Source organism: Pseudomonas qingdaonensis (assembly GCF_018398475.1).
In the GTDB taxonomy this organism is placed as follows: domain Bacteria; phylum Pseudomonadota; class Gammaproteobacteria; order Pseudomonadales; family Pseudomonadaceae; genus Aquipseudomonas; species Aquipseudomonas palmensis.
The window spans coordinates 4846587-4903142 of sequence record NZ_CP074676.1; the positions used below are offsets into that span (position 1 = coordinate 4846587).

The 56556-nt window shown below is 63.9% G+C and carries 56 protein-coding genes (2 of these 56 running past the window's edge); 33 read left to right on the plus strand and 23 right to left on the minus strand.

Annotated features, from left to right (window positions below; genetic code table 11):
- The 5 genes from KH389_RS22065 to KH389_RS22085 form a co-directional block, all read left to right on the plus strand.
- A protein-coding gene (locus KH389_RS22065) for a penicillin-binding protein activator (protein WP_213606244.1) crosses the window boundary here: on the plus strand, positions 1-205 show its final stretch. Its footprint begins 1610 nt before the window's first position; 205 of the gene's 1815 nt are visible here — the last part of the coding sequence; its start codon lies beyond the left edge, outside the window; it ends in the stop codon at positions 203-205.
- Positions 205-576 carry a YraN family protein gene (locus KH389_RS22070; protein WP_213606246.1) on the plus strand — a complete coding sequence of 124 codons (372 nt, stop codon included), beginning with the start codon at positions 205-207 and terminating at the stop codon, positions 574-576. Before KH389_RS22065 ends, KH389_RS22070 begins: the two co-directional genes overlap by 1 nt.
- 135 nt (positions 577-711) lie before the next feature.
- A complete protein-coding gene (locus KH389_RS22075) occupies positions 712-1305 on the plus strand; it encodes a phosphoheptose isomerase (RefSeq protein WP_043862054.1) in 594 nt (197 codons plus the stop codon).
- Complete coding sequence (locus KH389_RS22080; protein ID WP_043862053.1) at positions 1302-1880, plus strand: BON domain-containing protein; 579 nt, start codon at positions 1302-1304, stop codon at positions 1878-1880. The genes KH389_RS22075 and KH389_RS22080 overlap by 4 nt, the downstream gene beginning before the upstream one ends.
- Before the next feature lie 92 nt (positions 1881-1972).
- Entirely contained in the window at positions 1973-2191 is a 219-nt protein-coding gene (locus KH389_RS22085; RefSeq protein ID WP_043862052.1) for a YgdI/YgdR family lipoprotein, read from the plus strand.
- Positions 2192-2236: 45 nt separating this feature from the next.
- Here the strand turns inward: KH389_RS22085 and KH389_RS22090 are convergent, their stop codons facing one another.
- The 7 genes from KH389_RS22090 to rplM all read right to left on the minus strand — a co-directional run bounded on the left by KH389_RS22090 (position 2237) and on the right by rplM (position 7122).
- Positions 2237-2665, minus strand: coding sequence for a ClpXP protease specificity-enhancing factor (locus KH389_RS22090; RefSeq protein WP_043862051.1), 429 nt, complete (start codon positions 2663-2665; stop codon positions 2237-2239).
- 17 nt (positions 2666-2682) lie between these two features.
- Complete coding sequence (locus tag KH389_RS22095) at positions 2683-3300, minus strand: glutathione S-transferase N-terminal domain-containing protein (RefSeq protein WP_043862050.1); 618 nt, start codon at positions 3298-3300, stop codon at positions 2683-2685.
- A gap of 118 nt (positions 3301-3418) precedes the next feature.
- Entirely contained in the window at positions 3419-4198 is a 780-nt protein-coding gene (locus KH389_RS22100; protein WP_043862049.1) for a cytochrome c1, read from the minus strand.
- Positions 4198-5409: a cytochrome b gene (locus KH389_RS22105; RefSeq protein WP_043862048.1), complete on the minus strand. Its 1212-nt coding sequence runs from the start codon at positions 5407-5409 to the stop codon at positions 4198-4200. Before KH389_RS22105 ends, KH389_RS22100 begins: the two co-directional genes overlap by 1 nt.
- Positions 5409-6002: a ubiquinol-cytochrome c reductase iron-sulfur subunit gene (gene petA, locus KH389_RS22110; RefSeq protein WP_043862047.1), complete on the minus strand. Its 594-nt coding sequence runs from the start codon at positions 6000-6002 to the stop codon at positions 5409-5411. The genes KH389_RS22105 and petA overlap by 1 nt, the downstream gene beginning before the upstream one ends.
- A gap of 284 nt (positions 6003-6286) precedes the next feature.
- Entirely contained in the window at positions 6287-6679 is a 393-nt protein-coding gene (gene rpsI / locus KH389_RS22115) for a 30S ribosomal protein S9 (protein WP_043862046.1), read from the minus strand.
- 14 nt (positions 6680-6693) lie between these two features.
- Positions 6694-7122, minus strand: a complete 429-nt coding sequence (gene rplM, locus KH389_RS22120; protein ID WP_043862045.1) for a 50S ribosomal protein L13 — start codon at positions 7120-7122, stop codon at positions 6694-6696.
- 247 nt (positions 7123-7369) lie between these two features.
- On the opposite strand from rplM, the gene KH389_RS22125 reads away from it, so the two are divergent.
- Together KH389_RS22125 and KH389_RS22130 are read left to right on the plus strand one after the other, a co-directional pair.
- On the plus strand, positions 7370-8410 hold the full coding sequence (locus KH389_RS22125; protein ID WP_043862044.1) for an NADP(H)-dependent aldo-keto reductase: 1041 nt from the start codon (positions 7370-7372) through the stop codon (positions 8408-8410).
- A gap of 215 nt (positions 8411-8625) precedes the next feature.
- Positions 8626-9522 (plus strand): GlxA family transcriptional regulator, encoded by an 897-nt coding sequence (locus tag KH389_RS22130; RefSeq protein ID WP_167400212.1) that lies wholly within the window; start codon positions 8626-8628, stop codon positions 9520-9522.
- An 87-nt stretch (positions 9523-9609) separates the two neighbouring features.
- Here the strand turns inward: KH389_RS22130 and zapE are convergent, their stop codons facing one another.
- The 3 genes from zapE to KH389_RS22145 form a co-directional block, all read right to left on the minus strand.
- On the minus strand, positions 9610-10704 hold the full coding sequence (gene zapE / locus KH389_RS22135; protein WP_043862043.1) for a cell division protein ZapE: 1095 nt from the start codon (positions 10702-10704) through the stop codon (positions 9610-9612).
- 81 nt (positions 10705-10785) lie between these two features.
- Complete coding sequence (locus KH389_RS22140; protein WP_043862042.1) at positions 10786-12135, minus strand: tryptophan--tRNA ligase; 1350 nt, start codon at positions 12133-12135, stop codon at positions 10786-10788.
- Positions 12136-12159: 24 nt separating this feature from the next.
- Positions 12160-12795 (minus strand): alpha/beta hydrolase, encoded by a 636-nt coding sequence (locus KH389_RS22145; RefSeq protein WP_213606248.1) that lies wholly within the window; start codon positions 12793-12795, stop codon positions 12160-12162.
- A 137-nt stretch (positions 12796-12932) separates the two neighbouring features.
- Between KH389_RS22145 and KH389_RS22150 the strand changes: the two genes are divergently transcribed.
- The gene (locus tag KH389_RS22150; protein WP_043862040.1) at positions 12933-13364 is read left to right on the plus strand and encodes a Z-ring associated ZapG family protein; all 432 of its coding nucleotides are present in this window, start codon (positions 12933-12935) and stop codon (positions 13362-13364) included.
- A gap of 129 nt (positions 13365-13493) precedes the next feature.
- Here the strand turns inward: KH389_RS22150 and mdeB are convergent, their stop codons facing one another.
- Together mdeB and KH389_RS22160 are read right to left on the minus strand one after the other, a co-directional pair.
- Complete coding sequence (gene mdeB, locus KH389_RS22155; RefSeq protein ID WP_213606250.1) at positions 13494-16175, minus strand: alpha-ketoglutarate dehydrogenase; 2682 nt, start codon at positions 16173-16175, stop codon at positions 13494-13496.
- A 25-nt stretch (positions 16176-16200) separates the two neighbouring features.
- Positions 16201-17397, minus strand: a complete 1197-nt coding sequence (locus KH389_RS22160) for a methionine gamma-lyase (RefSeq protein WP_213606252.1) — start codon at positions 17395-17397, stop codon at positions 16201-16203.
- Between the two features lie 127 nt (positions 17398-17524).
- Between KH389_RS22160 and KH389_RS22165 the strand changes: the two genes are divergently transcribed.
- Complete coding sequence (locus KH389_RS22165) at positions 17525-18004, plus strand: Lrp/AsnC family transcriptional regulator (RefSeq protein WP_043861021.1); 480 nt, start codon at positions 17525-17527, stop codon at positions 18002-18004.
- Between the two features lie 155 nt (positions 18005-18159).
- On the opposite strand, the gene cysN is transcribed toward KH389_RS22165, so the two are convergent.
- From cysN to KH389_RS22180, 3 genes are all read right to left on the minus strand, one after another.
- On the minus strand, positions 18160-20061 hold the full coding sequence (gene cysN, locus KH389_RS22170; RefSeq protein WP_123752848.1) for a sulfate adenylyltransferase subunit CysN: 1902 nt from the start codon (positions 20059-20061) through the stop codon (positions 18160-18162).
- Positions 20062-20075: 14 nt separating this feature from the next.
- The gene (gene cysD / locus KH389_RS22175) at positions 20076-20993 is read right to left on the minus strand and encodes a sulfate adenylyltransferase subunit CysD (protein ID WP_058540870.1); all 918 of its coding nucleotides are present in this window, start codon (positions 20991-20993) and stop codon (positions 20076-20078) included.
- A 136-nt stretch (positions 20994-21129) separates the two neighbouring features.
- Positions 21130-21888 (minus strand): Nif3-like dinuclear metal center hexameric protein, encoded by a 759-nt coding sequence (locus KH389_RS22180; RefSeq protein ID WP_043861018.1) that lies wholly within the window; start codon positions 21886-21888, stop codon positions 21130-21132.
- A gap of 240 nt (positions 21889-22128) precedes the next feature.
- On the opposite strand from KH389_RS22180, the gene algW reads away from it, so the two are divergent.
- From algW to KH389_RS22205, 5 genes are all read left to right on the plus strand, one after another.
- A complete protein-coding gene (gene algW / locus KH389_RS22185; protein ID WP_043861017.1) occupies positions 22129-23286 on the plus strand; it encodes a Do family serine endopeptidase AlgW in 1158 nt (385 codons plus the stop codon).
- A gap of 149 nt (positions 23287-23435) precedes the next feature.
- Positions 23436-24095, plus strand: a complete 660-nt coding sequence (locus KH389_RS22190; RefSeq protein ID WP_043861016.1) for an alpha/beta hydrolase — start codon at positions 23436-23438, stop codon at positions 24093-24095.
- Between the two features lie 102 nt (positions 24096-24197).
- On the plus strand, positions 24198-25664 hold the full coding sequence (gene rhlB / locus KH389_RS22195) for an ATP-dependent RNA helicase RhlB (protein WP_244988656.1): 1467 nt from the start codon (positions 24198-24200) through the stop codon (positions 25662-25664).
- 196 nt (positions 25665-25860) lie between these two features.
- Positions 25861-26805, plus strand: coding sequence for an ornithine cyclodeaminase family protein (locus tag KH389_RS22200; protein WP_043861015.1), 945 nt, complete (start codon positions 25861-25863; stop codon positions 26803-26805).
- A gap of 73 nt (positions 26806-26878) precedes the next feature.
- The gene (locus KH389_RS22205; protein ID WP_054914846.1) at positions 26879-27505 is read left to right on the plus strand and encodes a helix-turn-helix transcriptional regulator; all 627 of its coding nucleotides are present in this window, start codon (positions 26879-26881) and stop codon (positions 27503-27505) included.
- Between the two features lie 28 nt (positions 27506-27533).
- Here the strand turns inward: KH389_RS22205 and KH389_RS22210 are convergent, their stop codons facing one another.
- From KH389_RS22210 to KH389_RS22235, 6 genes are all read right to left on the minus strand, one after another.
- Positions 27534-28313 carry an ABC transporter substrate-binding protein gene (locus KH389_RS22210; protein ID WP_043861013.1) on the minus strand — a complete coding sequence of 260 codons (780 nt, stop codon included), beginning with the start codon at positions 28311-28313 and terminating at the stop codon, positions 27534-27536.
- A 177-nt stretch (positions 28314-28490) separates the two neighbouring features.
- The gene (gene moaE, locus KH389_RS22215; protein ID WP_043861012.1) at positions 28491-28937 is read right to left on the minus strand and encodes a molybdopterin synthase catalytic subunit MoaE; all 447 of its coding nucleotides are present in this window, start codon (positions 28935-28937) and stop codon (positions 28491-28493) included.
- A gap of 1 nt (position 28938) precedes the next feature.
- Positions 28939-29184 carry a MoaD/ThiS family protein gene (locus KH389_RS22220; protein WP_100633492.1) on the minus strand — a complete coding sequence of 82 codons (246 nt, stop codon included), beginning with the start codon at positions 29182-29184 and terminating at the stop codon, positions 28939-28941.
- On the minus strand, positions 29181-29654 hold the full coding sequence (gene moaC, locus KH389_RS22225; protein WP_058540865.1) for a cyclic pyranopterin monophosphate synthase MoaC: 474 nt from the start codon (positions 29652-29654) through the stop codon (positions 29181-29183). The genes KH389_RS22220 and moaC overlap by 4 nt, the downstream gene beginning before the upstream one ends.
- 98 nt (positions 29655-29752) lie before the next feature.
- Positions 29753-31147, minus strand: coding sequence for a PhoH family protein (locus tag KH389_RS22230; RefSeq protein ID WP_043861009.1), 1395 nt, complete (start codon positions 31145-31147; stop codon positions 29753-29755).
- 337 nt (positions 31148-31484) lie between these two features.
- A complete protein-coding gene (locus KH389_RS22235) occupies positions 31485-32603 on the minus strand; it encodes a polysaccharide deacetylase family protein (RefSeq protein WP_054914928.1) in 1119 nt (372 codons plus the stop codon).
- A gap of 132 nt (positions 32604-32735) precedes the next feature.
- Between KH389_RS22235 and yaaA the strand changes: the two genes are divergently transcribed.
- The 17 genes from yaaA to KH389_RS22320 all read left to right on the plus strand — a co-directional run bounded on the left by yaaA (position 32736) and on the right by KH389_RS22320 (position 53190).
- Positions 32736-33515: a peroxide stress protein YaaA gene (gene yaaA, locus KH389_RS22240; RefSeq protein WP_043861008.1), complete on the plus strand. Its 780-nt coding sequence runs from the start codon at positions 32736-32738 to the stop codon at positions 33513-33515.
- A 796-nt stretch (positions 33516-34311) separates the two neighbouring features.
- On the plus strand, positions 34312-35628 hold the full coding sequence (locus KH389_RS22245) for a nucleotide sugar dehydrogenase (protein ID WP_104571967.1): 1317 nt from the start codon (positions 34312-34314) through the stop codon (positions 35626-35628).
- Positions 35629-35690: 62 nt separating this feature from the next.
- Positions 35691-37181 (plus strand): mannuronan synthase, encoded by a 1491-nt coding sequence (gene alg8 / locus KH389_RS22250; protein ID WP_370409113.1) that lies wholly within the window; start codon positions 35691-35693, stop codon positions 37179-37181.
- A 36-nt stretch (positions 37182-37217) separates the two neighbouring features.
- Positions 37218-38384 carry an alginate biosynthesis protein Alg44 gene (locus KH389_RS22255; protein WP_043861005.1) on the plus strand — a complete coding sequence of 389 codons (1167 nt, stop codon included), beginning with the start codon at positions 37218-37220 and terminating at the stop codon, positions 38382-38384.
- Between the two features lie 103 nt (positions 38385-38487).
- On the plus strand, positions 38488-39876 hold the full coding sequence (algK, locus tag KH389_RS22260) for an alginate biosynthesis TPR repeat lipoprotein AlgK (protein WP_213606254.1): 1389 nt from the start codon (positions 38488-38490) through the stop codon (positions 39874-39876).
- A complete protein-coding gene (locus KH389_RS22265; protein ID WP_213606256.1) occupies positions 39873-41357 on the plus strand; it encodes an alginate export family protein in 1485 nt (494 codons plus the stop codon). The genes algK and KH389_RS22265 overlap by 4 nt, the downstream gene beginning before the upstream one ends.
- 18 nt (positions 41358-41375) lie before the next feature.
- Entirely contained in the window at positions 41376-42935 is a 1560-nt protein-coding gene (gene algG / locus KH389_RS22270) for a mannuronan 5-epimerase AlgG (protein ID WP_213606257.1), read from the plus strand.
- An 11-nt stretch (positions 42936-42946) separates the two neighbouring features.
- Complete coding sequence (locus KH389_RS22275; RefSeq protein WP_213606258.1) at positions 42947-44389, plus strand: alginate O-acetyltransferase; 1443 nt, start codon at positions 42947-42949, stop codon at positions 44387-44389.
- A gap of 7 nt (positions 44390-44396) precedes the next feature.
- Positions 44397-45503 (plus strand): mannuronate-specific alginate lyase, encoded by a 1107-nt coding sequence (locus KH389_RS22280; RefSeq protein WP_088515590.1) that lies wholly within the window; start codon positions 44397-44399, stop codon positions 45501-45503.
- 127 nt (positions 45504-45630) lie between these two features.
- Entirely contained in the window at positions 45631-47088 is a 1458-nt protein-coding gene (locus KH389_RS22285; RefSeq protein WP_213606259.1) for an MBOAT family O-acyltransferase, read from the plus strand.
- Positions 47089-47099: 11 nt separating this feature from the next.
- Positions 47100-48263, plus strand: a complete 1164-nt coding sequence (locus KH389_RS22290; protein ID WP_054914853.1) for an alginate O-acetyltransferase — start codon at positions 47100-47102, stop codon at positions 48261-48263.
- A gap of 12 nt (positions 48264-48275) precedes the next feature.
- A complete protein-coding gene (locus KH389_RS22295) occupies positions 48276-48923 on the plus strand; it encodes an alginate O-acetyltransferase AlgF (RefSeq protein WP_043860998.1) in 648 nt (215 codons plus the stop codon).
- Between the two features lie 33 nt (positions 48924-48956).
- The gene (locus tag KH389_RS22300; RefSeq protein ID WP_043860997.1) at positions 48957-50408 is read left to right on the plus strand and encodes a mannose-1-phosphate guanylyltransferase/mannose-6-phosphate isomerase; all 1452 of its coding nucleotides are present in this window, start codon (positions 48957-48959) and stop codon (positions 50406-50408) included.
- Between the two features lie 136 nt (positions 50409-50544).
- Positions 50545-51009, plus strand: a complete 465-nt coding sequence (locus KH389_RS22305) for a hypothetical protein (protein ID WP_043860996.1) — start codon at positions 50545-50547, stop codon at positions 51007-51009.
- A 76-nt stretch (positions 51010-51085) separates the two neighbouring features.
- Complete coding sequence (locus KH389_RS22310) at positions 51086-51565, plus strand: thioredoxin family protein (RefSeq protein ID WP_143516671.1); 480 nt, start codon at positions 51086-51088, stop codon at positions 51563-51565.
- Positions 51456-52280 carry an SDR family oxidoreductase gene (locus KH389_RS22315; RefSeq protein WP_054914855.1) on the plus strand — a complete coding sequence of 275 codons (825 nt, stop codon included), beginning with the start codon at positions 51456-51458 and terminating at the stop codon, positions 52278-52280. Before KH389_RS22310 ends, KH389_RS22315 begins: the two co-directional genes overlap by 110 nt.
- A 241-nt stretch (positions 52281-52521) precedes the next feature.
- Positions 52522-53190: a TetR/AcrR family transcriptional regulator gene (locus KH389_RS22320; RefSeq protein WP_052504232.1), complete on the plus strand. Its 669-nt coding sequence runs from the start codon at positions 52522-52524 to the stop codon at positions 53188-53190.
- Here the strand turns inward: KH389_RS22320 and KH389_RS22325 are convergent.
- Both KH389_RS22325 and KH389_RS22330 read right to left on the minus strand, forming a co-directional pair.
- The gene (locus tag KH389_RS22325; RefSeq protein ID WP_043860993.1) at positions 53179-54084 is read right to left on the minus strand and encodes an HpcH/HpaI aldolase/citrate lyase family protein; all 906 of its coding nucleotides are present in this window, start codon (positions 54082-54084) and stop codon (positions 53179-53181) included. The two genes, KH389_RS22320 and KH389_RS22325, sit on opposite strands and share 12 nt — an antisense overlap.
- A gap of 45 nt (positions 54085-54129) precedes the next feature.
- Positions 54130-54870, minus strand: coding sequence for an SDR family NAD(P)-dependent oxidoreductase (locus tag KH389_RS22330; protein ID WP_213606260.1), 741 nt, complete (start codon positions 54868-54870; stop codon positions 54130-54132).
- Between the two features lie 465 nt (positions 54871-55335).
- Between KH389_RS22330 and KH389_RS22335 the strand changes: the two genes are divergently transcribed.
- On the plus strand, positions 55336-55749 hold the full coding sequence (locus KH389_RS22335; protein WP_043860990.1) for an acyl-CoA thioesterase: 414 nt from the start codon (positions 55336-55338) through the stop codon (positions 55747-55749).
- Positions 55750-55820: 71 nt separating this feature from the next.
- Positions 55821-56556 carry the 5' portion of an acyl-CoA dehydrogenase family protein gene (locus tag KH389_RS22340; protein WP_078479507.1) on the plus strand. It continues 407 nt past the right edge of the window, so only the first 736 of its 1143 coding nucleotides appear in the window; it begins with the start codon at positions 55821-55823; its stop codon lies beyond the right edge, outside the window.

Sequence of the window (56556 nt, forward strand, 5' to 3'; positions counted from 1 at the left end):
CAGCATCGGTCGCCTGTACGCGATGGGTGCCGATGCCTACAGCCTCGCGCCGCGCCTGGGCCAGCTCAAGGCACTGCCGGACAACCGTATCGAAGGCCTGTCCGGCAGCCTGAGCATGAACGCCAACCAGCGCATCGAACGCCAGTTGCCATGGGCCGAGTTCACCGGCGGTCAGGTCAAGCGCCTGCCGGACACCCCGCGCTGATGCCCGACGGTTCTCGCCAGGCCGCAGGTATCGCGGCCGAACAGCAGGCCCTGCATTACCTTCAGGCGCAGGGCCTGCAGTTGCTGGCGCAGAACTGGCGATGCAAACGCGGCGAGCTTGATCTGGTCATGCTTGACGGCGATACAGTAGTATTCGTCGAAGTCCGCTACCGGCTGCACGTGGGCTTTGGCGGAGCACTGGCCAGCGTCGATACCCGCAAACAGCAAAAACTGGTGCTAGCGGCCCAGTATTTTCTGCAGCAGGAGGCGCGCTGGGCCAACCAGCCCTGTCGTTTCGACGTGATTGCCCTGCAGGGCCGCGGCCACTCGGGCACACCGCTCGACTGGCTGAAGAACGCTTTCGACAGTTGAACCCGCCCCGCTTGATGCATCCGTTACCCACTCAACTTTTTTGCTCTTTGTTTCGCGGGCTGCACAGTCATGTGCCGCAGGGTCTTCAAGACGTTGCGACACGCCCGACCAGCCGCCCCACTTAAGGTCACACAGATGGACATGCAATCCCGAATTCGCCAGCTATTCCAGGCCAGCATCAACACCAAGCAACAGGCGATGGAAGTCCTTGCACCACACATCGAGCAAGCCAGTCAGGTGATGGTCAACGCGCTGCTCAACGAGGGCAAGATGCTCGCCTGCGGCAACGGCGGCTCGGCGGGCGATGCCCAGCACTTCTCGTCCGAACTGCTCAACCGCTTCGAGCGCGAGCGCCCGAGCCTGCCGGCCATCGCGCTGACCACCGACAGCTCGACCATTACCTCGATCGCCAACGACTACAGCTACAACGAGATCTTCTCCAAGCAGATCCGTGCCCTGGGCCAACCGGGCGACGTGCTGCTGGCGATTTCCACCAGCGGCAACTCGGCGAACATCATTCAGGCGATCCAGGCCGCACATGATCGCGAAATGATTGTCGTAGCTCTGACCGGACGCGATGGCGGCGGCATGGCCTCGCTGCTACTGCCCGAAGATGTGGAGATTCGCGTACCGGCCACCGTCACCGCACGCATCCAGGAAGTCCACCTGCTGGCGATCCACTGCCTTTGCGACTTGATCGACAGCCAATTGTTCGGGAGTGAAGAATGACCCCTAATCGCCTTGGCCTGATGGCCCTGACCCTGTGCCTGAGCATCACCGGCTGCAGTTCGGTGATTACTGCCAGCCGCGAAAACCCGATCGAGGACGATCGCGGCACCCGCACCTTCGGCAGCAAGATCGACGACTCGCTGATCGAAACCAAGGTAGCGGTGAACGTGGCCAAGGCCAGCCCGGACCTGGACAAGAACTCGCACATCGTCGTCACCAGCTTCAACGGCATCGTGCTGCTGGCCGGGCAGACCCCGCGCGCCGACCTCAAGAGCCTGGCCGAGCAGACCGCCGGTCAGGTGCAGCGGGTCAAGAAGGTGCACAACGAACTTCAGGTGCTGCCGCCCTCCTCGCTGCTGGCGCGCAACAATGACGCCTGGCTGACCACCAAGATCAAGGCCCAGATGCTGACCGACAGCAACATCCCCGGTTCGCGCATCAAGGTGGTGACCGAGAACGGCATCGTCTACCTGCTGGGCCTGCTGACCCAGCAGGAAGCCAATCAGGCCACCAACCTGGTGCAAGGCGTGTCGGGCGTGCAGAAGATCGTCAAGCTGTTCGAATACATTGACTGACCGCGGCTTCACGCTCTTCGCCGGCCTCGCCGGTGAAGGGCGTGAAGCCGCCGGCGCACCGCAACCCCCACCGACACCCCACAGGAATACCCATGAAGAACGGCCTGTTCGCCACCCTGCTGATCGCTACCTTCGCCACCCTGGCCGGCTGCTCCACCCCAAGCCTGATCACCCTCAATGACGGCCGTGAGTTCCAGGCGGTCGACGCGCCGAAACTCGAACGCAGCTCCGGCTTCTACGAGTTCCAGCAGCTCGACGGCAAACGCACCCGTGTGAACAAGGATCAGGTGCGCACCATCACCGACCTGTAAGCACACAGGCCCAAAAAAAAGGCGACCCCGCAAGGTCGCCTTTTTTCATTTCACCACTTTCAGGCTCGGACGCCCACTTGGCCGCGGCGGCTGCCCGCCACTCGGCGGGCCGTCATCATCCGGCTCGACGCCCTCGTCCTCGAGGTCGTCATCCTCCATCAGTGGCGGCTCGAGTTCGAACACCATGCCCTGGCCATTCTCACGGGCATAGATACCCAGGATGGCGCCGGCAGGCACGTACAGCGTGTGGGCAACCCCACCGAAACGCCCCTCGAAGCTCACGGCTTCGTTATCCATGTGCAAGTGACGCACGGCATTGGGCGACACGTTCAAAACGATCTGGCCATCGCTGGCGAAGCCCTGAGGCACCTGCACCGCAGGGTACTCGGCATTGACCAGCATGTGCGGCGTGCAATCGTTGTCCACGATCCACTCATACAAGGCTCGCACCAGATACGGACGACTGGAGTTCATCAACGGCTCCTTAAAACCTAACGCATATCGCGTTCAGCGGCGGACAGGCTGGCCTTGAAGGCTTCCCGCGCAAACTGACGCTCCATGTAATCGAGCAGCGGCTTGGCTGGCCGCGGCAGTTCGATACCCAATACCGGCAAACGCCACAGTATGGGCAATAGACAACAATCCACCAGGCTTTGCTCCTCACTCAGGAAACAAGGCTTGTCGGCGAACAACGGCGAAACGCCGGTAAGGCTCTCGCGCAGCTCCTTGCGCGCCTGCACGCGGGCAGGCTCCTTGCTGCGCGGGTCGAGAATCAGGTCCACCAGCGAACACCAGTCACGCTGGATACGGTGGATCAGCAGGCGGCTGTTGGCACGCGCCACCGGGTAGACCGGCAACAGCGGCGGGTGCGGGTAGCGCTCGTCGAGGTATTCCATCACCACGGTCGACTCATACAACGCCAGGTCACGATCAACCAGGGTCGGTACGCTGCCATACGGGTTGGCTTCCAGCAGCTTGGGCGGCTGGCGCCCGGCTTCGACACTGATGATCTCGACGCCGACACCTTTCTCGGCGAGAACGATGCGCACCCGATGAGAATAATGATCAGCGGGGTCGGAGTAGCAGGCTAACCGATTGGTCACGCCCATGGGGGTCCTCCTCGCGTGTTGAACTTATGAAATTACAAATGCAAACGCGCCCTGGGGGCCCTCCATACTGCAGAGGGACCCCAGGGCGCGCGTTAAACTAACAGATTTTACCCTGTGATCAGTGCACGTCCTTCCAGTATTCGCGCTTGAGCAGGTAGGCGAACACGAAGAAGAAGGCCAGGTACAGCAGCACGTAGGTGCCGATGCGCTGGCTCTGCAGCTTGACCGGGTTGGCCGAGTAGGCCAGGAAGGTCACCAGGTTCTTGACCTTCTCGTCGAACTGCTCGTCGGTCAGGGTACCGGATTTCGGCACGATGGTCAGCTGATCGCACGCTTCGTGGGTCAGCGGGGCACCGGTGAGCGGGTCAAACTGCTTCTTGCCCTCGACCACGGTCTGGATCTGCTTGCAACCGACCACCTGACGCCCCTGCAGGCCCACCAGCACGTTTGGCATGCCAACGTTGGGGAAGACCTTGTTGTTCACACCCCAAGGGCGTGACGGGTCCTCGTAGAAGGCCCGCAGATAGCTGTACAGCCAATCGGTGCCGCGTACCCGCGCCACCAGGGTCAGGTCGGGCGGCGCCGCACCGAACCAGGCCTTGGCGTCGGCCGGCTGCATGCCGATGTTCATGTGGTCGCCGATCTTGGCGCCGGTGAACACCAGCTTCTCGAGCATCAGCTCGTGCGGGATGCCCAGGTCATCGGCGACACGCTCGTAACGCTGGAACTTGGCGCTGTGGCAACCCATGCAATAGTTGGCAAAGGTCCGTGCGCCGTCCTGCATGGCGGCCTTGTCGGTCAGGTCGATGTCGACCTTGTCCAGTTCCACGCCGTGTTCGGCGGCGAAGGTCAGCGAAGGCATCACTGCCAGGAGCAATACTGCAAATAGCTTTTTCATCAGCCAGTCACCCTTTCCGGAACCGGTTTGGTCTTCTCGAGCCTGGTGTAGAACGGCATCAGAATGAAGTAGGCGAAATACAGGAAGGTACATACCTGCGACAGCAAGGTGCGGCCCGGGGTTGGCGCCAGCACGCCGAGCACGCCCAGGATCACGAAGGAGATGCAGAACACCCACAGCCAGGCCTTGCTCATCCAGCCCTTGTAGCGCATTGACTTGACCGGGCTACGGTCCAGCCATGGCAACACGAACAGCACCGCGATCGCAGCACCCATGGCGATCACGCCCAGCAGCTTGTCGGGTACCGCACGCAGGATCGCGTAGAACGGCGTGAAGTACCACACAGGGGCGATGTGCTCCGGGGTCTTGAACGCGTTGGCCTGTTCGAAGTTGGGTTTCTCCAGGAAGTAGCCGCCCATTTCCGGGAAGAAGAACACGATCATGCAGAAGACGAACAGGAACACCACCACGCCGACGATATCCTTGACGGTGTAGTACGGGTGGAACGGGATGCCGTCCAGCGGAATGCCGTTCTCGTCCTTTTTCTTCTTGATGTCCACGCCATCCGGGTTGTTCGAACCCACTTCGTGCAGCGCCAGGATGTGCAGCACCACCAGGCCGAGAATCACGATCGGCAGGGCCACCACGTGCAGGGCGAAGAAGCGGTTCAGGGTAATGCCGGAGATCAGGTAGTCGCCACGGATCCACTGGGTCAGGTCGCCGCCGATGACCGGGATGGCGCCGAACAGCGAGATGATCACCTGGGCACCCCAGTACGACATCTGGCCCCAGGGCAGCAGGTAGCCCATGAAGGCCTCTGCCATCAGCGCCAGGTAGATCAGCATGCCGAACAGCCATACCAGCTCGCGTGGCTTCTGGTACGAGCCGTAGAGCAGGCCACGGAACATGTGCAGGTAGACCACGATGAAGAACGCCGACGCACCCGTGGAGTGCAGGTAGCGCAGGATCCAGCCGTATTCGACGTCACGCATGATGTATTCGACCGAGGCGAACGCCTCTTCGGCCGAAGGGGTGAAGCTCATGGTCAGCCACACGCCGGTCACGATTTGGTTGACCAGGACCAGCAGGGCCAGGGAGCCGAAGAAATAGAAGAAGTTGAAGTTCTTCGGTGCGTAGTACTTGCTCAGGTGATCTTCCCACATCTTGGTGGCGGGGAAGCGGGCGTCAACCCAGTCCATGAACTTACTCATCACGCGTTCTCCTGATCGACGCCGACGACGATGATGTCATCCGACTCGTACGAGTGCGGTGGCACTGGCAGATTGAGCGGCGCTGGCTGGGACTTGTAGACGCGGCCGGCGAGGTCGTAGTGGGAGCCGTGGCATGGGCAGAAATAGCCACCCACCCACTTGGGACCCAGGTCGACAGGCGCCACTTCGGGACGGAAGGTCGGCGAGCAGCCCAGGTGGGTGCACAGGCCGACGAGCACGAGGATTTCCGGCTTGATCGAGCGGTTCGACGGGTCGACGTAGGCCGGCTGCTCCGACGCCTTGGACTCGGGGTCGGAGAGCTCACCGGTGATCTTCTTCAGGTTGCCCAGGATCTCCTCGGTGCGGCGGACGATGAACACGGGTTGGCCGCGCCATTCAGCAATCATCTGCTGGCCGGGCTCCACCTTGGCGATGTTGACCTTGACCGGTGCACCGGCAGCTTTCGCCTTGGCACTGGGAAACCATGACCCTACGAACGGGACCGCAGCCCCCACCGCTCCTGCAGCACCCACCACGGACGTGGCTGCTACCAGGAAGCGACGCCGGCCTGCATTGACGCCGTCATTGCTCATTCAGTCCTCTCCCATCAGCTTTGTGGCCTGTTGCAACAGGCATCTACTAAGTAAATTTCGAACTGCTAAAAATAAATTTCGAACTGCTAAAAATTTGCCGCATGGTAATGAAAAGACCCATCGAAGACAAGGTTATTACCCGGCATAAAGGCTGTATCCCTTATAGCACTTGACCTGCGTCTATGCGGCAAGTTGTCACACAGGGTCGGCAGCCCCTTTTATTCAAGACATAAAAAAAGCCCGGTTCCACCAGGAACCGGGCTTTTTTTGAACGCCGAAGCGAATTAACGCTTGGAGTACTGAGGACGCTTACGTGCTTTACGCAGACCCACTTTCTTACGCTCGACTTCACGAGCGTCACGGGTAACGAAGCCAGCTTTGCGCAGAGCGCCACGCAGGGTTTCGTCGTAGTCCATCAGTGCACGGGTGATACCGTGACGGATAGCGCCCGCTTGACCGCTGACACCACCACCGATGACGGTGACGTAGATGTCGAACTTCTCGGTGGTTTCGGTGAGTTCCAGCGGCTGGCGAACTACCATGCGCGCGGTTTCACGACCGAAGAAGGTCTCGAGGGAGCGGTTGTTGATGGAGATGCTGCCAGTACCCGGACGCAGGAAAACGCGTGCGGTTGCAGTCTTGCGACGGCCAGTGCCGTAATTTTGAGTCGCCGACATAATGAACTATTCCGTTAAATCTTCAGTTCTTGGGGCTGCTGAGCAGTATGAGGGTGTACAGCGCCCGCATAGACTTTCAGCTTACGGTACATGTCGCGACCCAGCGGGTTTTTAGGCAGCATGCCCTTTACCGCGGTCTCGATCACGCGCTCAGGCGCTTTGGCGATCAACTTCTCGAAGTTGATTTCCTTGATGCCGCCCGGGAAACCGGAGTGGGAGTAGTACATTTTGTCCGAAGTCTTGGCACCAGTAACACGTACCTGCTCGGCATTGATCACGACGATGTAGTCGCCGGTGTCAACGTGAGGGGTGTATTCTGGCTTGTGCTTGCCACGCAGACGGCTCGCGATCTCAGTGGCCAGACGACCCAGGGTCTTGCCAGCAGCGTCAACGACGAACCAGTCGCGTTTTACTGTTTCCGGTTTAGCAGTAAAAGTTTTCATTCTTTATAGCCTCAGGGGCCGTCCCGCAATTTTAAGACGGCAGATCTTACTGAATAGTGCGTACTTTGACAAGGTCAAAGGCAGCCGGATACGGACGCTATCGGGGGCTCGGGTCAGCACGTCCAATACTCGGCAAGATTCTTCGGCGGCGGGGCATCACTTCCACTGCTGAGAGAGGTGCAGAATTATCCAGATTGCAGAAAAAATATCAACCTGCTTTTATGCTTCTTTTGCCGTGGAGATCGTCATGGAGTATCGCCAGCTGGGTCGCACCGACCTCAACGTGAGTGCATTGTGCCTGGGCAGCATGACCTGGGGCGAGCAGAACGACCAGGCCGAGGGCTTCGCCCAGATCGAACGGGCCAAGGCGGCCGGGATCAATTTCATCGATACCGCGGAGATGTACCCGGTGCCACCGCGCCCGGAAACCTACTCGGCCACCGAGCAGATCATCGGCAACTGGTTCAGCCAGCGCGGCGATCGCGCCGACTGGATCCTGGCCAGCAAGGTGGCCGGCCCCGGCAACGGCATCAGCCACATTCGCGACGGCCAGCTCAAGCACAACCGCCAGCACATCGTGGCGGCCCTGGACGCCAGCCTCAAGCGCCTGCAGACCGACTGGATCGACCTGTACCAGCTGCACTGGCCCGAGCGCAGCACCAACTTCTTCGGCAAGCTGGGCTACCAGCACCTGCCCCAGGACCACTTCACGCCGCTGGAAGAAACCCTCGAAGTGCTCGACGAACAGGTCAAGGCAGGCAAGATCCGCCACATCGGCCTGTCCAACGAAACCCCGTGGGGCACCATGAAGTTCCTGCAACTGGCCGAAAGCCGCGGCTGGCCCCGTGCGGTCTCGATCCAGAACCCGTACAACCTGCTCAACCGCAGCTTCGAAGTGGGCCTGGCGGAAATCGCTATCCGCGAGCAGTGCGGCCTGCTGGCCTACTCACCGCTGGCCTTCGGCATGCTGTCGGGCAAGTACGAGAACGGCGCGCGCCCGGAAAACGGCCGCCTGACCCTGTTCAACCGCTTCTCGCGCTATTCCAACCCGCAGACCGTCGCCGCGTGCAGCCGTTATGTGGCCCTGGCCCGCGAGCACGGCCTGGACCCGGCACAGATGGCCCTGGCCTTCGTGACCCAGCAGCCGTTCGTGACCAGCAACATCATCGGCGCCACCTCGCTGGCGCAACTGGACAGCAACCTGGCAAGCGCCAGCCTGAAGCTCGGTGACGAGCTGCTGGCCGCCATCGATGCGATCCACCAGGATCAGCCCAACCCCGCCCCGTAAAGCGCTGCAACGGTTCCCGCAGCCCGCTGCGGGAACCGAGGGTAGACACAATCGCCAAAAAATAAGACGATCCAGCCGGTGATTGACCACTCTACCCTATAAGAATAACGACAATGATGTTTACCCAACCTACCGCATCGCTGCGGCGCGTCAGCATCCTGGCCATCGACAAGGTATTCGCATCGACCCTGATGCAGGCCAAGGATTTCTTCCACCTGGCCAGCCTGCGCTATGGCAAGCAACTGGGCCTGGGCCTGCAACCGATGTTCGAAACCCGCCTCGTGAGCCCCGACGGGCTGCCCGTGCAGAGCTTCAGCGGCGTGCAGCTACCGGTGGACAGCGGCCTCGAGCAGGCCGACGTGATCATCCTGCCGGCGTTCTGGGACGACTTCGATGCCCTGTGCCAGCGCTACCCCCAGGTACTGCCCTGGCTGCGCGAGCAGCATGCCCGAGGCGCGGTGCTGTGCGGCGAGGCCAGCGGCGTGTTCTGGCTGGCCGAGGCCGGCCTGCTCGATGGCAAGGAGGCCACCACCTACTGGCGCTTCTTCGGCCAGTTCGCCGAACGCTTCCCGAAGGTGTCGCTGAACCAGGACAAGCACCTCACCGATGCCGACAACCTCTATTGCGCCGGCGGCGCCACCTCGGCCTGCGACCTGTACATCTACCTGATCGAGCGCTTCTGCGGGGCCAACGTGGCCCAGGCCGTGGCCCGCGACATCCTCTACGAGGTGCAACGCAACTACACCCCGGGGCGCATGGGCTTTGGCGGACAGAAGCTGCACCAGGACCTGATCATCCTGCAGATCCAGCAGTGGCTGGAGGAACACTTCGCCGACAAGTTCCGTTTCGAGGACGTGGCACGCAACCATGGCATGAGCATCCGCAACTTCATGCGCAGGTTCCAGAGTGCGACGGGGGACAAGCCGCTGCATTATCTGCAACGGCTGCGGATCGAGACGGCGAAGGGCTTGCTGTCGGGGACGCGCAAGAGCATCAAGACCATCAGCTACGAGGTGGGCTATGACGACGCCAGCTTTTTTGCGCGATTGTTCAGGCAGCACACGGAGCTGTCGCCTAACCAGTATCGGCAGCAATTCATGCAGGAGGCCTGAGGGCCTATCGCGGGTCACGCCCGCCCCCACAGGTTCGCTGCAAACCTCTGTGGGAGCGGGCGTGAGCCGCGACAGCAGTGACGCGATTTAAGGCTTGTGTGCCCGCGACAGGAACTCGTGGGACTGCATCTCCAGCAAGCGGCTCAGGGTACGCTGGAACTCGAAGCTCAGGCGCCCGCCGGTGTACAGGTCCTTGAGCTCCACTTCAGCCGAGATGATCAGCTTGACGTTGCGGTCGTAGAACTCGTCGACCATGTTGATGAAGCGACGCGCCAGATCGTCGGTGGCCACGCCCATCTGCTCCACGCCACTGAGCAGCACCGCATGGAAGATCTTGCCCAGTTCGATGTAGTCGTTCTGGCTGCGCGGGCCGTCGCACAGTTCGCGGAAGTCGAACCAGGCCACGTCGTCGCAGGTACGCAGCGCACGGATCTCGCGGTTCTCGATCATCAGCACGTCGTTTTCCACCGCCTGGGTGCATTCCGGCGTCAATGCGCGAAAGCTCTTGCGCAGGCTTTCGTGGGCCGCTTCATTCAGCGGGAAGTGGAACAGCTCGGCCTGCTCCAGGTGACGCAGGCGATAGTCCACGCCGCTGTCGACGTTGACGATGTCGGTGTTCTGCTTGATCAGGGCAATTGCCGGCAGGAAGCGCGCACGCTGCAGGCCGTCCTTGTACAGGCCGTCCGGCACGATGTTGGAGGTGGCCACCAGGGTCACGCCGTTCTTGAACAGCTCCTCCATCAGGGTGCCAAGGATCATCGCGTCGGTGATATCGGACACGAAGAACTCGTCGAAGCAGATCACCCGCGCCTCGTCGGAGAACCGCTTGGCAATGATGGTCAGCGGGTTCTTCTCGCCCTTGAGGGTCTTCATTTCCTCATGCACGCGCTTCATGAAGCGGTGGAAGTGCGTACGCACCTTCTGCGGGAAAGGCAGCGCCTCATAGAACGTATCGACCAGGTAAGTCTTGCCGCGCCCTACCCCACCCCAGAAATACAGGCCCTTGACGGGCGCCTGCTCTTTCCTGCCGAACAGCTTGCCGAACACACCCGGCTTGCTGTTGTGCGCCGCGACCAGGTCGTCGTACAGGCGCTGCAAGTGACGCACCGCTGTTTCCTGCGCCGCGTCATGGAAGAATTCGGGACGTTTCAGATCTGCTTGATATCGTTCTAGGGGCGTCATAATTCGTTAGCAAGGCAACAAAAGCGGGCCGTCACTGTAGCGACGGCCCCGGGTAATGGCAATCAGACTTGCGATTGACGGTCAGTCCTGCTGGGGCTGCAAGGCAGCGCGCAGGCTCTCGATGGCGGCATCGCGCGCCGTGGCATCGGCGAACTGCGGGCCGTCGGCCACGCACTCGCCTTCCAGCCACAGGCTGAAGCCCAGGCCTTCGTCACGGACATCCAGCGGCTGGCCCAGTTGCAACTGCTTGCTCACCGCACCGGCCGCCTTGCCATCGGCAAAGCTGCGCGACAGCAGCAACTGCTCGCCGTCGGCTGCCAGCAGGCGGAAGCGGAAGCTGCCGTCCTCTTCACGGAAGCTCACGAAGCGTGCCGCCTTGACCGCCTTCTTCCTGGTTTCACCGCTGACCTGAACCGTGCTGCGGAACGAGCGCAGGCCCACTGCTTCGCGCAGTTGCTCAAGAAACGGCGTGGCGATCCTGCGGGCCTTCTGCGCGCCGGCCAGAAGAATATCCTCCAGGTCCGCCGGGCGGGAAATCAGCTGGTGGTAATGCTCGCGCGGCGCGCTCAACTGGCCGTCGACCAGCTGGAACAGGCGCTGCTTGGCTTCGCCCCAGCCCAGCCCCTGCAGCAGCTCGCTGCGGAAGGCTTCGGCTTGCTCGGCGGTGGCAAAGGCCTGGAACAGGGTGAACAGGTGCGAGTTGTCCGGGTCCTTGGCCTCGCCCGGCGCGCGCGAGTCGGTGACGATGCGCGAGATCGCGTCCTTCATCTCCTTGGCACTGGTGAACAGCGGGATGGTGTTGTCGTAGCTCTTGGACATCTTGCGACCGTCCAGGCCCGGCAAGGTGGCCACGCTTTCCTCGATCAGCGCCTCGGGCATGGCGAAGAAGTCCTTGCCCTGGCCGAACAGGTGGTTGAAGCGCTGCCCGATATCACGGGCCATTTCCACGTGCTGGATCTGGTCGCGCCCCACCGGCACCTTGTTGGCATTGAACATCAGGATGTCCGCCGCCATCAGCACCGGATAGCTGTACAGGCCCATGCTCACGCCCGCATCCGGGTCTTCGCCGCTTTCCAGGTTCTTGTCCACCGAGGCCTTGTAGGCATGCGCGCGATTGAGCAGGCCCTTGGCCGCCACGCAGGTCAGCAGCCAGGTCAGCTCGGGGATCTCGGGAATGTCGGACTGGCGGTAGAAAGTCACGCGTTCCGGGTCCAGGCCGCCGGCCAGCCAGGTGGCGGCGATTTCCAGACGCGAGCGCTGGATGCGCTGCGGGTCGTCGCACTTGATCAGCGCATGGTAGTCGGCCAGGAAGTAGAACGAGTCGACGCCCGGCTGCTGGCTGGCGAGGACCGCCGGGCGGATGGCACCGGCATAGTTGCCAAGGTGCGGCGTGCCCGTGGTGGTGATACCGGTAAGGATACGAGTGGTCATGGGTAATCGCTTATCAGGCTTGTATCAGTTCGAAAGGCGTGGCAGCACCAGATCCTTGAGGTCGGTCAGCTTGCCGTGAAAAAAGTGACCGCATTCTGCCACTTTCAGCAGCTCATGGGGGCGCGCCAGTGCATCGGACCAGGCGTAGACGATCTGCGGATCGATCACCTCGTCGGCTTCGGGCTGGATCACGCTCAAGGCACCTGCCTGCGGCAGACCGTCGGTACCGCCAAGGCGCATCACTGCCGGGGCTACCATGAACAGGTGCTTGAGCGTGACGCCCTGGGCTTCGAGCCGGCCGCCGAGGCTGGCCGCGACGAAGCCGCCGAAGGAGAAGCCCATCAGCGTCAAAGGTAATTCGGGATGTTTTTCGCGCAGCCAGGCTGCAGCGGCCTGTGCATCGTCGACTTCGCCGCTGCCCATGTCATGGCTGCCAGCGCTCTGGCCTACACCGCGGTAGTTGAAGCGCAGGGTGATGTAGCCGGCATCGCGTGCGGTGCGCTGCAGCATCGACACCACCTTGTTGGTCATGGTGCCGCCCTGCACGGGGTTGGGGTGGCACAGCAGGACGATGCCGCGAGGGTCTGCCACGTCCAGGTACAGGGCTTCCAGCTGGCCAACCGGGCCATCGATGAATACGGGGGTTTCGCGGATAAGCAAGGGTGAACTCCGTGACCTCTGGAGGGGTCGACTCGTCTAGCTGATGATTCTGTCTGAGATATTTGCGATCGCTCGCGGTATACAGCGCAGGTCCGAGCCGTTAACGTAAAGCAAAGCCGTTTATAGAGGAAGGACTCGTGGAACTCTCGCTCTTAGTTTGGTTGTTGCCGACCCTGGCCCTGGTAGTGGGTGTAGTCGTTGGTTTCCTGGTCGCCCGCCTCTTGCCCAATGCCGCCCCGAGCAGCACCCAGCGGCAGCTGGACGATATCCAGGAACGTTTTGACAGTTATCAGAGTGAAGTGGTGACCCATTTCAACAGCACCGCGGCGCTGGTCAAGAAGCTGACCCAGAGCTACCAGGAAGTGCAGGACCACCTGGCCGAAGGCGCCAACCGTCTGGCCCTGGACGAACAGACCCGTCAGCGCCTGCTGGCCGCACTGCACTCCGAAGCGCAGGGCCCGCGTGACCGTCTGACCCCGCCCAAGGACACCGAAGTGCCACGCGACTACGCGCCCAAGGCACCGAACACCCCGGGCATGCTGGATGAGCATTACGGGCTCAAGCGCTGATCGCAGCGGCCCCGTCACTGGCATGGCGCGCTCCTGCTGGAGCCGGCCTTGCCGGCGAATGCCACACCCAACCATCTTACACAAAGAAAAAAGGGGCCGATCACCGGCCCCTTTTTTCATCCCCTCACATCAACGATACCAGGGGCCCGCCGCATCCAGCGCCGGATACCTGGCCCGTGCCTGCGCCATCACATCGACCTCCAGCAGCCCGTCATCCACCAGCGCCTGCAAGCTGGCCAGCACCACACTGAAACGGTCCACCTCGAAGAACTGGCGCAACCGCTGGCGCGTATCGCTGCGCCCGAAGCCGTCGGTGCCCAGCGTCACGTACGGCGCCGGCACGTACTCGGCAATCAATTGCGGCCAGGCACGTACATAGTCAGTTGCGGCAATCACCGGCGCATCTCCCACCAGGCATTGCGCCAGATGGCTGCTGCCACCCAGCCCCAGACGCTGCTCGCGCTGCACATCCCGTGCATCACGCGCCAGTTCGCTGAAGCTGGTCACACTGAACACCTCGCTGGCGATGCCCCAGTCCGCCGCCAGCAGCTCGCTCGCGGCGATCACCTCGCGCAGGATCGCCCCGGAGCCCAGCAGGCGAACCCGCCCCAGGGCATGCTCCACCGGCTGTTCGGCAAACCGGTACATCCCGCGCAACACTGCCGCATGTGCCTCAGGTAGCAGGGAGGGGTGTGGATAACTTTCATTCATCACCGCCACATAGTGAAACTCGTCGCACTGCTCCACCAGCATGCGCCGCGCCGCGTGTTCCAGAATCACCGCCAGTTCGCCGGCAAAGCACGGCTCCCAGGCGCGGCAGTTGGGCACCATGGCCGCCATCACCAGGCTCGAGCCATCCTGGTGCTGCAAGCCTTCGCCGCCCAGGGTGGTGCGCCCTGCCGTAGCCCCCAGCAGCAGGCCCCGTGCACGCTGGTCGGCCGCCGCCCATATCAGGTCGCCGACCCGCTGGAAGCCGAACATCGAGTAATAGATGTACACCGGCAACATCGGCTCGCCATGCACCGCATAGGAGGTGGCCGCCGCTACCCAGGACGACAGGGCCCCGGCCTCGGTGATGCCCTCCTCCAGCAACTGACCATCGCGCGACTCCCTGTAGGAGAGCAGCGAACTGGCATCTTCGGGTTCGTAACGCTGCCCATGGGGCGAGTAGATGCCGATCTGCCGGAACAGGCTGGCCATGCCGAAGGTGCGCGCTTCATCGGCGACGATCGGCACCACCCGCGGCCCCAGCTCCGGGGCCTTGAGCCAGGCACCGAGCATGCGCACCGCAGCCATGGTGGTGGACATCTCCTTGCCCTCGGCGTGCAGCGCAAAACCGCCCATCACCTCCAGCGCCGGTACTGGCAGCGTGCGCGCCTGGGGCCGCCGCGACGGCAGGCTGCCGCTCAGGGCATTGCGCCGCTCGCGCAGGTAGCGCATCTCCCGGCTGTTTTCGTCCGGCCGGTAGAACTGCAACTGCTCAACCTGCGCATCGCTCAAGGGCAAGTGGAAGCGGTCACGGAAGGCCAGCAGCGCCTGCACGTCGAGCTTCTTGGCCTGGTGCGCGGTCATGCGCGACTCGCCGGCCGCACTCATGCCGTAGCCCTTCTTGGTCTTGGCCAGGATCACCGTCGGCCGGCCCTTGCACGCCTTGGCGGCGGCAAAGGCGGCATACAGCTTGCGAAAATCATGGCCACCGCGCTTGAGCGCGTTGATCTCGGCCGAGCTCATGTGCTCGACCAGGCGCTGCAAGGCCGGGTGCTGGTTGAAGAAGTGTTCCAGGTTGTAGGCGCCGTCATTGGCCCCCAGGGTCTGGAACTGGCCGTCGGGGGTTGCCGCCAGCTGGCGCAGCAGCACGTGCTCGCTGTCGCGGGCAAACAGCGCATCCCATTCCGAGCCCCACAACACCTTGATCACGTTCCAGCCGGCGCCGCTGAACAGCGACTCCAGCTCCTGGATGATCTGGCCATTGCCACGCACCGGACCATCCAGGCGCTGCAGGTTGCAGTTGACGATGAAGGTCAGGTTGTCGAGTTGCTCACGGGCCGCCAGCGTCAGCCCGGCGATGGATTCGGGCTCGTCCATCTCGCCATCGCCGAACACGCCCCACACATGGCGCTGCGCGGTATCAGCCAGGCCGCGGTGCTGCAGGTAGCGCATGAAGCGCGCCTGGTACACGGCGTTGAGCGGGCCGATGCCCATCGACCCGGTGGGAAACTGCCAGAAGTCGGGCATCAGCCACGGGTGCGGGTAGGAGCACAGGCCATCGCCTGCGACCTCCTGCCGATAGCTGGCCAGCTGAGCCTCGCTCAGGCGCCCTTCAAGAAAGGCCCGGGCATAGATGCCGGGCGCCGAGTGCGGCTGGAAGAACACCAGGTCGGCCGTGCGCTGCTCGCCGCCCTCCTCGCCGCGAAAAAAATGCTGAAACCCCACCTCGAAGATCTCTGCGGCCGAAGCGTAACTGGCGATGTGACCGCCCAGGTCACCGTAAGCATGGTTGGCACGCACCACCATCGCCAGGGCATTCCAGCGCAGGATGCTGGTGATGCGCTCGTCCAGTTCCAGGTCGCCCGGGTAGGCGCCCTGATGTTCGAGCGACAGGGTGTTGCGGTACGCCGAGTACGGCTGGGCACCACGCTCCAGGCCCAGTTCGCGGGCATGCGCCTCCAATTGTTCGAGCAGAAACCGCGCGCGGGCCGGGCCGCAGTGCGCCAGGGTCGACTCCAGCGCCTCCAGCCACTCTGCGGTTTCGCCAGGGTCGCTGTCACCGGGCACGCCGTCGCCAGGCACAAGGTTCATCATTGCCACCATTGCATTGACCTCATCCGTGACGGGTTCAGGCACTCGCCTTGAGTGCCTGTTGCACATCGGCCAGCAGGTCGTCGATGTCTTCCAGCCCCACCGACAACCGCACCAGCCCCTCGGAGATGCCGTAATGCGCACGCTCCTCTGGGGTATAGCTGGAATGAGTCATGCTTGCCGGGTGCTGCGCCAGCGACTCGGCATCGCCCAGGCTCACCGCGCGGCTGAACAGTTGCAGGGCGTTCATGAACCGCCGCCCGGCACCGATGCCGCCCTTGAGTTCGAAGGCGATCATGCCGCCCGGCTGGCTCATCTGCTGGCGGGCCAGGGTGTACTGCGGGAAGCTCGCCAGGCCCGGGTAATGGATCAGCTCCACCTGCGGCTGCCCGGCGAGGAACTCGGCCAGCACCTGAGCGTTGACGCAGTGGCGGTCCATGCGCAGGTTGAGGGTCTTGATGCCGCGCATGAGCAGTGCGGCGTCATGGGGCGAGAGCACCGCACCGGTCATGTCCTTGAGGCCCTGCAGACGTATACGGTCCACCAGTGCCTGGCTGCCCACCACAATGCCAGCAGTGATGTCGCCATGGCCGCTCAGGTACTTGGTGGCCGAATGCACCACCAGGTCGGCGCCCAGCTCCAGTGGCCGTTGCAGGTACGGCGTGCAGTAGGTGTTGTCGACCACCACGGTCGCGCCGTGCTTGCGTGCAATCTTCGCCACGCCGGCGATATCGGCCATGTGCATGTTGGGGTTGGCCGGCGATTCGAAATAGATCACCCGGGTGGCCGGCGTCATGGCCGCCTCCAATGCCTGCAGGTCGGCCATGTCCACATGGCGCAGCTTGACCCCGAACTCGCCGATGCCGTGGTGCAGGAAGGCAAAGGTGCAGCCGTACAGGGTGTTGCCCAGCAGCACCTCGTCACCGGGGCGCAGCAGCGTCCATAGCGTGGACGTGATCGCCCCCATGCCCGAGGCCAGCGCCAGCCCGACCTCGCCGCCTTCCAGCGAGGCCATGCGTGCTTCCAGCAGGTTGAGGGTGGGGTTGGAGATGCGGCTGTAGAAATGCCCGGCCTGCTCGCCGGCAAAGCACGCAGCGCCGTATTCCACGGTGGGGAAGGTGAACGTCGCGGTCTGGTAGACCGGTGGCACCAGTGCGCCGCCGTGGTCCTGGGGGTCGTAGCCATGGTGAATGGCGCGGGTGGCAAATCCTGGGAGCTTGTTGGAGCCGTGCATGGCAACCGCCTCTTGTGGTTTGTTATAAGCTTATTCCACAGACCGGCTTAAATTTTTCCAAATACGCCTACGAAAAGCGCCGCTCACTGACATAAAAACAACAAGAACAGGCTATGGAGGGCAAGACATGCCTAGCGCCATCGACCGTACCGACCGCGCACTGCTGGCCGCGCTGCAAGACAACGCCCGACTGACCGTAGCCGAGCTCGCCGACAGCGTCGCCCTGACCACCTCGCCGTGCTGGCGGCGGGTCAAGCTGCTGGAGGAGTCGGGCTACATCACCGGCTATCAGGCCATCCTGTCACCCAAGGCACTGGGCTTCGGAGTGACCGCCTTCGTCAGCATCATGATGGATTCGCACAGCAAGGAGATGGCCCGGGCATTCGAGCAGCGGCTGATGGATATCCCCGAAATCGTGGCGTGCCACAACATCTCCGGGCGCTATGACTTCCTGCTGGAGATTCTGGCGCGGGATCTGGAGTCGTTCGGCGAGTTCACCCGCGAGGTACTGCAGCGGCTGCCGGGGGTGAAGGAGATCTATTCGAGCTTCTCGTTCAAGGCGGTGAAGGAGAAGCGGGTGATTCCGGTGGCACAGAAGCATATTTGAAGCGGCGTGTCCGCTGGGCACTTCCCCGGCAAGGCCTGCTCCTGCATGGCCTTGCGCTCACCGTAGGAGCCGGCCTTGCCGGCGAAGCGGCCAGCCGCCACAAAAAAGCCCGCGATGGCCTTCACCATCGCGGGCTTTTCATTCAGCAGCAGCGCTTAGATCGCGCCACGCTTGCGCAGCAGTTCCAGTACCTGCTTGACGCCCTCTTCCACGCCAACGCTCTGGGTGTCGATCACCAGGTCCGCATCCTGCGGCACGTCATACGGGAAGCTCTCGCCCGGGATGTTGTCGCCACCGGCCGCGTACAGCCCCTGCGGATCACGCTCACGGCACGCCAACGGCGAAGCCTGGACGTAAACGGTCAGCAAGCGCTCCTTGCCGATCAGCGCCTTGGCCTGTTCACGGCCTTCGGCATCCGGTGCCACGAACGCGGCCAGGGTCAGCAAGCCCGCTTCGTTGAACTGACGCGCCACATGCGCAGCACGACGCCAGTTCTCGGTACGCCCGGCACGGTCCTGCGGCAGGCCTTTGTTCAGGTCATGGCGCAGGTTCTGCCCATCGAGCACGTACACCGCACGGCCCATGTCGAACAGCTTGCGCTCAACGGCATACGCCAGGGTGCTCTTGCCCGCGCCCGACAGGCCGCTGAACAGCACGGTGGCCGGCTGCTGGCCGAAGCGCAAGGCACGCTCCTCGGTGGTCACGTGGGCCTGCCTGCCATGCTGGCCGGTGCTGCCGTGAGGCAGTACCGGTGGCGCGATGATCATGCCCGCGCCCACGGTGCCGTTGGTCAGGCGGTCGATGATGATGAACGCGCCGGTGGTGCGGTTGCTGTCGTAGCCGTCCAGCGCGATCGGAGCGTCCAGGCTCACCTTGACCTTGCCGATCTCGTTGAGCTGCAACGCGCTCGCAGCGCCCTGTTCCAGGGTGTTCACATCGACCTTGTGGGCGATGCTGGCAATCGAGCCCGGCACGTAGCTGGTGGCGCGCTTGATGTCGTATTTCTTGCCCGGCAGCATCGGCTCTTCGGCCATCCACACCAGCATGGCGTCGAACTGGTCGGTCACCGGCGGGACGTTGTCGGCATGCACCAGCAGGTCGCCACGGGAGATGTCGATCTCGTCTTCCATGGTCAGGGTCACGGCCTGGCCCGGGCCGGCCTGCTCCAGCTCACCTTCGTAGGTGACGATGGACTTCACGCGGCTGCTCTTGCCCGACGGCAGCACCACGATCTCGTCGCCCTTGTGTACCACGCCACTGGCCAGGGTGCCGGCAAAGCCACGGAAGTTCAGGTTGGGACGGTTGACGTACTGCACCGGAAAACGCAGGTCGGTGAAGTTGCGGTCGGCCGCCACTTCCACGGTTTCGAGGATTTCCATCAGCGCAGGGCCGGTGTACCACGGCGAACGCTCGCTGCGGTTGACCACGTTGTCGCCCTTGAGCGCCGACATCGGCACGAAGTGCAGGCTGCTGGGGGTCATGTTGATGGCTTCGGCAAACTTCAGGTAGTCGGCCTTGATGCCTTCGAACACGTCCTGGTCGAAGCCCTTGAGGTCCATCTTGTTCACGGCCACGACGATGTGCTTGATGCCCAGCAGCGAAGCGATGTAGCTGTGCCGGCGGGTCTGGGTCTGCACGCCGTAGCGCGCGTCCACCAGGATGATCGCCAGGTCGCAGGTGGACGCACCGGTGGCCATGTTGCGGGTGTACTGCTCGTGGCCCGGGGTGTCGGCGATGATGAACTTGCGCTTGGCCGTGGAGAAATAGCGGTAGGCCACATCGATGGTGATGCCCTGCTCGCGCTCGGCCTGCAGGCCGTCGACCAGCAATGCCAGGTCGATGTCGTCACCGGTGGTGCCGACTTTCTTCGAATCGCGGGTAATGGCTTCCAGATGGTCTTCGTAGATCATCTTGGAATCGTGCAGCAGGCGCCCGATCAGGGTGCTCTTGCCGTCGTCGACGTTACCGCAGGTCAAGAAGCGCAGCAGTTCCTTGCGTTCGTGCTGGGCCAGGTAGGCGAGGATGTCCTCGCTGATCAATTCGGATTGGTGCGACATGGTCTGACCCTAACTTAGAAATAGCCCTGACGTTTCTTGTCTTCCATGGAACCTGCGCCATCGTGGTCGATGACGCGGCCCTGGCGCTCGGAAGTGCGCGTCAGGAGCATTTCCTGAATGATGTCGGTCAGGCTCTCGGCCTCCGACTCCACCGCGCCCGTCAACGGGTAGCAGCCAAGGGTACGGAAACGCACTTTCTTCTTGACGATGCGAGCCTTCTCTTCATCCGAGAGGTGCTCCAGGATGCGCTCGTCATCGATCATGATCAGGGTGCCGTTCTTCTCGATCACTTCGCGCTCGGCTGCAAAGTACAGCGGCACGATCGGGATGCCTTCGAGGTAGATGTACTGCCAGATATCCAGCTCGGTCCAGTTCGACAGCGGGAACACGCGAATCGACTCGCCCTTGTTGACCTTGCCGTTGTACACGTTCCACAGCTCTGGGCGCTGGTTCTTCGGGTCCCAGCGGTGCTTGCTGTCACGGAACGAGTACACACGCTCCTTGGCCCGCGACTTCTCTTCGTCGCGGCGCGCGCCACCGAAGGCGGCGTCGAAGCCGTGCTTGTCGAGCGCCTGCTTGAGGCCCTCGGTCTTCATGATGTCGGTGTGCTTGGCACTGCCGTGGGTGAACGGATTGATGCCCTGGGCAACGCCATCGGGGTTGACGTGGGTGATCAGCTCCAGGCCCATTTCCTCGACCATCTTGTCGCGGAAGCTGTACATCTCCTGGAATTTCCACTGGGTGTCGACGTGCATCACCGGAAACGGCAGCTTGCCCGGGAAGAAGGCCTTGCGTGCCAGGTGCAGCATCACGGCCGAATCCTTGCCGATCGAGTACAGCATCACCGGGTTGTCGAACTCGGCGGCCACCTCACGAATGATGTGGATGCTCTCCGCCTCCAACTGTTTCAAATGCGTCAGCTTGTCGACCATGGCTACTCACGGAAAATCAATCTTATGGACGGCCAGCGGGCCGTGTTCGAGCGGGCCACTTTATCACAGCACCCGATTCTATTTAGGCAGGCTACTAGAACGAAACAGTATAAGAATATGCCTTGGCGTTTTAGCCTCAGATCGGGTTCGGGCAGTCGATGAACAGGTGTTCCAGAGCGAATCGACGTGCCAGGTAATCGCCCAGCGCCTGCACCCCGTAACGCTCGGTGGCGTGGTGGCCGGCGGCGATGAAGCTGATGCCGTTCTCGCGAGCACTGTGGAAAGTCTGTTCCGACGCCTCGCCGCTCAGGTACAGGTCGACCCCTGCGGCAATCGCCTGGTCGATGTAGCCCTGGCCGCCGCCGGTGCACCAGCCCACCCGGCGAATGACCTCGTCGCCTTCGATCAGCAGCGGCTCGCGGCCCATCACGTCGCTGACCTTGCGCGCGAAATCCCGCGCCGACATCGGTTCGGCCAGCGAGCCCACCAGGCCCACCACCCGCGGGTTGGCCGGGTCCAGCGGGCCCTCGACGGTGATGTCCAGCTGGCGCGCCAGCTGCACGTTGTTGCCCACCTCGGGGTGCAGGTCCAGCGGCAGGTGGTAGGCCAGCAGGCTCAGGTCGTGTTTGAGCAGGGTCTTGAGGCGGCGCTGCTTCATGCCGGTGATGCAGGGGTTCTCGCCCTTCCAGAAGTAGCCGTGGTGCACCAGCACCAGGTCGGCGCCCGCCTCGACCGCCGCGTCCAGCAATGCCTGGCTGGCGGTGACGCCGGTGACGATGCGCGACACCTGCGGGTTGCCCTCGACCTGCAGGCCGTTGGGGCAGTAGTCCTGGATTTTTGCGCTGCCAAGGTAGCGATCGGCTTCCTCGACCAGGGTGCTCAGGGCAACAGCCATGCAAAGACTCCTCAATTCAGCGGTTCAGCGTGGCACAAGGCCTCGTATAATGGCCGCCATTATGAGCCGTCGACCGTTTTTGGGGAAACCGACGGCAACTGCCCGGGGGCGCGGCGCCATGACCGTCATGGCTCGACGTGATTTAGCAGTTCCTGCACGGGCCTTGCCGCAGTATGATCGCGCGCGTTCATCTACTCCCCACTGCGGCATCGGCTCTGGCCACCTCCCAGGATCCATCTCATGTTCAAGGCTCTGCGTTACTTTGCCTGGCCACTGGTCACCGGCGTACTGATCGCCCTGCTGGTCATCCAGCAATTTCCCCAATGGGTCGGCCTGCCCAGCCAGGACGTCAACCTGCAGCAGGCGCCGCAGACCACGCGGCTGATGCAGGGCCCCGTGTCGTATGCCGATGCGGTGAGCAATGCGGCCCCCGCAGTGGCCAACCTGTACACCACCAAGGTGGTCAACAAGACCGCGCACCCGCTGTTCGAAGACCCACAGTTCCGCCGCTTCTTCGGTGACAACCTGCCCAAGCAGCGGCGCTGGGAATCGAGCCTGGGCTCGGCGGTGATCATGAGCCCGGAGGGCTACCTGCTGACCAACAACCACGTGACCTCCGGCGCCGACCAGATCGTGGTGGCGCTCAAGGACGGCCGCGAGACCCTGGCACGGGTGATCGGCAGCGACCCGGAAACCGACCTGGCCGTGCTCAAGATCGACCTCAAGAACCTGCCCTCGATCACCATCGGGCGCTCGGACAACATCCACATCGGTGATGTGGCGCTGGCCATCGGCAACCCGTTCGGCGTCGGCCAGACCGTGACCATGGGCATCATCAGCGCCACCGGGCGCAACCAGCTGGGCCTGAACAACTACGAAGACTTCATCCAGACCGACGCGGCCATCAACCCGGGCAACTCCGGTGGCGCGCTGGTGGATGCCAATGGCAACCTGACCGGCATCAACACCGCGATCTTCTCCAAGTCCGGCGGCTCGCAGGGCATCGGCTTCGCCATCCCCACCAAGCTGGCGCTGGAGGTGATGAAGTCGATCATCGAGCATGGTCAGGTGATTCGCGGCTGGCTGGGCATCGAGGTGCAACCGCTGAGCCAGGAGCTGGCCGAGTCGTTCGGCATGCAGGGCCGGCCAGGCATCGTGGTGGCGGGCATCTTCCGCGACGGGCCGGCGCAGAAGGCCGGCCTGCAGCTGGGTGACGTGATTCTGAGCATCAATGGCGAACCGGCCGGCGATGGCCGGCGCTCGATGAACCAGGTGGCGCGGATCAAGCCCAACGACAAGGTGGCCATCGAAGTGGTGCGCAACGGCAAGCCGCTGAAGCTGATCGCCGAGATCGGCCTGCGTCCACCGCCTGCACCCGCGCCCAAGGAAGAGGACTGACCGCGCCGGCCTGACGCCGCATCGGCGCAGCACTGCGTGCGGCGGGTGATTGGCACGACCGACTGTTCTGTGACAGCCTTGCACGCAACGCCAGCGATGCCTTTCTTCAAGCACGCACCCCGGCCTGCGTGCACTTTTTCGGAGCAGTCATGACCAATCCCCTGATTCTCGAACCCCAGAAAACCGCCGACGCCTGTGTCATCTGGCTGCATGGCCTGGGCGCCGACCGCTACGACTTCATGCCGGTGGCCGAAGCCCTGCAGGAAGTGCTACTGAGCACGCGCTTCGTGATGCCGCAGGCACCCACCCAGCCGGTCACCATCAACAATGGCTACGCCATGCCCAGCTGGTACGACATCAAGGCGCTGACGCCCGGTGCACGCGCCATCGACGAAGCGCAACTCGACGCCTCGGCACAGGCGGTCATCGACCTGATCAAGCAGGAACAGGCCAAGGGCGTCGCCCTGTCGCGCATCATCCTGGCCGGCTTCTCCCAGGGCGGTGCAGTGGTTCTGCACACCGCCTATGTAAAGTGGCAGGAGACGCTGGGCGGGGTAATGGCCCTTTCCACCTACGCTCCGACCTTCACCGACAGCACCGTGCTCAGCGCCAGCCAGCAGCGCATTCCGGCGCTGTGCCTGCACGGCGTGTACGACCCGGTGGTCATCCCGTCCATGGGGCGTGCCGCCTTCGAGTACCTGAACAGCTGGGGCGTCACCGTGCAGTGGAAGGAATACCCGATGGAACACGCCGTGCTGCCCGAGGAAATCCAGGACATCGGCGCCTGGCTGATCGAGCGTCTGCGCTAAAAAACGCCTTGCCTGTAGTTGTCGGAGCAATCCACTACGCCGCGCCCGAATCTTGCATTACACTGGCCGGCGTACATTCCTTAACCAATTGATGAGATGACCGTGCTCAAAGCACTCAAGAAGATGTTCGGAAAGAGCGAGGTTGAGCAACTCGCCACCGAAAGCGTTGCTACCGTGCAGCCGCCCGCAGCACCCAAGGCCCCAGCTCCCGCCGCGCCGCTCAAGGCTCAGACCGAAGCCGCCGCGCCAGCGCGCGCCGAAAAGCCGGCGGAAAAAACCCTGGAGCAACCGGCGAGCAAACCGGTCGAGGCCAAGCCGCGCCGCGAGCGCAAGCCAAAACCCCAGGCCAGCACCTGGAAACTGGAAGACTTTGTGGTGGAACCGCAAGAGGGCAAGACCCGCTTCCACGACTTCAAGCTTTCGCCCGAGCTGATGCATGCCATCCACGACCTGGGCTTCCCGTACTGCACGCCGATCCAGGCCGAAGTACTGGGCTTCACCCTGCGTGGCAAGGATGCGATCGGCCGGGCCCAGACCGGCACCGGCAAGACCGCCGCGTTCCTGATCTCGATCATCAGCCAGCTGCAACAGACCCCGCCGCCCAAAGAGCGCTACATGGGCGAGCCGCGGGCGCTGATCATTGCCCCTACCCGCGAACTGGTGGTGCAGATCGCCAAGGACGCCGCCGAGCTGACCAAGTACACCGGCCTGAACGTGATGACGTTCGTCGGTGGCATGGACTTCGACAAGCAGCTCAAGGCCCTTGAGGCACGCCACTGCGACATCCTGGTGGCCACCCCGGGTCGCCTGCTGGACTTCAACCAGCGCGGTGAAGCGCACCTGGACATGGTCGAGGTGCTGGTGCTGGACGAAGCCGACCGCATGCTCGACATGGGCTTCATCCCGCAGGTTCGCCAGATCATCCGCCAGACCCCGCCCAAGAGCGAGCGCCAGACGCTGCTGTTCTCGGCCACCTTCACCGAAGACGTGATGAACCTGGCGCAACAGTGGACCACCGACCCGGCCATCGTCGAGATCGAGCCGGAGAACGTTGCCAGCGAAACCGTCGAGCAGCATGTGTATGCGGTAGCCGGCGCCGACAAGTACAAGCTGCTGTACAACCTGGTGACCGAGAACAAGTGGGAGCGGGTCATCGTGTTCGCCAACCGCAAGGACGAGGTGCGCCGTATCGAAGAGCGCCTGGTGCGTGACGGCGTGAATGCCGCGCAATTGTCGGGCGATGTGCCGCAGCACAAGCGCATCAAGACCCTGGAGAATTTCCGCGAAGGCCGGGTCACCGTGCTGGTGGCCACCGATGTGGCCGGTCGCGGGATCCACATCGACGGCATCAGCCACGTGATCAACTTCACCCTGCCCGAAGACCCGGACGACTACGTGCACCGTATCGGCCGTACCGGCCGTGCGGGTACCAGTGGCGTGTCGATCAGCTTCGCCGGTGAGGATGATTCGTACCAGTTGCCGGGTATCGAGGCATTGCTGGGGCGCAAGATCAGTTGCGAGACCCCGCCGACCGAGCTGCTCAAGCCGGTGGCGCGCAAGCATCACTGAGTCGATTGATGGACAGAAAACGCAGCCCTCGCCGGCTGCGTTTTTTTTTGCGCTGACCGGGCTGGCTCATCGCGGGTCAAGCCCGCTCCCACAGCGACCACAGTAATGATTGTGGGGGCGGGCTCGACCCGCGATAGGGTTGGCGCAATTAAACTATTTGTCCATAATAGACAAAATAGTTCAAATGGAGCGCCGCATGTCTACCCCACGCGTGATCGACCAGCCCCTGGCCCGCCAACTGCTCGCGCAGGTGGACGTGCCGCAGATCCTGCGCAAGCTGTTCCGTGACCTGGCCGCCGGCCAGGCCGTGCAGCCGCCGCAACAGCTGGTGGAGTTCCCGGCCGGCAGGGGCGACTTCATCAACTACGGCGGGGTGCTCGCCGAAGACCGCGTCTACGGCGTAAAGACCTCGCCCTACATCGTGCGCGAAGGCGCGCCGCTGATCACCGCCTGGACATTGCTGATGTCCATGGACAGCGGCCAGCCACTGCTATTGTGCGACGCCGGCGAACTGACCACCGCACGCACCGCTGCCACCACCGCCGTCGCGGTCGACGCCCTGGCCCCCACCAGCGCCAGGCGCCTGACCGTGATCGGCAGCGGCCCCATCGCCCAGGCCCACCTGCACTATGTGCGCGGCGTGCGCGACTGGCAGGACATCCGCCTGCACTCGCCAGGCCTCAAGGATAAAAGCGCCGAGCAGCGCGAAGCCCTCGGTGCACTCGACCCGCGCCTGAGCCTGGTGGACGACCTGCAATCAGCACTGCACGACGCCGACGTGATCATGCTGTGCACCTCGTCGGCAAAGCCTGTGATCGACCCGCGCCAGCTGAGCAAGCCGGCCCTGATCACCTCGATCAGCACCAACGCGGTACGCGCCCACGAAGTGCCGCCCGAGTGCCTGACCGACATGGACGTGTACTGCGACTATCGCCTGACCACCCCCGGCTCAGCCGGCGAGATGCGCATCGCCAGCGAGCAGCACGGCTGGCAGGCCGACGCCATCATCGGCGACCTGGCCCAGTTGCTCAGCGAGCAGGCGCCGCGCCCGACCTACCAGCGCCATGCCTTCTTCCGCTCCATCGGCCTGGGCCTGGAAGACATCGCCCTGGCCAACGCCCTGTACCGCCTGCACGGGTGACGCCCGCCCGCGTTTGCGGCACACTCCCAGCGCCCTTCGCCTAGGGCGCTGACGCCGCCTGGAGCCCGCCTGCATGCCGATACCGCCCCACGACCCCGCCCTGAGCAACTTTCGCGCGATTGCCGACGCCATCGCCACGCTGTTCTTCCCCCACGCCGAGGTGGTGCTGCACGACCTGCGCAGCCAGAAGATCGACTACATCGCCAACAACCTGTCCAAGCGCGAGATCGGCGACGATGCGGCCCTGGAAGACATGTTCGAGGCAGGTACCGACGAAACCAACATCGGCCCCTACGAAAAGCTCAATTGGGACGGGCAGAAGATCCGCTCGCTCAGCACCGTGCTGCGCGACGCCCAGGGCAAGCCGCAGGCCGTGCTGTGCATCAACCTGAACATCTCGATGTTCGAAAACGCCAAGGCGGCGCTGGACCTGTTTCTCTCGCCCACCCGGCTGATCGCCCAGCCCGACGCGCTGTTTCGCGATGACTGGCAGGAGCGCATCAACACGTTTCTCAACAGCTGGCTGCGCGAGCGCCAGCTGGCACTGAGCAACCTGAATCGCGACCACAAGCGCGAACTGGTGCTGGCCCTGCATGCCGAGGGTGCGTTTCGAGGCAAGAGCGCCGCCAACTACGTGGCCAACGTGCTGAACATGGGCCGGGCCACGGTGTACAAGCACCTCAAGGAGCTCAAGGCCTGAACGAACTCAGGCCTCGGGCAGGCGACGGTCAGTCGCCGTAGATGTCGGACTTGAAGTACTTGGCCTGGATCTTCTGGTACTCGCCATTGGCGCGAATGGCGTCGATGGCCGCGTTCAGCTGGGCGACCAGTTCGGCGTTGCCCTTGCGCACCGCGATCCCGGCGCCCTCACCCACGTACTTGGGGTCTTTCAGCTCTGGCCCGACAAACCCGTAACCCTTGCCCTTGGGCGTCTCCAGGAAGCCCTGTTCAAGCGGGATGGTGTCGGCGAACACACCGTCCAGGCGACCGGCCACCAGGTCCATGAAGATTTCCTCGTTGCTGGTGTAGCGCACGATCTCGATGCCCTTGGGCACCAGTTCCGCAGTCACATAGCGGTCGGTGGTGGTCGCGCGCTGCACGCCGATGCGCTTGCCCTTGAGGTTGGCGAAGTCGTCATCGACCTGGCTGCCGGCCTTCATGGCCAGGCGTGCGGAGGTGAAGTAGTACTTGTGGGTGAAGTCCACCGACTTCTTGCGGTCTTCGGTGATGGTGATCGACGACAGGGCGGCGTCGATCTTCTTGACCTTGAGCGACGGGATCAGGCCGTCGTATTCCTGTTCGGTCCACTGGCACTTGACCTGCATCTGCGCGCACAGGGCGTTGCCGATGTCGTAGTCGAAGCCACTGATAGCGCCGTCGGCGGTCTTGAACGCGAACGGTGGGTAGGCGGCTTCGATACCGATGCGCAGGGTCTTTTCAGCGGCGAACGACGGGGCGGCGGCAAACAGGCTCAACGCCAGCGCGGCCAACAGGGATGGGGTTTTCATCAGCGGTCTCTCTCGCTCGTTGTTGGGGTGTGTTGCAAGACAGAGGAAAAAGCGGCGGGCACAAGGCAGCCTGGAACTATTTTGTACTTATAATTCCATACTGGACTTTTGTGTATTAATTTTCAACCGATTCGCGGCACCGTACCGTTGCAGGAGCCAGCCTTGCCGGCGGGGCGTCTACCAACGCCCCGCAGCGTCCGCATCACTCTGGCGCCCCTCGACCCAGCGCGGCCCCTCGCCGGTCTGCTCCTTCTTCCAGAACGGCGCGCGGGTCTTGAGATAGTCCATCACGAAGTCGCACGCCTGGAACGCCGCCTGCCGGTGCGCACTGGCTACACCCACGAACACGATCGGCTCGCCCGGCTGCAATGCGCCGATACGGTGCAGCACTTCGACCTTGAGCAACGGCCAGCGCTGCTCGGCCTCCAGCACGATCTTGGCCAGGGCCTTTTCGGTCATGCCCGGGTAATGCTCCAGGAACATCCCCGCCACCTCGCGACCGTCGTTGAAGTCGCGCACATAGCCGACAAACGACACCACCGCGCCCACCCCGACGTTGGCCGCGTGCATCGCATTGGTCTCGGCGCCGGGGTCGAACGCGCCGGCCTGCACTCGAACGCCCACCTCAGCCCCCGGTCACGGGCGGAAAGAACGCCACTTCGTCGCCGTCGGCCACCGGCTCGTCGAGCCTGCACAACTCCTGGTTGCGCGCGCACATCAGGTTCTGCTCGCCCAGCATCGCGTACCCCTCCCCGCGTGCCAGCAGGGCCTTGCGCACATCGTCGACGCTGTCGAACGGCCCGTCGAGGCGTTCGCCGTCGCTGCCCAGCGCCTCGCGATACCGCGCGAAATACACCACGTCGATGTTCATGGCGCCTCCACCTGGTAGTGCCCGCTCTTGCCGCCCAGTTTTTCCAGCACACGCACGCTGTGGATGGTCATGCCCCGGTCCACGGCCTTGCACATGTCGTAGATCGTCAGCGCCGCCACACTGGCGGCCGTCAGGGCCTCCATCTCGACGCCGGTCTGCCCGGCCAGCTTGCAGCGCGCCACGATATGCACCGTGTCGTCGCCTTCGCCAGTCAGCTCGAGCTTGACGCTGGTGAGCATCAACGGGTGGCACAGCGGGATCAGATCGCTGGTCTTCTTTGCCGCCTGGATGCCGGCAATGCGCGCCACGGCAAACACGTCGCCCTTGGGGTGGCCGCCAGCCACGATCATCTGCAAGGTTTGCGGGAGCATGCGCACCCGCGCTTCGGCCACCGCCTCGCGCGAGGTGACGGCTTTGTCGGTGACGTCGACCATGTTGGCCCGACCTTGGGAATCGAGATGAGTCAGCACAGGGTTACTCCTGATCAGGAGCACCGATTGTAAACCCAGGGGTCAACATTAGGCAGCGGAAAAAACCGGGCGGCACAAGGCCGCCCGGTGGGCAAGGGTTACAGGTGGGATTCGGCGTATTCGGCCAGGACCGAACGCGGCACGCCCTGCAGGGTGATGTGCACGCCGTTGGGGAAGTCCTTGAAGCGCTCGGTCAGGTAGGTCAGGCCCGAGCTGGTGGCGGACAGGTAAGGGGTGTCGATCTGCGCCAGGTTGCCCAGGCAGATCACCTTGGAACCGGCCCCGGCACGGGTGATGATGGTCTTCATCTGGTGCGGGGTGAGGTTCTGGCATTCGTCGATCAGGATCAGGCTCTGCTGGAAGCTGCGACCGCGAATGTAGTTGAGCGACTTGAACTGCAACGGCACGCGCTCGAGGATGTACTCGACGCTGCCATGGGTGTTCTCGTCGTCCATGTGCAAGGCTTCGAGGTTGTCGGTGATCGCCCCCAGCCAGGGCTCCATTTTTTCCGCTTCGGTGCCCGGCAGGAAGCCGATTTCCTGGTCCAGCCCCTGCACGCTGCGGGTGGCGATGATGCGCCGGTAGCGCTTGCTGACCATGGTCTGCTCGATGGCTGCGGCCAGTGCCAGGATGGTCTTGCCCGAACCTGCGGCACCGGTGAGGTTGACGAGGTGGATGTCGGGGTCGAGCAGGGCGAACAGCGCCAGGCCCTGATGGATGTCACGCGGTTTCAGGCCCCAGGCTTCCTGGTGCAGCAGTGGCTCCTGATGCAGGTCGAGCAGCAGCAACTCGCTGTCACGGATGCCCTTGACCCAGCCGACGAAGCCCTGCTCGTCGATGATGAACTCGTTGATGTGAACCGCCGGCAGGTTGTCGGCCAGCTGCACGCGGTGCCAGGTGCGCCCGCGCTCCTGGCGGGTCTCGACCTTGTTGACGCGGTCCCAGAACGAGCCGCTGACCGAATGGTAGCCCTTGGGCAGCAACGAAACGTCGTCGACCAGCTGATCGGTACTGTAGTCCTCGGCGGCGATACCGCAGGCGCGGGCCTTGAGGCGCATGTTGATGTCTTTGGTCACCAGCACCACGTCCAGTTCCTTGCGCCGGCTACGCAGCTCGAGCAACTGGTTGATGATGATGTTGTCGTTGAGGTGTTCTGGCAGCAGCCGGTTGGGTTCGGCGCGTGGGGTCATCAGAATCGACAGGAAGCCCTTGGGGCCGCTCTTGCCGCGCTGGATCGGTACGCCCTGCTCGACATCCTCGGGCGTGGCATCGCCCAGGGTCTGGTCGATCAGACGAATGGCCTGGCGGCATTCGGCGGCGATCGTGTGTTTGCCGGTCTTGAGTTTGTCGAGCTCCTCGAGCACGGTCATCGGCAGCGCGACGTGGTGTTCCTCGAAATTCAGCAAGGCGTTCGGATCGTGAATCAGAACATTGGTATCGAGCACGTAAAGGATTGGCTGGTTGGAAGAAACGTTACGTCCTTGATCATCCATACTCGGTCACCTTTGTAGGGGCCAGACGACGCAATACCTGGGCGGTGCTGCGCCGCGAAGTGACCGCCGGTCTCCCCCTGGCCGCGTCGTTACGGTAGGGAAGCTGCGAACAAAGGAGGGGCCATTAGTACGCCACCTGTGCTGCAGGGTTCGGCGGTCTGACTTCTTGATACCGCAAAACCCGTGACGATAAAAAGCGTTTTTACGTTTTTTTGAAGTTTATTTTTCGTTGTGCGGTCAAGCCCTTGGCGTGAGCCGCAAGCACCACTACAGTTAATGATCAAACCCCGATGAACGCCTGGCGATTTTTTCCGCCGGGTGCCGCCGCGCCAAGCGATTACGGGGTTTCGGCGAATTCCCGGCAGTTGCCCCAGCCAATCCCGCTCTGGGCCGTGTGCTGCAGCAACCAGTCGATCGCCGCCTGGGCCCTGGGCTGGCCGTCATGAAACTGGATCACCCCGCGACGCCACAGCAGCATCAGGCTCAGCACCCGCTGCGCCGACTGCTCGGCATTCAACCCGGCCTGGTCCTGGGCGTCGATATCCCACAACATCACCTGCAGCTGCTGGCCGGCAAAAAACGCCGCACTGTCAGCGCGGCGCTGCCCGTAGGGCGGGCGAAACAGCGGCACGAATGCCTCGGGCAGGCTGCTCTGTACCAATGCCCGGCTGGAGACCACCGAGTCCTGCCAGCCGGTCCACTGCGCATGCGAGCTGTACTGCCAGCCCTGCAGCCCCACGCACTGCCCGGCATACAGTTGTTGCAGCGCCGCGGCCGAGGTCTGGTCGCGGCGCGCCTGCAGGTTCTTGCCCACCACGAAGAACAGCCCGCCAAGCTTCTGCCGGCGCAGGTAGTCGGTCAGCGCCTCGGTAGCCGGCCCCGGGCCGCCATCGAAACTGAGCACGAACAGCCGGTCGTTGAGTGCCTGGCCATCGCGCTCCTGGTCGGAAAACCGCTCCACCTCGCTGGAGGTCTGGGTAAACAGCGCCGCCTTGCGCAATTGCTCGTTCAGGTAGTACTCGTGAAAACGCCGGCTTGGCTGCGCCCAACCGGCGTAGAACGAATCGTCTGCAACACTGAACTTGCCCGCCTGCTGGCGCAGGTCCGGCAGGCTGTCGATGGCGTAGCAGAACGAGGCGTCCTGCTCGCAGCTCTGCTGGGCCAGGTCATAGTTGCGCCACAGCCGCTGCCACAGGCGCTGACGCAAGGCATTCAGCGTCACCAGGTTGACCTGGCGAAGGTTCAGGCGCTCGGCCAGCTGCGCCTCGCTCAGGGCCTCGCTGTCATACAGCACGCGGGCAAAGCTGAGGATTTCGGCACGCGAGGCCACATCGAACAGGGCCGGGCTGTCGAGTTGTTCGGGCCACACGCTGCGGTCGAACCGGGCCAGCTCGACCGGGGCAGCGTGCACCAGCGTGCTCAGCAGGCCGGCCAGTAAAAGAAGGGCTATGCGCACGATCACACTCTCCATTTTCTCGCCGCGCACTATAGCGCCAAGCGCCGCCAGGGTCTTGGCTATTGGCGCGATAGCTGGAGATCGGCGCCCCCCGCCCGTAGAATCGACGCCACGATTCAAGGAGCCGACCTCATGCTGACGGTGATCTCACCCGCCAAGACCCTCGATTACGACACCCCGCCCGTTACCCAGCGGCACACCCTGCCGCAATACCTGGACGACTCCCAGGAACTGATCCTGCAACTGCGCGAACTTTCGCCGCAGCAGATCAGCGACCTGATGCACCTCTCGGACAAGCTGGCCGGCCTCAATGCCGCGCGCTTCGGCAGCTGGACCCCGAACTTCACCCCGGCCAACGCCAAGCAGGCGCTGCTGGCGTTCAAGGGCGACGTGTACACCGGCCTGGATGCACAGAGCCTGAGCGAAGACGACTTCACCTATGCCCAGCAGCACCTGCGCATGCTGTCGGGGCTGTACGGCCTGCTGCGTCCGCTGGACCTGATGCAGCCCTACCGGCTGGAGATGGGCACCAAGCTGGCCAACGCCCGCGGCAAGGACCTCTACGCCTTCTGGGGCACGCGCATCAGCGAGTGGCTGAACCAGGCGCTGGCCGAACAAGGCGACGACCTGCTGCTGAACCTGGCCAGCAACGAGTACTTCTCGGCGGTCAAGCGCAGCGCGTTGAAGGCGCGGGTGATCAACACCGAGTTTCGCGACTTCAAGAATGGCCAGTACAAGATCATCAGCTTCTATGCCAAGAAGGCGCGGGGCATGATGACCCGCTTCGTGACCCAGGAGCGCATCGACGACCCCGAGCGGCTCAAGCAGTTCGACGTGCAGGGCTACTACTACAGTGCCGAGCAGTCCAAACCGGACAACCTGGTGTTCCTGCGCGACCACCCGGCCGAGTAGAAAGCATCGCGGGTCCCCCCGCTCCCCCCGGGATCACCTGAATCCTTGCGGGCGCGGGGTTGACTCGCGATGGCGTCCTCACAGCCCGCCAGGCGCCAATCCCGTGGCGCCAAAAAACCACCCCCTCTAGCCATATCGCCAAACGTCATAAGACCGTTCGTAGTTTTCTGACGAAATATCCTGAAATTTTTTTTCATGCTGGCATAAAAACATCCCCCTCCAAGTTTGCCCTACAGACACGGGACGAAACTGCCGTGTGCTATCAAAGTGAAAGTATCGTCAACTGTTGAAATATTAAAAAATCCTTCACGGCGACTCGGGCGAGCCTGGAACTTATCCCCTTGAGGCTCGCTCATACCACCGGTACGGATTATCTCGTGACGTATGTGAGAGATGACGTACATGACAAATGGACAGTATCAGGAAGTTTTGAAAGCACTTTTTTGTCCGCGCAATTGTTCGACAAGATTACGCGTCCAAGCCAGGAGAGAGCACCCTTAAAAATCGTCCTAGTGGTTGATTTCAAAGGATTTAATCCACTTGAAATAACAAGCACAGCAGTACGCGCAGTGGGTACTGCAATAAAGACGGATACCGTCCAGGGCTCACCCCCTAATGTAAATGGCCATTAGCCGCCAACTTGAGTGCCGTTTATTTTTCGCACTCCAATTTAATTTGCCTGCCGGCAGTTAGCGGTTTAACCGTGATACTTCCGTGCACCCTGAATTTGCTGGTCAACCAACCCGGTCTGGCGCTTAGTTGTGCGCCGACATGATAAACACATGAGGTGAATGCGATGCGTATCAGCATCTTTGGTTTGGGTTATGTAGGTGCGGTCTGTGCGGGCTGCCTGTCCGCCCGGGGCCATGAAGTGATCGGCGTGGATGTATCGGCGACCAAGATCGACCTGATCAACCAGGGCAAATCCCCCATCGTGGAACCGGGCCTCGAAGCCCTGTTGCAGCAAGGCATTGCCAACCAGCGCCTGCGGGGCACCACCGATTTTGCCCAGGCCATTCGCGACAGCGACGTGTCGATGATCTGCGTCGGTACGCCGAGCAAGAAGAACGGCGACCTGGGCCTGGAATACATCGAGTCGGTGTGCCGCGAAATCGGTCTGGTGCTGCGCGACAAGAGCAGCCGCCACACCATCGTGGTGCGCAGCACCGTACTGCCGGGCACCGTCAAGAACGTGGTGATCCCGATTCTCGAAGACTGCTCGGGCAAGAAGGCCGGCGTCGACTTCGGCGTGGCGGTCAACCCCGAGTTCCTGCGAGAAAGCACCGCGATCAAGGACTACGACCAGCCGCCCATGACTGTCATCGGCGAACTCGACCGCGCCAGCGGCGACGTGCTGCAGGCCCTCTACGAAGAGCTCGACGCCCCGATCATCCGCAAGGACATCGAAGTGGCCGAGATGATCAAGTACACCTGCAACGTGTGGCACGCCACCAAGGTCACCTTCGCCAACGAGATCGGCAACATCGCCAAGGCCTGCGGCGTCGATGGCCGCGAAGTGATGGAAGTGGTGTGCCAGGACAAGGCCCTGAACCTGTCGCAGTACTACATGCGCCCAGGCTTCGCCTTCGGCGGCTCGTGCCTGCCCAAGGACGTGCGCGCCCTCACCTACCGCGCCGGCAGCCTGGACGTGAAGGCGCCGCTGCTCAACTCGCTGATGACCAGCAACGAGTCCCAGGTGCAGAACGCCTTCGACATCATCGAAAGCCACGACAAGCGCAAGGTTGCCCTGCTGGGCCTGAGCTTCAAGGCCGGCACCGACGACCTGCGCGAGAGCCCGCTGGTGGAACTGGCCGAACGCCTGATCGGCAAGGGCTACGAGCTCAACATCTACGACAGCAACGTCGAGTACGCCCGCGTGCACGGCGCCAACAAGGACTACATCGAGTCGAAGATCCCCCACGTCTCGTCTCTGCTCAACGCCGACTTCGAGCAGGTGGTCAACCACGCCGACGTGATCGTGCTGGGTAACCGCGACGAGAAGTTCCGTGCGCTGGCGCAACAGGCCCCGGCCGGCAAGCAGGTCATCGACCTGGTCGGCTTCATGGGCAAGCCGACCTGCCCCACCAGCCGCACCGAAGGCATCTGCTGGTAACAGCAGCCACTGCACGGGGTCGCCCCAGCCCCGTGCAGTTCCTTCCCATTCATTCGCTACGGATGCACACCATGCAAAGGCTCAAGCACGGCCTGCTACAGGTCGCCGGATGGCTGTTCTACGTGAGCCTGCTCATGCTGATCGCCCTGGCCTTGCCCAAGACCGTTTTCGACCCCGACTCCAAGGACTTCATCTTCCTCATCGGCGCTGTCGGAATCTGGCGTTATTCCATGGGTGCCACGCACTTCGTGCGGGGCATGCTGTTCCTCTACATCGTCTACCCGATGCTGCGACGCAAGGTGCGCAAACTGGGCAGCGCGGCCGACCCGTCGCACGTGTACCTGATGGTCACCAGCTTTCGCATCGACGCCCTGACCACCGCGCAGGTGTACAGCTCGGTGATCCGCGAGGCAATCGACTGCGGCTACCCCACCACCGTGGTCTGCTCGCTGGTGGAAATGAGCGACGAACTGCTGGTGAAAAGCCTGTGGGCCAAGTTCAACCCGCCCGACCGCGTGGCCCTGGACTTCGTGCGCATCGCCGGCACCGGCAAGCGTGACGGCCTGGCCTACGGCTTTCGCGCCATCTCGCGCCACCTGCCCGACGAGAACGCGGTGGTCGCGGTGATCGACGGCGACACCGTGCTCGGCGAAGGCGTGGTGGCCAAGACCGTGCCCTGGTTCAAGCTCTACCCCAATGTCGGTGGCCTGACCACCAACGAATTCTGCGAAGTGCGCGGCGGCTACATCATGAGCGAGTGGCACAAGCTGCGCTTTGCCCAGCGGCACATCAACATGTGCTCGATGGCACTGTCCAAGCGCGTGCTGACCATGACCGGGCGCATGTCGGTGTTCCGCGCCGCCGTGGTGACCAACCCCGAGTTCATCAAGGACGTCGAGAACGACTCGCTGCAGCACTGGCGCCTGGGGCGCTTCAAGTTCCTCACCGGCGACGACAAGTCCAGCTGGTTCAGCCTCATGCGCCTGGGCTACGACACGTTCTACGTGCCGGATGCGGCGATCAACACGGTCGAGCACCCGCCGGAAAAGAGCTTCATCAAGGCCAGCCGCAAGCTCATGTACCGCTGGTACGGCAACAACCTGCGCCAGAACTCCCGCGCCCTGGGCCTGGGCGTTCGCCGCCTCGGCCTGTTCACCAGCGTGGTGCTGTTCGACCAGCGCGTGTCGATGTGGACCAGCCTGCTCGGGCTCACCGTGGCGCTGATCGCCAGCCTCAAGTTCGGCCCTGCCTTCCTGCTGGTGTACCTGCTGTGGATCGGCATCACCCGCCTGATCCTGACCCTGATGCTGATGTGCTCGGGGCATGCCATCGGCCCGGCCTACCCGCTGATTCTCTATTACAACCAGATCGTCGGCGCAATCATGAAGATCTACGTGTTCTTCCGCCTCGACAAGCAGTCCTGGACCCGCCAGCCCACTGCGCTCAAACGCGACCTCGCGAGCTTTCAACAATGGTTCAACACCTGGTCTTCGCGGACCATGACCTTCTCGGCAGCCAGCATCTTCGTCGCTGTGCTGTTCATGGTCGTGTGAGCCGCCGCCCTACGGAATAAACAGGAACATATCGCCATGAATACCGCCGTGAATGCCAATGTCGTGCATGAGTCCGAAGCCCAGCGTCAGCACGCCCGGGTAAAGATCCCCGCCAAGCTGCGCTACCTGGGGGCCAACCGCGAGACCCTCGAAGTCAAGGTCGAGGACCTCTCGGCCGGTGGCCTGAGCTTCTACACCCGCCACCCGCTGAAGGTCGGCGAAGTGGTGCGCGGCCGCCTGCAGTTCGTGGTCGACAACCTGGGCCTGGCCATCGACATAGAGTTCCAGGTGCGCTCGCACAACGTCGCCGACGGTCGTACTGGCGTGCAGTTCCAGAACCTGGAACAGCGCGACATCGCCACCCTGCGCCACATCATCACCTCGCACCTGTCGGGCGAGCTGATCAGCATCGGCGACGTGCTCAGCACCCTGCAACGCGACAACTTCACCAAGGCGCGCAAGCAGAAGGACACCGGCGGCGGCCTGAGCGCCTTCGGCCGCCTGCGTGCGGTGACCTTCAGCCTCGGCGTGTTCGTGGTCGGCGTGGCCGCGTTCGGCTTCATCGCCAAGTCGGTGTACGGCCTGTACTTCGTCAGCCATGCCGAGGCCGGGGTGGTCAGCGTCCCCACCACCAACGTCACCATGCCGCGCGACGGCACCGTGCAGAGCCTGGTGAAGGCGGACGGCCCGGTGGTCAAGGGCGCGCCGCTGGCCTCGTTCAACACCAGCATGCTCGACCTGCTCAAGGGCCACCTGGACGACCAGCAACTGGAGCCGGCGCGGGTCGAGGAACTGTTCGGCAAGCAGCTCAGCGGCACCCTCACCAGCCCGTGCGACTGCGTGGTGGCCAGGCAGCTGGTGGATGACGGGCAATACGCGAGCAAGGGCGCAGTGATCTTCCAGCTGATCCCGCGCACCACCAACCCGATCATCGAAGCCCGTTTCAGCTACCGCCAGTTCGACGAAGTGCAACCCGGCACCCGCGTCAACTTCCAGGTGGCCGGCGAAGACGACGTGCGCCAGGGTCGCATCGTCAGCAGCACCAGCCAGAACAGCGACGACCTGTCTTCGGACATTCGCGTGCAGATCAAGCCGGATGCGCCGATGCCCAGCGAGCTGGCCGGGCGCCCGGTGTCGGTCAACAGCGACCGGGGCCCGTCGATGGACTGGCTGATCGACAAGGCCGTGGCCCGTGGGCTTTGAAGAGGACATGCCGGTGACTACCCAACACACCGCGATCCCTGTAGGAGCCGGCCTTGCCGGCGAATCGTGCAGCCCCCTTCGCCGGCAAGGCCGGCTCCTACCGATGGGTGCACTGGCCCTGGCCATCAGCCTGGCCGGTTGCGCCGGCCTGCCCGACCAGCGCCTGGCCAACGAAGCCCTCAAGCGCGGCGACACCGCCCTGGCCGAGCGCAACTACCAGCAACTCGCCGACCTGGGCTACAGCGAGGCCCAGGTAGGCCTGGCCGATATCCAGGTCGAAACCGGTGACCCGGCCAAGCTCAGGCAGGCCGAGGCCACCTACCGCGCCGCCGCCCGCACCTCGCCCCGCGCCCAGGCCCGCCTCGGCCGTCTGCTGGTGGCCAAGCCCGACAGCAGCGAGGCCGAGCGCCACGAGGCCCAGGGCCTGCTCAAGCAGGCCTTCGCCGCCGGCGAAAGCAACACCCTGATCCCGCTGGCCATGCTCTACCTGCAATACCCGCAGAGTTTCCCCGACCTCGATGCCCAGCAGCAGATCGACCAATGGCGCGCCGCCGGCTACCCCGAGGCGGGCCTGGCCCAGGTGCTGCTGTACCGTACCCAGAACACCTACGACCAGCACCTGGACGAGGTGGAACGTATCTGCAAGGCCGCACTGGCCAGCACCGACATCTGCTATGTGGAACTGGCCAGCGTGTACCAGAAGCGTGCCCAGCCCGAACAACAGGCCGCGCTGATCGACCAGCTCAAGGCCGCCTATGCCCGCGGTGCGGTACCGGCCAGCCGGGTCGACAGCGTGGCCCGCGTACTGGCCGACCCCAGCCTGGGCCAGACCGACGAGAAAACCGCCCAGGCCCTGCTCGAACAGGTCGCACCGAGCAACCCCGCGTCCTGGGTCAGCCTGGCGCAACTGCTCTACAGCTTCCCCGAGCTGGGCGACAGCGACCAGCTGCTGGCCTACATCGACAAGGGCCGCGAGGGCGCACAACCGCGCGCCGAGCTGCTGCTGGGCCGCCTCTACTACGAAGGCAAGGCCGTGCCGGCCGACGCGAAAAAAGCCGAGACGCACCTGCAGTCCGCCGCCGATGCCGGCGAAATCAGCGCCCACTACTACCTCGGCCAGCTCTACCGCCGTGGCTATCTGGGCCAGGTCGAACCGCAGAAAGCCGTCGATCACCTGCTGCGCGCCGCCCGTGGTGGCCAGCTCAGCGCCGACTACGCGCTGGCCCAGCTGTTCAGCGAAGGTCGCGGCATTCGCCAGGACCTGGTCAACGCCTGGGTGTTCGCGCAACTGGCGCAGGCCAACCCCAGCGAGCAATCGACGGCGATGGCCGGCGAGCTCGACCAGCAGCTATCCGCCCCGCAGAAGGCCCAGGCCCAGCGCCTGTTGCAACAGGAGCGCCAGGCCCGTGGCGCCATGGGTCAGGGCCCCGGCGCGCAGGCCATGCAGGCCCTGCAGGACACCACCGAACAAGACGGCGAGGAATCCCTATGACACTCAACCCGTGGATGAAGGCCGGCCTGGGCCTGGGCTGTGCCCTGCTCTGGTCGTGCCCGACCCTGGCCGCGATGACCGCCGAGAAGAACTTCGGCCTGGAAGTGAAAGTCACCGGCCAGTCCGAGGATGACCGCGACCTGGGCACCCGCTCCGGCGGCGACGTCAACGGCCTGGGCCTGGACCTGCGCCCCTGGGTGTATGGCGAGCGCGGCAACTGGAGCGCCTACGCCATGGGCCAGGCGGTCACCGCCACCGACACCATCGACACCGACACCCTGCGCCAGGCCGACGACGACAGCCAGGTCGAAACCCGCCGCGCCAGCGGCCGCGAGCAGGACAAGAGCTACCTGGCCATGCGCGAGTTCTGGGTCGGCTACAGCGGCCTGACCGCCTACCCCGGCGAGCAGCTGCGCCTGGGCCGCCAGCGCCTGCGCAGCGACGACGGCATGTGGCGCGACACCAACATCGAGGCGCTGAACTGGACCTTCGACACCACCCTGCTGCACGCCAACGCCGGCGTGGCCCAGCGTTTCAGCGAGTACCGCACCGACCTCACCGACCTGGCCCCCGAAGACAAGGACCGCCTGCACGTCTACGGCGACGTGGCCGCGCAATGGACCCCCGGCCACTGGGTCGGCCTGCGCGCGCACCACACCCACGACGACGGCAAGCTGAAGAACCCGGGCGAGACCCTCGACCCGCTGGACAAGACCCGCAACGGCGACCTCACCTGGCTGGGCCTTGAGGCCAACAGCGACGCCTACAACTGGCGCAACCAGAACACCGTCAACTACTGGGGCAGCGTCACCTGGCTCACCGGCGACCGTGATCGCCTGAGCGCCACCACCCTGGCCAACGGCGACCAGCTGGCCACGCAAAAGCAGAGCGGCGATGTCAACGCCTGGGCCACCGACCTGGGCATCCGCCTGCGCCTGGACCCCAACTGGCAGGTGGGCGCGGCCTATGCCCGCGGCAGCGGCGGCGGTGGCAGCGACGGCTCGGGCAACTTCGAACAGACCGGCCTTGAGAGCAACCGCTCCAACTTCACCGGCACCCGCTCGCGTGTGCACCGCTTCGGCGAGGCCTTCCGTGGCGAGCTGGGCAACCTGCAGGCCGCCACCCTGTTCACCTCCTGGCAACTGCGCGACGACTACGACGCAAGCCTGGTGTACCACAAGTTCTGGCGCGTCGACGGCAAGCAGAACATCGGCAGCAGCGGCATCAACGCCGTGGTCGATGATGACGGCATCAACCGCCCGCTGATCCAGGGCGAAAAAGACCTCGGCCAGGAGATGGACCTGGTGGTCACCAAGTACTTCAAGCAGGGCCTGCTGCCGGCCGCGCTGAGCCAGTCGATCGACGAACCGTCGGCACTGGTGCGCTTTCGCGGTGGGGTGTTCAAGCCAGGCGACGCCTATGGCAAGGAAGCGGACTCGTACATGCACCGCGCCTTCATCGACGTGATCTGGCGTTTCTGATGCCTGGAGTGCATTGACATGAACCTTTACCCGCTCAACACGCTGATCGCCGGCAGCCTGCTGCTGGCCAGCAGCATCGCCCTGGCCAACGGCCTGCCCGTGGCCAGCCCGGCCAAAGAGCTGCAGCACGCCAAGACCTACACCGTCAGCAGCGCGCCGATCGAGCCGTTGCAGATCCCGGCGCCGACCCTGCCCGACCTCAGCGGCTACACCGCCGAAGCGGTGCAGGCCAAGATCCAGCGTGCACGCAAGGGCAAGGTCACGGTACGCCGCATGCTGCAGGAAGACGCCCTCAAGGAGTTCATCGGCGGCGACAACAAGATGGCCGAATGGGTCGCCCGCCAGCACGGCATCCCGCAGGCGATCTTCGTCGATGACGGGCATGTCGACTTCACCGAGCTGAGCAAGCACGTGCCGGCCCAGTACCTGCGTGAAACCGCGCCGGGGGTGTACCTGTCGCGCCTGCCGATCGTGGTGGGGCAAAAGGGCGTGCTCGAGATCGATGCCAAGGTCAAGGAACTGCGCCTGTCCCAGGAAGGCGGTGCGTTCATCGTCAACGACGGCAAGCTGTTCGTCAGCGACACCCACGTCACCGGCTGGCGCGAAAAGGACAACGGCCCGGCGACCTTCCGCACACCCAAGGAATTTCGCCCGTTCCTGCTCTCGTGGGGCGGCACCGAGACCTACATCGTCAACACCCGCATGGCCAGCTTCGGCTATGCCCAGAGCAAGTCCTACGGCGTGAGCATTTCGCAGTACACGCCCAACATGGCCAAGCAGATGGGCCGCCCCGAACCCACCGGCTGGATCATCGGCTCCGAGTTCAGCGACATGTGGTACGGCTTCTACTGCTACGAGACCAGCGACTTCGTGGTCAAGGACAACACCTACCGCGACAACATCGTGTACGGCATCGACCCCCACGACCGTTCGCACCGCCTGATCATCGCCGGCAACACCGTGCATGGCACCAAGAAGAAGCACGGCATCATCGTCTCGCGCGAGGTCAACGACAGCTGGATCATCAACAACAAGAGCTACGACAACAAGCTCTCGGGCGTGGTGATCGACCGCAACAGCGTCAACAACCTGATCGCCTACAACGAGATCTACCGCAACCACACCGACGGCATCACCCTGTACGAAAGCGGCGACAACCTGGTCTGGGGCAACAAGGTCATCAGCAACCGTCGCCACGGCATCCGCGTGCGCAACAGCGTGAACATCCGCCTGTACGAAAACCTCGCCATGGCCAACGGCCTGGTGGGTGTGTACGGGCACATCAAGGACCTGTCCGATACCGACCGCGACATCGACCTGGACCCGTTCGACACCAAGGTGTCGCTGATCGTGGTGGGCGGTGAACTGGCGGCCAACGGCAGCGGCCCGCTGTCGATCGACTCGCCCCTGAGCGTGGAGCTGTACCGGGTGTCGATGCTGGCCCCGAGCAAGTCCAGCGGCATCAGTTTCTCCGGGGTGCTGGGCGATCGCCAGGACGAGATTCTCGACCTGATGGTACGCCAGGGCAAAGCCGTACTGATCGACCCGGTCGAACGCCAGACCGACATGGCGGATTGAGGAAACCTGACATGACCCCACACCTGATGAAACTGCTTGGCCTGAGTGCGGCGCTGCTGGCGATCAGCAACGGCGTGCGTGCCGACGAGGTGCAGGCGCCCAGCTTCACCGCCCAGCCGTGCTGCCAACTGTGCCCCGAAGCCCACGATGCCAGCCGCTACACCACCCGCTACCAGCAGAACTTCACCACCCTGGTGCAAGCCCAGGGCGACTGGCTGTTCCGTACCCGCGAAGACCTGCGCACCGAATTCAGCACCACCCCGGCCGGCTACAAACGCCTGCAGCAGGTGCACGATGCGTTCAAGGCGCGCGGCGTGGAACTGGTGGTGGTGTACCAGCCCACCCGTGGCCTGGTGAACCGCAACATGCTCAACCCGGCCGACAAGGCCGCGTTCAACTACGAGAAGGCCCTGCGCAACTACCAGGCCATGCTCAAGCGCTTCGCCCAAATGGGCTACAACGTGCCCGACCTGTCGCCGCTGACCAACGAACAGTTGCCGGCCGCGCAGCAGGGCAAGGACTTCTACTTCCGCGGCGACCAGCACTGGACGCCCTATGGAGCCGAGCGTGCGGCAAAAATCGTGGCCGACACCGTGCACAGCATGCCGGCCTTCGCCGACATCCCGCGGCGTGAATTCGAAAGCCACACGTCCGGCCGCATGGGCAAGACCGGCACCCTGCACAACGTCGCCGGCCAACTGTGCGGCACCAGCTACGCGGTGCAGTACATGGACCAGTTCGTCACCGAGCCCAAGGGCGAGAGTGGCGGCGACGACCTGTTCGGCGACTCGGGCAACCCGCAGATCACCCTGGTTGGCACCAGCCACAGCGGCAAGAACTACAACTTCTCGGGTTTTCTGCAGCAGTACATCGGCGCCGACGTGCTCAACGTCGCGTTCCCCGGTGGCGGCCTGGAAGGTTCGATGATCCAGTACCTGGGCAGCGAGGAGTTCCAGAACAACCCGCCCAAGATCCTGGTGTGGGAGTTCTCGCCGCTGTACCGCCTGGACCAGGAAACCATCTGGCGCCAGATGCTCGCCCTGCTCGACAACGGCTGCGAAGGCAAGCCTGCGCAGATGAGCGTCAGCACCTCGCTCAAGCCGGGCACCAACGAGCTGCTGGTCAATGGCAAGAACGGCGTGATCAAGAACCTGGTCAACGGCCGTCATCAACTGGACATCCAGTTCGAAGACAAGTCGGTCAAGACCTTGCAGGCCACCCTGTGGTACCTCAATGGTCGTCACGAGGACCTGAAGATCGAAAAACCCGAAACCTCCGACACCGACGGACGCTTCGCCTTCCAGTTGCGCGAGGACGAGGACTGGGCCAACCAGACCTTGCTCGCGGTGGAAGTGCAGGGTCCCGAAAGCGGCAGCCAGAAGGTCCAGGCCAGGCTGTGTACACGCAACCCGATCGCCGGCGCCGGGCAGCATGCTGCCCAGGCCGGCCTGTGAGGCGCACATGACATCCATCCGCACCCTTGCCACCCCCGCCCTGCTCGCCCTGGCCCTGTTCGGCCCGGCGGTGCAGGCCGGCGGGCTGGTCCCGCCGCAGGGCTACTACGCCGGCATCGAGAAACCCAAGACCAGCCCCAACGACTTCACCTGTGAGGCCGTGCCCAAGCCCTACACCGGCGCGCTGCAGTTTCGCAGCAAGTACGAAGGCTCGGACAAGGCCCGCGCGACGCTGAACAAGGCATCCGAACAGGCCTTTCGCGATTCCACCGCCAGCATCACCACGCTGGAGCGCGGGGTCAGCAAGCAGGTGATGCAGTACATGCGCGACGGCCGCCCGCAGCAGCTGGACTGCACCCTGCAGTGGCTGGGCACCTGGGCGCAGGCCGATGCGCTGATGTCCACCGACTACAACCACACCGGCAAGTCGATGCGCAAATGGGCGCTGGGCAGCCTGAGCTCGGCATACCTGCGTCTGAAGTTTTCCAACGCACAGCCACTGGCGGCGCACCAGGCCCAGGCCGAACAGATCGAGAAATGGTTCGCGCGCCTGGCCGAGCAGACGGTCAAGGACTGGAGCGACCTGCCGCTGGAAAAGATCAACAACCACTCGTACTGGGCCGCCTGGTCGGTGATGGCCACGGCGGTGGCGACCGATCGCCGCGACCTGTTCGACTGGGCCGTGAAGGAGTACCGCGTGGGTGCCAACCAGGTCGATGCGCAGGGCTTTCTGCCCAACGAGATGAAGCGCAAGCAGCGCGCCCTGGCGTACCACAACTACGCACTGCCGCCGCTGTCGATGATCGCCAGCTTCGCCCAGGCCAACGGCGTGGACCTGCGCCCGGAAAACAACGGCGCGCTCAAGCGCCTGGGCGAGCGGGTGTTGTCCGGGGCCAGAGACCCGAGTGCGTTCAAGGCGCGCAATGGCCAGAAGCAGGACATGGACGATCTGAAGATCGACAGCAAATACGCCTGGCTTGAGCCGTGGTGCAGCCTGTACCAGTGCGACGCCGATGCGCTCAAGCGCAAGCAGGCGATGCAGCCGTTCAAGAGTTTCCGCCTGGGCGGCGACCTGACGCGCGTCTACGACCCGCAGGCAGAACAGAAGAAGTAGCAACGACCGCAATCCCTGTGGGAGCGGGCTTGACCCGCGATGCGTTTGATCTGGTTCCCCCGCAATTTCAGCGGGGGGTTTGGGGGGCTGCTGCCCCGATTGTGGATAACGACAAGGAGAGATCGGGATGGTGTTCTCGTCCAATGTGTTCCTGTTCCTGTTCCTGCCGATCTTTCTCGGCCTGTACTACCTGAGCGGGCAACGCTACCGCAACGCCCTGCTGCTGCTGGCCAGCTACGTGTTCTACGCCTGGTGGCGGGTGGACTTCCTGGCGCTGTTCGCCGCGGTCACCCTGTGGAACTACTGGATCGGCCTCAAGGTGGGCGCCGCCGGCGTGCGCACCAAGCCGGCCCAGCGCTGGCTGCTGCTGGGGGTGGTGGTCGACCTGGGTATCCTGGGCTACTTCAAGTACGCCAACTTCGGCGTCGACAGCATCAACGCGATCATGACCTCGTACGGCCTGGAGCCGTTCATCCTCACCCACATCCTGTTGCCCATCGGCATCTCGTTCTACATCTTCGAGTCGATCAGCTACATCATCGACGTGTACCGCGGCGACACCCCGGCCACCCGCAACCTGGTCGACTTCGCCGCGTTCGTGGCGATCTTCCCGCACCTGATCGCCGGCCCCGTGCTGCGCTTTCGCGACCTGGCCGACCAGTTCAACCACCGCACCCACACCCTGGACAAGTTCTCCGAAGGCTGCACGCGGTTCATGCAGGGCTTCATCAAGAAGGTATTCATCGCCGACACCCTGGCGGTGGTCGCCGACCACTGCTTCGCCCTGCAGAACCCGACCACCGGCGACGCCTGGCTGGGCGCACTGGCCTACACCGCGCAGCTGTACTTCGACTTCTCCGGCTACAGCGACATGGCCATCGGCCTGGGCCTGATGATGGGCTTTCGCTTCATGGAGAACTTCAAGCAGCCTTACATCAGCCAGTCGATCACCGAGTTCTGGCGGCGCTGGCACATCAGCCTGTCCACCTGGCTGCGCGACTACCTGTACATCACCCTGGGCGGCAACCGCGGCGGCACCTTCGCCACCTACCGCAACCTGTTCCTGACCATGCTGCTGGGCGGCCTGTGGCACGGCGCCAACTTCACCTACATCATCTGGGGCGCCTGGCACGGCATGTGGCTGGCGATCGAGCGCGCACTGGGCCTGGACACCAACCCGCAGCGCTTCAACCCGGTCAAGTGGGCCTTCACCTTCCTGCTGGTGGTGATGGGCTGGGTGATCTTCCGCGCCGAAAACCTGCACGTGGCCGCACGCATGTACGGCGCCATGTTCAGCTTCGGTGAATGGCAGCTGTCGGAACTCAACCGCGCCAGCCTCACCGGCCTGCAAGTGGCCACCCTGGTGATCGCCTACCTGAGCCTGGCGTTCTTCGGCCTGCGCGACTTCTACCGCAATGACAAGCCCACGGCCAAGGCCAGCCCGGTGGCCGTGCATGGCGACGGCAGCGTGAGCCTGGACTGGGGCCTGTACATGACCCGCGCGCTGGTGCTGCTGCTGTTCGTGGCCTCGATCCTCAAACTCTCGGCGCAAAGCTACTCGCCGTTCCTCTACTTCCAGTTCTGAGCGAGCCGACCATGACCCGATCATTACGCAAACTCTACGCCGTGCTGTTCATGGCCCTGCTGCTGGGCCTGGGCATCTGGTCGCTGGGGGGCCTGGGCAGTTTCCAGCGCACCGCGCAGATGTCCCTGCTCGACGGCAAGCTGGCCAAGGCCGCCGAAACCCACTACGACGCGCAGTTCCCGATCAAGCGCCTGGGCACCAACCTCTGGGCGGCGCTGGACTTCAAACTGTTCAACGAAGGCCGCCCGGGTGTGGTGCTGGGCCGCGAGCAATGGCTGTTCAGCGATGAAGAGTTCAAGCCGGTGGCCGGCAGCGAGCAGTTCGAGGCCGAGAACCTCGCACTGATCCGCGGCGTGCGCGACACCCTCAAGCAGCACGGTGTGCAACTGGTGCTGGCGATCATTCCGGCCAAGGCCCGCCTGTACCCGGAGTACATCGGTGAGCAGACGCCCGCCAGCCTGCATGCCGACCTGTACAACCAGTTCCATGCCAAGGCGCGCCAGGCCGGCGTGTTCGCCCCGGACCTGCTCGGCCCGCTGCAGGCGGCCAAGGCCCAGGGCCAGGTGTTCCTGCGCACCGACACCCACTGGACACCACTGGGCGCCGAGGTGGTGGCACGCCACCTGGCCGAAGCCGTGGCCCGCCAGACCCTGCTCAGCGGCACGCCGCAGCAGTTCGTCACCGAAGCCAAAGCCGCCACACCGTACAAGGGCGACCTCACCAACTTCCTGCCGCTGGACCCGTTGTTCAGCCACCTGCTGCCGGCCCCGGACAGCCTGCAGCAACGCACCACCCGCCCTGCCCGGGCCCAGGACCAGGCCGACAGCGACGACGCGCTGTTTGCCGACAACGAGATCCCCGTGGCGCTGATCGGCACCAGCTACAGCGCCAACCCGCACTGGAACTTCCTCGGTGCGTTGCAGCAGGCGCTGCGCAGCGACGTGGTCAATTACGCCGAGGACGGCCATGGCCCGCTGCTGCCGATGCTCAAGTACCTGCAGACCGACGCCTTCAAGACCAGCGCCCCACAGGTGCTGGTATGGGAGTTCCCGGAACGTTATCTGCCAATGAAAAACGACCTCAGCGCCTTCGATCCGCAGTGGATCGCCCAGCTGAAGCAAACCCGTACCGCCAATCAAGACATGGCCCTGTCGTCCAATCGGACGCAACACTGAGAGGAACTGCACATGACCACCAAGCACCGCATTGCCAAAGCATTCGCCCTGACCGCCGGCATGAGCCTGCTCTCGCTGCAGGCCTGGGCCGGCGCCGACGCCGCACTGTATGGCCCCAGCGCGCCCAAGGGCTCGACCTTCGTGCGCCTGTACAACGCCGGCAACCAGCCGGTGGCCGCCAGTGTCGGCAACACCCAGATCAGCGAAGTGGCCGCCCAGGGCAGCAGCGATTTCAGCTTCATGCCCCAGGGCGACTACAGCGCCAAGGTCGGCAGCCAGACCGTACCGGTCAAGCTGGCGGGCGATCACTACTACACCCTGGTCAACCACGGCAGCGGCCAGCCGCAACTGGTCGAGGAACCGCCGTTCAAGAACAAGCAGAAATCCCTGGTACGCGTGCAGAACCTGAGCGACCAGGCCCTGACCCTGAAGACCGCCGATGGCAAGACCGAAGTGGTCAAGCCGGTGGCGGCCAAGGCGCGCGGCGAGCGCGAGATCAACCCGGTCAAGGTCAGCCTGGCGCTGTATGAAGGCGACAAGAAAGTCAGCGACCTCAAGCCCGTTGCGCTCGAACGTGGCGAAGCGGCCGTGCTGTATGTGACCGGCAGTGGCAGCAACCTGTCGCCGGTCTGGGTCAAGCGCCCTGTGTCCACCCGTTAATCAACTGCCCCTTTCAACGTTCGGAGATTACCCATGATTCCAGTCATCCTGTCCGGTGGTAGCGGCTCGCGTCTGTGGCCCCTGTCGCGCAAGCAATTCCCCAAGCAGTTCCTGGCCCTGACCGGTGAACACACGCTGTTCCAGCAAACCCTGTCGCGCCTGGTGTTCGACGGCATGGACGCGCCCATCGTGGTGTGCAACAAGGACCACCGTTTCATCGTCAACGAGCAGTTGGCCAACCTGAACCTGGACACCCAGGCGATCCTGATGGAGCCGTTCGGGCGCAACACCGCGCCGGCCGTGGCGCTCACGGCCATGAAACTGGTCAACGAAGGCCGCGACGAGCTGATGCTGGTGCTGCCGGCCGACCACGTGCTGGACGACCAGAAGGCCCTGCAACGCGCCCTGGCCCTGGCCACGGTGGCCGCCGAACGCGGCGAAATGGTGCTGTTCGGGGTGCCGGCGACCAAGCCGGAAACCGGCTACGGCTACATCAAGTCGAGCCAGGACGCCCTGCTGCCCGAAGGCATCAGCCGCGTGGCACAGTTCGTCGAGAAACCGGACGAAAAACGCGCCACCGAGTTCGTCAAAAGTGGCGGCTACTACTGGAACAGCGGCATGTTCCTGTTCCGCGCCAGCCGCTTCCTCGAAGAGCTGAAAAAGCACGACCCCGACATCTACGACACCTGCCTGCTGACCCTGGAGCGCAGCCTGGAAGACGGCGACAGCATCAGCATCGACGAGGCCACCTTCGCCTGCTGCCCGGACAACTCCATCGACTACGCGGTGATGGAAAAGACCCAGCGCGCCTGCGTGGTGCCGCTGAGTGCGGGCTGGAGCGACGTGGGCTGCTGGTCGTCGCTGTGGGACGTGCACGAGAAGGACACCAACGGCAACGTGACCAAGGGCGACGTGGTGGTGCAGGACAGCCACAACTGCATGATCCACGGCAACGGCAAGCTGGTGTCGGTGATCGGCCTGGAGAACATCGTGGTGGTCGAGACCAAGGACGCCATGATGATCGCGCACAAGGACAAGGTTCAGGGGGTCAAGCAGATGGTCAACACCCTGGACGCCCAGGGCCGCAACGAAACCCAGAACCACTGCGAGGTGTACCGCCCGTGGGGCTCGTATGACTCGGTGGACATGGGCGGGCGCTTCCAGGTCAAGCACATCACGGTAAAACCCGGCGCCAGCCTGTCGCTGCAGATGCACCACCACCGTGCCGAGCACTGGATCGTGGTGTCGGGCACGGCCGAGGTGACGTGCGACGAGAACGTGTTCCTGCTGTGCGAGAACCAGTCCACGTACATCCCGATCGCCTCGGTGCACCGCCTGCGCAACCCGGGCAAGATCCCGCTGGAGATCATCGAGGTGCAGTCGGGCAGCTACCTGGGCGAGGACGACATCGAGCGTTTCGAAGACATCTACGGGCGCTCCACGCCAGTGGAGCGCGGGGTGTCGATCAAGACCATCGCGCAGTGATCTGAAGCCCGGAAGGCCCTTTCGCGGGTCAAGCCCGCTCCCACAACGGTCGCCATCGAACCTGTGGGAGCGGGCTTGACCCGCAATGCTTTTATCAGGGTAGGATGATCCTTCATCCGCACCCAAGGCGCCCTCCATGTTCATCGGTATCCTGCTCATCCTCACCTGGCTGGTCCTGCTGCTGCGCTACCCGGCCAAGGCCTTGCCGATCTCCATGGCCGCGCTGCTCGGCCTGGGCCTGGTGGGCCTGTGGGTGGTGTGGCTGGACAACCGCGAGGCCAGCCAGCTGGCCCGCCTGGAACTGCGCCTGGACTACGCCCCCGACGCCTGCCCGGCCGACCGGCCGCTGCGCGTACAGATAAAGAACGCCAACCGCGTGCCGCTGGTCGAGCTGCGCTGGCGCGTGGCCGCTTACGCCCCCGGCGACACCGTCAACCTGGCCGAGAACACCTACGCCGCACCGCGCTACCGCGGCCCCGGCGACCTGCAGCCCGAGGCCAGCTGGCACGACTGCCTGCCCCTGCCCCCCCTGCGCTCAGGCTACCGCCCGCAAACCCTGGAATTTCGTGCCGAGCACCTGCAGGGTGGCTTTGCCAACTAGTATTTTTGCCAGTTACCTGAGACACGCCAGCCGGGGTTGAATGGAGCGCACCGCAATTCTTGCAGGAGGCACCACCATGTCACTCAGGCCCGTGACCCGCCTCGACCAGCTCCAGGCGCTGCTCGACGATTGCACACGCCAACGCCCGGCCATGGTCATGGTGGGCTCGGCCAGTTGCCCGCCTTGCCGCACGATGCATCCCGGTGTTGCACGGCTTGGCAGTCAACATCCTCAGGTCGACTTCCACTATTTCAACGTCGACCTGTTCGAGGATCACCCGCAAGAACCGGCCCTGACCCTCCTGTTCCAGAGCCTGTCGCTGCACTATCTGCCTTCACATATCCTGTTGCCCGTCGCCGGCCCCAACCTCGTGGTGTGCGCCACGAGCATCACCCGGCTGATCGAAGCCCTGACCGAACACCACATTCTGAGGAGAGCCCCCTTCCATGCCCGTCGTCCTGATCACCGGTTGCTCCAGCGGCATCGGCCGCGCCCTCGCCGACAGCTTCAAGTCCGCCGGCTACGACGTGTGGGCGACCGCGCGCAAGGCCGATGACGTCGCCACGCTGATCAAGGCCGGCTTCAGCAGCCGCCAGCTGGACGTCAACGACGAGGACGCCCTGGTGCGCCTGGCCGACGCCATCGAAACGGCCCATGGCGGCCTCGACATCCTGATCAACAACGCAGGCTACGGCGCGATGGGGCCGCTGCTGGACGGCGGTGTCGAGGCCATGCAGCGCCAGTTCGAGACCAACGTGTTCGCACTGATCGGTGTGACCCGTGCACTGTTCCCCTTGCTGCGACGCAATCGCGGCCTGGTGGTGAACATCGGCAGCGTGTCGGGTGTGCTGGTCACCCCGTTCGCCGGCGCCTATTGCGCATCCAAGGCGGCGGTGCATGCGCTCAGCGATGCGCTGCGCCTGGAACTGGCGCCGTTCGGCATCGGCGTGATGGAAGTGCAGCCCGGCGCCATCGCCTCAAGCTTCGCCAGCAATGCCGGGCGCGAGGCCGAGCAGGTGCTGGCGCAAGACTCGCCGTGGTGGCCATTGCGCGAGCAGGTGCGCGCCCGCGCCCGCGCCTCGCAGGACAGACCGACCCCCGCCAGCGCGTTCGCTCAGGGCCTGCTCAAGGCCGTACAGCAGCGTACCCCGCCCGACCTGCTGCGCCTGGGCAACGGCAGCCGCGCCCTGCCGCTACTGGCCGGCGTGCTGCCCAAACGGCTGCTGGAAAAGGTGCTGAAGAAACGTTTCGGCCTCGACCGCAGCCTGTGATCTGCCCGGTTTGCGGGGGCCTGCGCCGGCGATAGCTGACCCTATCGCTAACTATAAAGTGCACACCAGAGCATTTTCCAAAGCGTCTCCAAGGCCAAGAATCGCCCTCGTACTGGATCGGCTGCATTGCCACAGCGGCGGCGCGCTCCAGGCAATCAGGGAGAAATCTCCAAGGTCGGAGCACCGCTGCCTGCTGGCAGCCTTTCTCACAAATGCAATCAGGCCCTTTCTGGAGACATTCGTGAAACACCTTAACCTTCCGCGCAAGATCCCCACCCAGGCCCGCTCGCGGATGATGGTCGAAACCATCCTCACCTCCACCGCCAAGGTGGTGGTCAAGCATGGCTACCAGGGCACCAACACCAACCTGGTGGCCCAGCGCGCCGGGGTCAGCGTGGGCTCGGTCTATCAGTACTTCCCGAACAAGGATGCATTGATCGCGGCGTTGCATGAGCGCCATGCGCAGGCCATGAACCGGGTGATTCTGGAGGTCGCCGGCGCACACGAGGTGGCCGACCTGCCGGCCCACCTCAGGCTGCTGGTGCAAGCCCTGCTGCACCTGCACCAGCAGGAACCGGAGCTGCACCGGCTGCTCGACACCGACCTGGCCAACCTGAGCCGCAGCGTCGACGACCTGCAGCACAAGGCCCGCATCACCCTGTCCATCGAGCGCCTGCTGGACCGCTGGCGGGCCACGCTGGCTCACAGCAACCTGCACCTGGCCGCCTGGCTGGCGGCGCAGGTGATCACCTCGATGGTCAAGGCCTACATCCTCGACTCGCCGCAGATGAGCCAGGCGCAGATCGAGGATGCGATCAGCAGCTCGCTGATCGGGCTGTTGTGCCTCCCGCCGGCCATGCCGCTGGCCACCGCCCGCGCCCGCGCGCAGCCGCACAGCTCAGCGGCGTAGCGCCTGGCGCGCCTGCAACTGCTCGTAACGCTCCAGCAAGCGCAGCGCCTGCAGGTAGCTGGGCACTTCCACCACCAGGCCATCGACCTCGGCACGCACGTTGCCGCCCTGGGCAGCCGCCTCGAACGCCGCCACCTGCCGGCGCGCCAGTTCGGCGTCCGCGTCAGCGGGGGTGAGGTAGCGATTGGCGACCGCCACGTGCGCCGGGTTGACCACACCCTTGGCCTGGTAGCCGATGGAGCGGGCGAACTGCATGTCGGCTTCGGCACCCTGCGCGTCGGCAAAGGTGTAGGGCGAGTCGATGGCCAGCACACCCGCCGCCGCACATTCGAGCAGAAAGCGCGAGCGCGGGTAATACAGCTCGGTGCCGGCGCGGCTGCGCCCGGCGCCCAGGTCGGCCACCATGTCCTCGGTGGCCACCAGCATCGCCTTGATACGCGGGCTGGCGGCGGCGATCTCGATGGCGCGCACCACGCCCAGCGCGGTCTCGATGTTCGGCACGATCAACGTGCTGCCGGCAGCGATGCCATGGCGCCCCTCAAGCTCGGTGATCAACTGGTCCAGCTCGATCATCTGTTCGCGGCGCTCGACCTTGGACATCATCACCACCTGCGGGCGGCCAGCCATCACTGCCGCCAGGTCCTCGTGGCCACAGGTTTCAAACGGGTTGATGCGCACCGCACTGACCCGCCCGCAGGCGCGCCAGCGCTGCAGGATATCCACCGCCAGTGCACGCGCCTCGGGGCGTCGCGCCGGTGGGGTGAAGTCCTCCAGCTCCTGCACCAGCACGTCGCCATCGCCGTCGAGTGCCGCCAGCAACGCGCGCTCGTCGGCGCCGGGAATGAAGAAAAAGGTGCGGCAAAGCGCCAGTGGGTTGTCCTTGGAAACTGCCATGGTTGACGTCCTGTACAGAGAAGAAAAGGAAGAAAAGAAAGCGCCTCAGAGCATCGCCAGGCCGCCGTCCACGGCGATGGTGGTGCCGCTGACGAACGAGGCCTTGCCCGACAGCAGCCAGGCGATCACCTCGGCGGCTTCCTCGGCACGGCCCTCGCGGCGCAAGGCGGTCATGCCGTGCAGCTGTTCGAGCTTGCCGGCGACGCGCGTGGTGTCATCGAGCATCGGCGTGCGGATCACCGCCGGGGCGACGCAATTGACGGTCAGCCCGCGCGGGCCCAGTTCGCGCGCCAGGCCCTTGCTCAGGGTGATTACCGCGCCCTTGCTGGTGGCGTAGCCGAGCGTGCCGGCCAGGCCGCCGCCGCGAATGCCGGCGACGCTGGCCACGGTGCAGATATGCCCGCCGGCGCGCATCAAGGGCACGCTGTGCTGCACCACGCTGAAGGTGGCAAGCAGGTTGACCTCCAGCAACTGGCGCAGGCGCACCACGCTCAGGTCGTCGAATGCCGTGGTGTCGACCACCCCGGCGCAGGTGGCCAGGCCATCGATGCGCCCGCGCCACCGGGCGATTTCGGCGAACACCGCGGCCACTGCCTGTTCATCGCACAGGTCCAGGGCGAACGGCCGATGGCCTGGGCCCAGCGCATGCAGGGTGCGATCCAGGCCGCCTTCGTCACGGTCCAGGCACGCCACCTGAAAACCCTCCCGTGCCAGCTGCAGGGCGGTCGCCGCGCCAATACCGCTGGCCGCACCGGTGACCACCGCCACCCTGTCTTGATTGGTCATGAACACTGCACTCCCTGAATGGCGATACAGGGCCGCTACAACAACGGCGCCTGAGTGGCGGCCATGCTAAAAGAATGCCTGCCGAACAACTACTCGCATTAAAAACCCCACACACAAGAGCCGTGCCCGTGTACCCGCCGTGGATTGCTCGCATTGCCAGGAATATTAAATATTCATGACCAAAGTTCGTTGTCGGCGGCGAAATGCGAGCAATTCAACGCCACCCTCAAGGCCGCCCCCACAAACGAACCATGGCGTACAACCAGCAGCCAGCAACCCCACGACAGACAAGCGCTGCAGCGCGAAAGCGAGTTTCCTGCAAACAAACGCGAGTAGCCTTGCAAGTTCAACTTGCCTAGCATTTGAAACAACTTGAAACCCACTTTCAAGGGACCGAACAAGTTGCCGAGAAGTTTCAATAACATCTCGCCAACTTCAAACAGAACAAACAAAAGGAAGTGCACCATGAGCCAGAAAGGCTTTGAGACCGTCATTGAAATCAAATACCGCGACACCGACTCGATGGGCCATGTAAGCAGCCCCATCTATTATGACTACATGCAACATGCCTACCTCTGCTACATGCACCACCTGCTGCAACTGCCAAAGAGCGAAAAACTGCCGCACATCATGGTGCGCAGCGAGTGCGACTACCTCAAGCAGGCCATGTACGGCGAAACCCTGGTGGTCAGCAGCGCCGTGGTGAAATTCGGCACCAAGAGCTTCGAGATCGAGCACACCATGCGCCGCCAGGACGATACCCACGAGGTGGTGGCCAGGGCCAAGTCGTACCACGTGATGTTCGACTACGACAAACAGGCCACCGTGCCTGTGCCCCAGGCATTCAAGGATCAGGTCCTGGCTTTCCAGGAAGGCTGAGCCGGCGCTCAGGGACGAACCGTTCGCCGACGCTCAGGCGCCCCGGCGAACCGACTGCAAAGGTACGCTCAATGAAACTCTCCTGGACTCCACAGCAGCTCGCGCTGCTGTCGACCTACCGCGCCATCGGCGTGGAACTGGCCGAGGCGCGGCGCAGCGCCGCCCCCGGTTTCGATCACTACGGCTGGCAGCGCCTTTGCGACGCGGGCCTGTGGAAGCTGGTCATCCCGCTCGAATACGGCGGCCTGGGTGAAGACTGGTGGGGCTTCAGTGCCGCGCTGGAAGGCCTGGCCTCGTCGATCCGCACGCCCGAGCTGCTGCTGTCGGTGATTGCCCAGGCCGGCATGGTCCGTGCCCTGATGCTCTACGGCAGCGACGCCCAGAAGGACCGCTACCTGAGCGCGATCCTGGCCGGCGCGCTGAGCGCCACCGGCATCGCCGAACCGGGCACCGGCACCGACGTGCGCAGTATCCACAGCCTGCTGACCCCGTGCGCGGACGGCTACCGGCTGACCGGCAGCAAGTTCAACATCGCCCATGCACCGGTGGCCGACTTCCTGCTGATCGTGACCCGCCTGGCCACCGACTCCAAGCACAACATCGCCCTGGTGATCATCGACAAGGACACCCCCGGCCTGACCCGTGGCGAGCCGGACGACAAGCTAGGCAACAAGCACCTGCCCACCGGCCCGCTGCACTTCGACAACCTGCCGGTGCCGGCCGAACAGGTACTGGGCGAGCCGGGCCGCGGCCTGCAGCAACTGATCAGGATCATCTCGCTGGGGCGTGCGTACTACGGCCTGGTAG

What these genes read in the sequence shown, in the direction of transcription:
- KH389_RS22070 (WP_213606246.1), top strand. Translation starts at nt 205, where the DNA reads ATGCCCGACGGTTCTCGCCAGGCCGCAGGTATCGCGGCCGAACAGCAG.
- KH389_RS22075 (WP_043862054.1), top strand. Translation starts at nt 712, where the DNA reads ATGGACATGCAATCCCGAATTCGCCAGCTATTCCAGGCCAGCATCAAC.
- KH389_RS22080 (WP_043862053.1), top strand. Translation starts at nt 1,302, where the DNA reads ATGACCCCTAATCGCCTTGGCCTGATGGCCCTGACCCTGTGCCTGAGC.
- KH389_RS22085 (WP_043862052.1), top strand. Translation starts at nt 1,973, where the DNA reads ATGAAGAACGGCCTGTTCGCCACCCTGCTGATCGCTACCTTCGCCACC.
- KH389_RS22090 (WP_043862051.1), bottom strand. Translation starts at nt 2,665, where the DNA reads ATGAACTCCAGTCGTCCGTATCTGGTGCGAGCCTTGTATGAGTGGATC.
- KH389_RS22095 (WP_043862050.1), bottom strand. Translation starts at nt 3,300, where the DNA reads ATGGGCGTGACCAATCGGTTAGCCTGCTACTCCGACCCCGCTGATCAT.
- KH389_RS22100 (WP_043862049.1), bottom strand. Translation starts at nt 4,198, where the DNA reads ATGAAAAAGCTATTTGCAGTATTGCTCCTGGCAGTGATGCCTTCGCTG.
- KH389_RS22105 (WP_043862048.1), bottom strand. Translation starts at nt 5,409, where the DNA reads ATGAGTAAGTTCATGGACTGGGTTGACGCCCGCTTCCCCGCCACCAAG.
- petA (WP_043862047.1), bottom strand. Translation starts at nt 6,002, where the DNA reads ATGAGCAATGACGGCGTCAATGCAGGCCGGCGTCGCTTCCTGGTAGCA.
- rpsI (WP_043862046.1), bottom strand. Translation starts at nt 6,679, where the DNA reads ATGTCGGCGACTCAAAATTACGGCACTGGCCGTCGCAAGACTGCAACC.
- rplM (WP_043862045.1), bottom strand. Translation starts at nt 7,122, where the DNA reads ATGAAAACTTTTACTGCTAAACCGGAAACAGTAAAACGCGACTGGTTC.
- KH389_RS22125 (WP_043862044.1), top strand. Translation starts at nt 7,370, where the DNA reads ATGGAGTATCGCCAGCTGGGTCGCACCGACCTCAACGTGAGTGCATTG.
- zapE (WP_043862043.1), bottom strand. Translation starts at nt 10,704, where the DNA reads ATGACGCCCCTAGAACGATATCAAGCAGATCTGAAACGTCCCGAATTC.
- KH389_RS22140 (WP_043862042.1), bottom strand. Translation starts at nt 12,135, where the DNA reads ATGACCACTCGTATCCTTACCGGTATCACCACCACGGGCACGCCGCAC.
- mdeB (WP_213606250.1), bottom strand. Translation starts at nt 16,175, where the DNA reads ATGGTGGCAATGATGAACCTTGTGCCTGGCGACGGCGTGCCCGGTGAC.
- KH389_RS22160 (WP_213606252.1), bottom strand. Translation starts at nt 17,397, where the DNA reads ATGCACGGCTCCAACAAGCTCCCAGGATTTGCCACCCGCGCCATTCAC.
- KH389_RS22165 (WP_043861021.1), top strand. Translation starts at nt 17,525, where the DNA reads ATGCCTAGCGCCATCGACCGTACCGACCGCGCACTGCTGGCCGCGCTG.
- cysN (WP_123752848.1), bottom strand. Translation starts at nt 20,061, where the DNA reads ATGTCGCACCAATCCGAATTGATCAGCGAGGACATCCTCGCCTACCTG.
- cysD (WP_058540870.1), bottom strand. Translation starts at nt 20,993, where the DNA reads ATGGTCGACAAGCTGACGCATTTGAAACAGTTGGAGGCGGAGAGCATC.
- KH389_RS22180 (WP_043861018.1), bottom strand. Translation starts at nt 21,888, where the DNA reads ATGGCTGTTGCCCTGAGCACCCTGGTCGAGGAAGCCGATCGCTACCTT.
- algW (WP_043861017.1), top strand. Translation starts at nt 22,129, where the DNA reads ATGTTCAAGGCTCTGCGTTACTTTGCCTGGCCACTGGTCACCGGCGTA.
- KH389_RS22190 (WP_043861016.1), top strand. Translation starts at nt 23,436, where the DNA reads ATGACCAATCCCCTGATTCTCGAACCCCAGAAAACCGCCGACGCCTGT.
- KH389_RS22200 (WP_043861015.1), top strand. Translation starts at nt 25,861, where the DNA reads ATGTCTACCCCACGCGTGATCGACCAGCCCCTGGCCCGCCAACTGCTC.
- KH389_RS22205 (WP_054914846.1), top strand. Translation starts at nt 26,879, where the DNA reads ATGCCGATACCGCCCCACGACCCCGCCCTGAGCAACTTTCGCGCGATT.
- KH389_RS22210 (WP_043861013.1), bottom strand. Translation starts at nt 28,313, where the DNA reads ATGAAAACCCCATCCCTGTTGGCCGCGCTGGCGTTGAGCCTGTTTGCC.
- KH389_RS22220 (WP_100633492.1), bottom strand. Translation starts at nt 29,184, where the DNA reads ATGAACATCGACGTGGTGTATTTCGCGCGGTATCGCGAGGCGCTGGGC.
- KH389_RS22230 (WP_043861009.1), bottom strand. Translation starts at nt 31,147, where the DNA reads ATGGATGATCAAGGACGTAACGTTTCTTCCAACCAGCCAATCCTTTAC.
- yaaA (WP_043861008.1), top strand. Translation starts at nt 32,736, where the DNA reads ATGCTGACGGTGATCTCACCCGCCAAGACCCTCGATTACGACACCCCG.
- KH389_RS22245 (WP_104571967.1), top strand. Translation starts at nt 34,312, where the DNA reads ATGCGTATCAGCATCTTTGGTTTGGGTTATGTAGGTGCGGTCTGTGCG.
- alg8 (WP_370409113.1), top strand. Translation starts at nt 35,691, where the DNA reads ATGCACACCATGCAAAGGCTCAAGCACGGCCTGCTACAGGTCGCCGGA.
- KH389_RS22255 (WP_043861005.1), top strand. Translation starts at nt 37,218, where the DNA reads ATGAATACCGCCGTGAATGCCAATGTCGTGCATGAGTCCGAAGCCCAG.
- algK (WP_213606254.1), top strand. Translation starts at nt 38,488, where the DNA reads ATGGGTGCACTGGCCCTGGCCATCAGCCTGGCCGGTTGCGCCGGCCTG.
- KH389_RS22265 (WP_213606256.1), top strand. Translation starts at nt 39,873, where the DNA reads ATGACACTCAACCCGTGGATGAAGGCCGGCCTGGGCCTGGGCTGTGCC.
- algG (WP_213606257.1), top strand. Translation starts at nt 41,376, where the DNA reads ATGAACCTTTACCCGCTCAACACGCTGATCGCCGGCAGCCTGCTGCTG.
- KH389_RS22275 (WP_213606258.1), top strand. Translation starts at nt 42,947, where the DNA reads ATGACCCCACACCTGATGAAACTGCTTGGCCTGAGTGCGGCGCTGCTG.
- KH389_RS22280 (WP_088515590.1), top strand. Translation starts at nt 44,397, where the DNA reads ATGACATCCATCCGCACCCTTGCCACCCCCGCCCTGCTCGCCCTGGCC.
- KH389_RS22285 (WP_213606259.1), top strand. Translation starts at nt 45,631, where the DNA reads ATGGTGTTCTCGTCCAATGTGTTCCTGTTCCTGTTCCTGCCGATCTTT.
- KH389_RS22290 (WP_054914853.1), top strand. Translation starts at nt 47,100, where the DNA reads ATGACCCGATCATTACGCAAACTCTACGCCGTGCTGTTCATGGCCCTG.
- KH389_RS22295 (WP_043860998.1), top strand. Translation starts at nt 48,276, where the DNA reads ATGACCACCAAGCACCGCATTGCCAAAGCATTCGCCCTGACCGCCGGC.
- KH389_RS22300 (WP_043860997.1), top strand. Translation starts at nt 48,957, where the DNA reads ATGATTCCAGTCATCCTGTCCGGTGGTAGCGGCTCGCGTCTGTGGCCC.
- KH389_RS22305 (WP_043860996.1), top strand. Translation starts at nt 50,545, where the DNA reads ATGTTCATCGGTATCCTGCTCATCCTCACCTGGCTGGTCCTGCTGCTG.
- KH389_RS22310 (WP_143516671.1), top strand. Translation starts at nt 51,086, where the DNA reads ATGTCACTCAGGCCCGTGACCCGCCTCGACCAGCTCCAGGCGCTGCTC.
- KH389_RS22315 (WP_054914855.1), top strand. Translation starts at nt 51,456, where the DNA reads ATGCCCGTCGTCCTGATCACCGGTTGCTCCAGCGGCATCGGCCGCGCC.
- KH389_RS22325 (WP_043860993.1), bottom strand. Translation starts at nt 54,084, where the DNA reads ATGGCAGTTTCCAAGGACAACCCACTGGCGCTTTGCCGCACCTTTTTC.
- KH389_RS22330 (WP_213606260.1), bottom strand. Translation starts at nt 54,870, where the DNA reads ATGACCAATCAAGACAGGGTGGCGGTGGTCACCGGTGCGGCCAGCGGT.
- KH389_RS22335 (WP_043860990.1), top strand. Translation starts at nt 55,336, where the DNA reads ATGAGCCAGAAAGGCTTTGAGACCGTCATTGAAATCAAATACCGCGAC.